General features: G+C 32.6%; 47 protein-coding genes. 41 read left to right on the top strand and 6 right to left on the bottom strand.

The window, feature by feature from the left end; all coding sequences use genetic code 11:
- The first annotated feature begins 618 nt into the window (after positions 1-618).
- The 6 genes from fdxA (at position 619) to J2Z80_RS11140 (ending at position 6,355) form a co-directional block, all read left to right on the top strand.
- Entirely contained in the window at positions 619-789 is a 171-nt protein-coding gene (gene fdxA, locus J2Z80_RS11165; RefSeq protein WP_013297646.1) for a 4Fe-4S ferredoxin, read from the top strand.
- A gap of 105 nt (positions 790-894) precedes the next feature.
- Entirely contained in the window at positions 895-1,767 is an 873-nt protein-coding gene (ilvE, locus tag J2Z80_RS11160; protein ID WP_209454457.1) for a branched-chain-amino-acid transaminase, read from the top strand.
- A gap of 64 nt (positions 1,768-1,831) precedes the next feature.
- A complete protein-coding gene (locus J2Z80_RS11155) occupies positions 1,832-3,016 on the top strand; it encodes an alanyl-tRNA editing protein (RefSeq protein WP_209454456.1) in 1,185 nt (394 codons plus the stop codon).
- 86 nt (positions 3,017-3,102) lie between these two features.
- Entirely contained in the window at positions 3,103-3,306 is a 204-nt protein-coding gene (locus J2Z80_RS11150) for a hypothetical protein (RefSeq protein WP_209454455.1), read from the top strand.
- A gap of 81 nt (positions 3,307-3,387) precedes the next feature.
- Positions 3,388-3,579: an aspartyl-phosphate phosphatase Spo0E family protein gene (locus J2Z80_RS11145; protein WP_245301285.1), complete on the top strand. Its 192-nt coding sequence runs from the start codon at positions 3,388-3,390 to the stop codon at positions 3,577-3,579.
- Between the two features lie 166 nt (positions 3,580-3,745).
- Entirely contained in the window at positions 3,746-6,355 is a 2,610-nt protein-coding gene (locus tag J2Z80_RS11140; RefSeq protein WP_209454453.1) for a calcium-transporting P-type ATPase, PMR1-type, read from the top strand.
- A 96-nt stretch (positions 6,356-6,451) separates the two neighbouring features.
- Here the strand turns inward: J2Z80_RS11140 and J2Z80_RS11135 are convergent, their stop codons facing one another.
- From J2Z80_RS11135 to J2Z80_RS11125, 3 genes are read right to left on the bottom strand one after another with little or no spacing between them, the layout of a single operon-like run.
- Complete coding sequence (locus J2Z80_RS11135) at positions 6,452-7,282, bottom strand: ABC transporter permease (protein WP_209454452.1); 831 nt, start codon at positions 7,280-7,282, stop codon at positions 6,452-6,454.
- Positions 7,239-8,039, bottom strand: coding sequence for an ABC transporter ATP-binding protein (locus tag J2Z80_RS11130; protein ID WP_015311430.1), 801 nt, complete (start codon positions 8,037-8,039; stop codon positions 7,239-7,241). The genes J2Z80_RS11135 and J2Z80_RS11130 overlap by 44 nt, the downstream gene beginning before the upstream one ends.
- A gap of 13 nt (positions 8,040-8,052) precedes the next feature.
- On the bottom strand, positions 8,053-8,493 hold the full coding sequence (locus J2Z80_RS11125) for a MarR family winged helix-turn-helix transcriptional regulator (RefSeq protein WP_209454451.1): 441 nt from the start codon (positions 8,491-8,493) through the stop codon (positions 8,053-8,055).
- Between the two features lie 175 nt (positions 8,494-8,668).
- Between J2Z80_RS11125 and J2Z80_RS11120 the strand changes: the two genes are divergently transcribed.
- The 5 genes from J2Z80_RS11120 (at position 8,669) to holA (ending at position 13,975) form a co-directional block, all read left to right on the top strand.
- Positions 8,669-9,184 (top strand): ECF transporter S component, encoded by a 516-nt coding sequence (locus J2Z80_RS11120; protein WP_209454450.1) that lies wholly within the window; start codon positions 8,669-8,671, stop codon positions 9,182-9,184.
- A gap of 68 nt (positions 9,185-9,252) precedes the next feature.
- Positions 9,253-9,969: an HAD family hydrolase gene (locus J2Z80_RS11115; RefSeq protein WP_015311433.1), complete on the top strand. Its 717-nt coding sequence runs from the start codon at positions 9,253-9,255 to the stop codon at positions 9,967-9,969.
- 12 nt (positions 9,970-9,981) lie between these two features.
- Positions 9,982-10,704: an MBL fold metallo-hydrolase gene (locus J2Z80_RS11110; RefSeq protein WP_015311434.1), complete on the top strand. Its 723-nt coding sequence runs from the start codon at positions 9,982-9,984 to the stop codon at positions 10,702-10,704.
- 5 nt (positions 10,705-10,709) lie between these two features.
- A complete protein-coding gene (locus J2Z80_RS11105; RefSeq protein ID WP_245301284.1) occupies positions 10,710-12,983 on the top strand; it encodes a DNA internalization-related competence protein ComEC/Rec2 in 2,274 nt (757 codons plus the stop codon).
- Positions 12,983-13,975: a DNA polymerase III subunit delta gene (holA, locus tag J2Z80_RS11100; RefSeq protein WP_209454448.1), complete on the top strand. Its 993-nt coding sequence runs from the start codon at positions 12,983-12,985 to the stop codon at positions 13,973-13,975. The genes J2Z80_RS11105 and holA overlap by 1 nt, the downstream gene beginning before the upstream one ends.
- Positions 13,976-13,998: 23 nt before the next feature.
- Here holA and rpsT read toward each other — a convergent pair whose 3' ends face one another.
- Entirely contained in the window at positions 13,999-14,265 is a 267-nt protein-coding gene (gene rpsT, locus J2Z80_RS11095) for a 30S ribosomal protein S20 (protein WP_192403965.1), read from the bottom strand.
- Positions 14,266-14,423: 158 nt separating this feature from the next.
- Between rpsT and J2Z80_RS11090 the strand changes: the two genes are divergently transcribed.
- From J2Z80_RS11090 to spoIIP, 3 genes are all read left to right on the top strand, one after another.
- Complete coding sequence (locus tag J2Z80_RS11090) at positions 14,424-14,750, top strand: phage holin family protein (protein ID WP_013297661.1); 327 nt, start codon at positions 14,424-14,426, stop codon at positions 14,748-14,750.
- 4 nt (positions 14,751-14,754) lie between these two features.
- Entirely contained in the window at positions 14,755-15,726 is a 972-nt protein-coding gene (gene gpr / locus J2Z80_RS11085; protein WP_209454447.1) for a GPR endopeptidase, read from the top strand.
- A 65-nt stretch (positions 15,727-15,791) separates the two neighbouring features.
- Complete coding sequence (gene spoIIP / locus J2Z80_RS11080) at positions 15,792-16,979, top strand: stage II sporulation protein P (protein WP_209454446.1); 1,188 nt, start codon at positions 15,792-15,794, stop codon at positions 16,977-16,979.
- A gap of 16 nt (positions 16,980-16,995) precedes the next feature.
- On the opposite strand, the gene J2Z80_RS11075 is transcribed toward spoIIP, so the two are convergent.
- Complete coding sequence (locus tag J2Z80_RS11075; RefSeq protein WP_209454445.1) at positions 16,996-17,709, bottom strand: N-acetylmuramoyl-L-alanine amidase family protein; 714 nt, start codon at positions 17,707-17,709, stop codon at positions 16,996-16,998.
- A gap of 102 nt (positions 17,710-17,811) precedes the next feature.
- Between J2Z80_RS11075 and J2Z80_RS11070 the strand changes: the two genes are divergently transcribed.
- From J2Z80_RS11070 to ppdK, 27 genes are all read left to right on the top strand, one after another.
- Positions 17,812-20,010, top strand: a complete 2,199-nt coding sequence (locus tag J2Z80_RS11070) for an alkaline phosphatase family protein (protein WP_209454444.1) — start codon at positions 17,812-17,814, stop codon at positions 20,008-20,010.
- A gap of 5 nt (positions 20,011-20,015) precedes the next feature.
- Positions 20,016-21,140: a glycosyltransferase family 4 protein gene (locus tag J2Z80_RS11065; protein WP_209454443.1), complete on the top strand. Its 1,125-nt coding sequence runs from the start codon at positions 20,016-20,018 to the stop codon at positions 21,138-21,140.
- A gap of 308 nt (positions 21,141-21,448) precedes the next feature.
- Entirely contained in the window at positions 21,449-23,266 is a 1,818-nt protein-coding gene (lepA, locus tag J2Z80_RS11060; RefSeq protein WP_209454442.1) for a translation elongation factor 4, read from the top strand.
- Positions 23,259-24,389, top strand: coding sequence for a radical SAM family heme chaperone HemW (hemW, locus tag J2Z80_RS11055; protein WP_209454459.1), 1,131 nt, complete (start codon positions 23,259-23,261; stop codon positions 24,387-24,389). The genes lepA and hemW overlap by 8 nt, the downstream gene beginning before the upstream one ends.
- A gap of 93 nt (positions 24,390-24,482) precedes the next feature.
- Positions 24,483-25,517 carry a heat-inducible transcriptional repressor HrcA gene (gene hrcA / locus J2Z80_RS11050; RefSeq protein WP_209454441.1) on the top strand — a complete coding sequence of 345 codons (1,035 nt, stop codon included), beginning with the start codon at positions 24,483-24,485 and terminating at the stop codon, positions 25,515-25,517.
- On the top strand, positions 25,514-26,185 hold the full coding sequence (grpE, locus tag J2Z80_RS11045) for a nucleotide exchange factor GrpE (RefSeq protein ID WP_432422721.1): 672 nt from the start codon (positions 25,514-25,516) through the stop codon (positions 26,183-26,185). The genes hrcA and grpE overlap by 4 nt, the downstream gene beginning before the upstream one ends.
- 24 nt (positions 26,186-26,209) lie before the next feature.
- The gene (dnaK, locus tag J2Z80_RS11040; protein ID WP_209454439.1) at positions 26,210-28,051 is read left to right on the top strand and encodes a molecular chaperone DnaK; all 1,842 of its coding nucleotides are present in this window, start codon (positions 26,210-26,212) and stop codon (positions 28,049-28,051) included.
- A gap of 52 nt (positions 28,052-28,103) precedes the next feature.
- A complete protein-coding gene (dnaJ, locus tag J2Z80_RS11035) occupies positions 28,104-29,246 on the top strand; it encodes a molecular chaperone DnaJ (RefSeq protein WP_245301282.1) in 1,143 nt (380 codons plus the stop codon).
- A 15-nt stretch (positions 29,247-29,261) separates the two neighbouring features.
- Positions 29,262-30,185 (top strand): 50S ribosomal protein L11 methyltransferase, encoded by a 924-nt coding sequence (gene prmA / locus J2Z80_RS11030; protein ID WP_209454438.1) that lies wholly within the window; start codon positions 29,262-29,264, stop codon positions 30,183-30,185.
- 6 nt (positions 30,186-30,191) lie between these two features.
- Entirely contained in the window at positions 30,192-30,929 is a 738-nt protein-coding gene (locus J2Z80_RS11025; protein WP_209454437.1) for a 16S rRNA (uracil(1498)-N(3))-methyltransferase, read from the top strand.
- A gap of 35 nt (positions 30,930-30,964) precedes the next feature.
- A complete protein-coding gene (gene mtaB / locus J2Z80_RS11020; protein ID WP_209454436.1) occupies positions 30,965-32,344 on the top strand; it encodes a tRNA (N(6)-L-threonylcarbamoyladenosine(37)-C(2))-methylthiotransferase MtaB in 1,380 nt (459 codons plus the stop codon).
- A complete protein-coding gene (locus tag J2Z80_RS11015) occupies positions 32,337-32,681 on the top strand; it encodes a histidine triad nucleotide-binding protein (RefSeq protein WP_209454435.1) in 345 nt (114 codons plus the stop codon). Before mtaB ends, J2Z80_RS11015 begins: the two co-directional genes overlap by 8 nt.
- 112 nt (positions 32,682-32,793) lie before the next feature.
- The gene (rpsU, locus tag J2Z80_RS11010) at positions 32,794-32,979 is read left to right on the top strand and encodes a 30S ribosomal protein S21 (RefSeq protein WP_013297679.1); all 186 of its coding nucleotides are present in this window, start codon (positions 32,794-32,796) and stop codon (positions 32,977-32,979) included.
- Positions 32,980-32,991: 12 nt separating this feature from the next.
- Positions 32,992-33,435 carry a GatB/YqeY domain-containing protein gene (locus J2Z80_RS11005; RefSeq protein ID WP_209454434.1) on the top strand — a complete coding sequence of 148 codons (444 nt, stop codon included), beginning with the start codon at positions 32,992-32,994 and terminating at the stop codon, positions 33,433-33,435.
- Between the two features lie 169 nt (positions 33,436-33,604).
- Entirely contained in the window at positions 33,605-33,877 is a 273-nt protein-coding gene (gene yqfC / locus J2Z80_RS11000; RefSeq protein ID WP_209454433.1) for a sporulation protein YqfC, read from the top strand.
- Positions 33,878-33,980: 103 nt separating this feature from the next.
- A complete protein-coding gene (yqfD, locus tag J2Z80_RS10995; RefSeq protein WP_209454432.1) occupies positions 33,981-35,186 on the top strand; it encodes a sporulation protein YqfD in 1,206 nt (401 codons plus the stop codon).
- Positions 35,167-36,165, top strand: coding sequence for a PhoH family protein (locus J2Z80_RS10990; protein WP_209454431.1), 999 nt, complete (start codon positions 35,167-35,169; stop codon positions 36,163-36,165). The genes yqfD and J2Z80_RS10990 overlap by 20 nt, the downstream gene beginning before the upstream one ends.
- Before the next feature lie 5 nt (positions 36,166-36,170).
- A complete protein-coding gene (locus J2Z80_RS10985; RefSeq protein WP_209454430.1) occupies positions 36,171-38,231 on the top strand; it encodes an HD family phosphohydrolase in 2,061 nt (686 codons plus the stop codon).
- Positions 38,228-38,716, top strand: coding sequence for an rRNA maturation RNase YbeY (gene ybeY / locus J2Z80_RS10980; RefSeq protein WP_209454429.1), 489 nt, complete (start codon positions 38,228-38,230; stop codon positions 38,714-38,716). The genes J2Z80_RS10985 and ybeY overlap by 4 nt, the downstream gene beginning before the upstream one ends.
- A gap of 7 nt (positions 38,717-38,723) precedes the next feature.
- Entirely contained in the window at positions 38,724-39,422 is a 699-nt protein-coding gene (locus J2Z80_RS10975) for a diacylglycerol kinase (protein ID WP_209454428.1), read from the top strand.
- Between the two features lie 19 nt (positions 39,423-39,441).
- Positions 39,442-40,341 (top strand): GTPase Era, encoded by a 900-nt coding sequence (gene era, locus J2Z80_RS10970; RefSeq protein WP_209454427.1) that lies wholly within the window; start codon positions 39,442-39,444, stop codon positions 40,339-40,341.
- A gap of 40 nt (positions 40,342-40,381) precedes the next feature.
- Complete coding sequence (gene deoC / locus J2Z80_RS10965; protein ID WP_209454426.1) at positions 40,382-41,035, top strand: deoxyribose-phosphate aldolase; 654 nt, start codon at positions 40,382-40,384, stop codon at positions 41,033-41,035.
- 126 nt (positions 41,036-41,161) lie between these two features.
- Positions 41,162-41,908: a DNA repair protein RecO gene (gene recO, locus J2Z80_RS10960; protein ID WP_209454425.1), complete on the top strand. Its 747-nt coding sequence runs from the start codon at positions 41,162-41,164 to the stop codon at positions 41,906-41,908.
- A gap of 12 nt (positions 41,909-41,920) precedes the next feature.
- Positions 41,921-42,322 (top strand): DUF4342 domain-containing protein, encoded by a 402-nt coding sequence (locus tag J2Z80_RS10955; protein ID WP_209454424.1) that lies wholly within the window; start codon positions 41,921-41,923, stop codon positions 42,320-42,322.
- 134 nt (positions 42,323-42,456) lie between these two features.
- The gene (locus J2Z80_RS10950; protein WP_209454423.1) at positions 42,457-43,845 is read left to right on the top strand and encodes a glycine--tRNA ligase; all 1,389 of its coding nucleotides are present in this window, start codon (positions 42,457-42,459) and stop codon (positions 43,843-43,845) included.
- Positions 43,846-44,043: 198 nt separating this feature from the next.
- Positions 44,044-44,859, top strand: a complete 816-nt coding sequence (locus tag J2Z80_RS10945; protein WP_209454422.1) for a pyruvate, water dikinase regulatory protein — start codon at positions 44,044-44,046, stop codon at positions 44,857-44,859.
- Positions 44,860-47,490: a pyruvate, phosphate dikinase gene (ppdK, locus tag J2Z80_RS10940; protein ID WP_209454421.1), complete on the top strand. Its 2,631-nt coding sequence runs from the start codon at positions 44,860-44,862 to the stop codon at positions 47,488-47,490.
- 56 nt (positions 47,491-47,546) lie between these two features.
- Here the strand turns inward: ppdK and J2Z80_RS10935 are convergent, their stop codons facing one another.
- Positions 47,547-47,861, bottom strand: a complete 315-nt coding sequence (locus tag J2Z80_RS10935) for a PepSY domain-containing protein (protein WP_245301280.1) — start codon at positions 47,859-47,861, stop codon at positions 47,547-47,549.
- Positions 47,862-47,929: the final 68 nt, after the last annotated feature.

The raw sequence follows: 47,929 nt of genomic DNA, 5'->3' as shown, positions 1-47,929 counted from the left end.
CTCTGTGCCGTACACTCTAATTATACCACGATTCCTACTGTCTATCGTGATAGTTTTCGTTTATCGTGATGCTGTCAAAGCATGATGTTTATTTTTTTAAATTTTTGCTGCAATAATAAAATAATTAAAGGCATTATTGCTAATATAGACAATAATAACAATTAAATCACACCTTCCTTAGCTTTTTAACAATATTATACAAAAAAGACAATCAAAAAGTAAACTAAATTAATAATTTTTTTGAGTTCTTCCAATGCCTTGTTCCATGTCCTAAAATACCTTATAATAAATTTATAGGAAAGCTAAAACGTATACTTTTGTACTCTTTAATGCTATAATAAACTCAAAACTATTGATAAGATTGGTAAAGTTTATTAATTTCTATATTTAAAAAGTTGTAAGAAAGGAGATAGTATTTTGGCTATTTTTGCGATACTTTTAGCACTTATTGGACTGCTTAATTTATTCGCTCCACGCGTGGCATGGTTTGCCGCTATTGGCTGGAAAATCCGAACTTGACACAAACAAATTATAACGTAGTGTTTACATATAGTCATAAATGCTATATAATATGCTTTGAAGTATATACTGTATACATAAAAAGGGGGGGAAACAATAATGGCACATATTATAACAGATGAATGCATTAGCTGTGGTGCTTGTGCTGCAGAATGCCCTGTAGAAGCTATTCACGAAGGTACTGGCAAATACGAGGTAGATGCTGATACATGTATCGACTGTGGTGCTTGTGAGGCTGTATGTCCAACAGGGGCTGTAAAAGCTGAATAAAAATAAACAAAAAGTCCCTTTAGGGGCTTTTTGTTTATTTTGACTTTAAAATTTTAAAGTGGTATAATTTACTTTAATATATTAGAGTAAATGGGAGGAGTCATTATGCCTGTAGTATATGTTAATGGTGAATTTGTAGATAGTGAAAAAGCAGCTGTTTCTGTTTTTGACCATGGTTTCCTTTACGGTGATGGTGTTTTTGAAGGAATTAGAGCATACGATGGTGTTATTTTTAAACTTGATGATCACTTAAAGAGGCTTTACAATATGGCAAAAGCGCTTCTTCTGGATATTCCTTTAAGCAAAGAGGAAATGGCTGAGAAAATTTGTGAGACAGTAAAGCGCAATAATTTAAAGGATGCATACATAAGGCTTGTTGTATCAAGAGGAAAAGGCGATTTAGGTCTGGATCCTTATAAATGTTCTAATCCAACTGTAGTAATAATTGCGGATGAAATTTCTTTATATCCAGAAGAGATGTATCAAAATGGATTAAAAATAATTACTTCTACGTTCAGACGAAATTCAATTCAGACTTTAGATCCGCAAATAAAATCTTTGAATTATTTAAATAATATATTAGCAAAAATCGAAGCAGTAAAAGCAGGTTATCCTGAGGCGCTTTTATTGAATGTAGATGGTTATGTTGTAGAGTGTACAGGAGATAATGTATTTATAGTATCGGATGGCGTTTTGTATACGCCGCCATCTGCTGCAGGAGCGCTTGGAGGTATAACAAGGGCCACTGTAATTGACATAGCAAAAAAATTGGGAATACCATTTGAAGAGAAGTATTTTTCGCTTTTCAATGTATATACAGCGGATGAATGCTTCTTAACTGGTACTGCTGCAGAAGCCATTCCTGTAACTGAGGTTGATAAAAGAGTAATTGGAAATGGTAAACCTGGAGAAATTACGAAAAAAATCATTGAAGAATTCAAGAAAGTAAGAACTTTGTACGGAACAAAAGTATATTAAAGAAATCGAAGAAAACGCATGGATTGACCATGCGTTTTAAGTTGTTAGGAGGTTAAACGCTATAATGGAGAGAATGTACTATTATGACAGTTATAAAAGGTCTTTTACTGCTAATGTTGTTGATGCAAGTTTTGTAAATGGATATTATGAAATAATTCTTGATGAAACATATTTTTATCCTGAAAGCGGTGGACAACCTGCAGATACTGGAACTATAGATGGAATAAAAGTTGAGAATGTCATTTTAAAAAATAATAAAGTCATTCATATGTTAAAAGAAATTCCTAAAAATAAAAGTGTATTTTGTGAAATAGATTGGGAAAAAAGATTTGACAATATGCAGCAACATAGCGGCCAACATCTTTTATCAGCAGTATTTTATAAATTATATAATGCAGAAACGGAAAGTTTTAGCATAGGAGATGATTGTTCTCATATAACATTGACGAACAACAATCTTAGTGAAAGTGAACTTGCAGAAGCTGAAGAGGAAGCAAATAAGATAATATATTCAAATTTGCCAATTTCGACATATTTTGTAGACAATAAAGAGTTAGCTAAATTGCCTTTAAGAAAGAAACCAAAGGTTAATGAAAATATTAGGATTGTAGAGATTAAAGATATAGACTATTCACCTTGTGGAGGTACACATGTAAAAAGTTTAGGTGAAATAGGATTAATAAAAATTAGAAATTATGAGAAATCAAAAAAAGGTATCAGAATAGAATTTTTATGCGGTCTCAGAGCCATTAAAGATTATAATGTCAAGAATAATTGTATTAATACGTTAATATCATTATTATCTGTAAAAGAAGATGAAATTTTAGGGAAAGTGAATAAATTAGTTTTGGAGAATAAGGAATTAAAAAAGGAATTAAACATGATGAAAGAAAATATACTTTTATATGAGGCAGAAAAATTAATTAGTGAATCAGTTGATTTAAAAAAATACAAATTGGTGACAAAGACTTTTAATGATAGAGATTTAAAAGAATTAAGGACTTTATCTCAAATTGTTACAAAAGAAAAAGGGATTGTTTGTATTTTATGTAGTATTTCAAAAAACGCTAATATAGTTATATCGAGATCTGAGGATGTTAATATAAATATAAATTCGTTTTTTAATTCAGTATTAGATATAATAGATGGAAATGGTGGCGGAAATCAAAAAATGTGTCAAGGATGTGGAAAAGTAGAAAATATAGATAGAGCATTAGAGAAAGCTATTGATATCATATCAAATTACTGAAAAAATTTTAACTATTATGCAGGAAAATAATAACATTTATAGAATATATAACAATAATTAGAATATTCTATAGGAGTTGAATCAAAATGGAAAAAAGAGAATCGTCATCAGTGGAAATTTTGATAGAAAAAATAAAGCAAAAAATTTCAAATGATGACATATTGGGAAACATCTTAAATGGAGAAATATTGACAATTAGAGAAGGATGTGAAGATTGGGAGATTGAATACGGGAGAAATATAGTAGATATATATAAAAAATTGTCAAAATTAGTGGAAAAAATTAGATAAAATTTCTGCTTTATCCTATTGAATTTTTTGGTTCCTAATGATAAAATTGTATATGCGATTTTTAGAAAAGGGGAACTAATGATGTACAATAAAATATCTATATTAGAAGAACAGATAAGCAATTTACGAGATGAACTTGATGACTTAATAAAGCAGGAAGAAGTAAAATATGATATAGTGCTTGATTTGAGTCGAAAACTGGATGATTTAATCGTATTATATGTGACGACTAAAGCAAAAAAATATTTATCAAATGTTGATATTGTGCAATAAATATGTTATAATTATATCTAAAGGGGAGTAACTCTTCGTTAATCAGTCGTCAATACGGTGAAAACACCCGGCTGGTTAAGCAAATTTGCGAGTGAGACCTTTATTTTGTGGAATAATACAAAATAAAGGTCTTTATTTATATTATACAAAAATTAGGAGGAATACGATGAAGGAAAATTGGATTCTTGATATTGATGAAATTTCAAGCAATTTAAAGACAGATGTAAATAACGGACTTTCGACAGAAGAAGCTAAAAAGAGACTAGAAAAATACGGCCCAAACAATTTAAGTGAAAAAAAGAAAAGAACCGTCCTTTCAATGTTATTGGATCAATTTAAAGATTATATGGTAATTATTTTAATAATTGCTTCTATAGTTTCGCTTTTTCTAGGTGAGATTACGGATGCAGTAATAATTTTGTTTATCATTTTGTTGAATGCCTTCTTAGGAATGATACAAGAAAATAATGCCGAAAAATCTCTTGAATCTCTCAAAAAATTGTCTGCACCGGTATCTCGAGTATTAAGAGATGGGAAAGTTATAGAGATAGAATCACAGTATCTCGTTCCTGGTGATGTGGTGTTTTTAGAAGCTGGAAATTTTGTACCGGCAGATGGCAGAATTATAGAATCTGCAAATTTGAAAATTGATGAATCTGCTCTCACGGGTGAATCAATTGCATCAGAAAAAATAGCAGGTAAATTATCGGATAAAAATTTGAATATCGGTGATAGAATTAATATGGTTTATATGGGAACAATTGTAACCTATGGTAGAGGATTGTTTGTAGTGACAGAGACTGGTATGGATACTGAGATGGGTAAAATTGCAAAAATGTTGGACAATGAAGATAAAGTAAGGACACCACTTCAGATTAAATTAGAGCAGTTAGGAAAATATCTTGGTACAGGAGCTCTTATTATATGTGCGATTATATTTATAATCGGAGTAATGGAAAAAAGGCCTGTATTTGATATGTTTATGACATCAGTAAGTCTTGCTGTTGCTGCTATTCCTGAAGGATTACCTGCCATAGTGACAATTACTTTAGCTTTAGGCGTTCAAAAGATGATTAAGAGAAACGCTATAATAAGAAAACTTCCTGCAGTAGAGACATTAGGAAGTGCCAATGTCATATGCTCTGATAAAACAGGTACTTTGACACAAAATAAAATGACTGTTGTTAAGGTTTATACTGATTTTAAAGAGTTAGATTTAAATGATCAATATGACAATAAAGCTGATTTTTTATTAGAATGTTCAACTCTTTGTACTGATGCATTTATAGATGATAAAGGTAAAAGTTTTGGAGATCCAACTGAAGTTGCAATAGTATCTGTATTTGAAAAGAATCTTTCGAAAAAATCGGATTTGGAAAATAAATATCCTAGAGTAGCAGAAATCCCTTTTGATTCTGACAGAAAGATGATGACGACGATTCATAAAGCCCATGACAATAATTACAAAGTCATAACAAAAGGCGCCTTTGACAATGTTATAGAAAGGTGTAAATACATATTAAAAGACGGCAAAATAGAGAATTTGACTGATGATGATAAATCAAAGATTAAACTAGAAAATGAGAAGATGGGAAATAACGCATTAAGGGTTTTGGCAATATCTTATAAAAATACTGATGATATTCCCGAAAGGCTAAGCAGTGATGATGTGGAGAAAGATTTGATATTTATTGGGTTACTAGGGATGATAGATCCGCCTAGAGAAGAAGTCAAAGACTCTGTTAAGATCTGCAAAATGGCAGGCATTAAGCCTGTTATGATAACAGGTGACCATAAGATTACTGCTATGGCTATTGCAAAAGAATTGGGGATTTTAAATAAAGGTGATATGGCTGTAACTGGTAGAGAATTAGAAGCGATGACTGATGATGAATTGTATAAAAAAGTAAAAGATATATCTGTGTATGCCAGAGTTTCCCCTGAACATAAGATGAGGATTGTTAAAGCATGGCAGAGGAATAATGCAGTTGTAGCCATGACCGGTGATGGTGTAAATGATGCACCAGCATTAAAACAGGCAGACATAGGTGCTGCAATGGGAATAACAGGCACTGATGTAGCAAAAGATTCTGCAGATATGGTATTGACTGACGATAATTTTGCGACAATAGTTGCTGCGATAGAGGAAGGAAGGACTATATATGAAAATATAAAAAAGTCTATTCACTACCTTTTATCATGCAATATAGGCGAAATACTTGTTCTTTTAATTGCTACATTAGCAGGTATGCCAATGCCTCTTAAACCAATCCATATTTTATGGGTAAATCTTGTGACAGATAGTCTACCAGCACTAGCGTTAGGTGTTGAGCCGGCTGATAAAGACATCATGACCAAAAAACCAAGGCCTAAAAATGAAAACATCTTTGCTGATGGACTCATGTTTAGAATACCCATTGAAGGTATAATGATAGGATTAGTGTCATTTATAGCATTTTTATTTGGGTTAAGAGAAAATCTTACTAATGCAAGAACTATGGCATTTGCTGTTTTAACTTTTTCGCAGCTTTCTCAAGCGATGAATGCAAGATCCAACAAATCCATATTTAAAGTTGGCTTATTTAAAAACAGATACATGGTATTGGCTTTAGCTGTTTCAATATTCCTTCAACTTGTGGTTATATTGACTCCTCTTAATGCTATATTTGATATAAAAAATATAAACATATACGATTGGGATATTATAGTTTTATTATCGCTTTCGCCTATTATAATTATGGAGATAGTAAAGGCTTTATTTTTCAAGACAAAATAAAATATTAAAACCACCTTATGTGATATGCCACATATCAGTAAACAGCTAGTTTTTTTACTGTCTACTATATGGGCATATCAGTTAATAAGGTGGTTTTTATGTTACAATATGTGGATATAAAACAGCAGAGATAACTTGTATTACTACTGTTGCTAATATCAGTATTAACCAATCAAAACCAGTTCCTGAAATGCTGCCGTTTATAAGGTATCCTCGTAAAAGTTCAACAACGTAACTCAGTGGATTTATTTTAGCTATAATTTGTAGCCAATGTGGCATTATTTGTATTGGATAGATTGCGTTGCTGGCAAAAAACAATGGCATTGTAATAACCTGCCCGATTCCCATAAACCTTTCTCTACTTTTGACTATAGCAGCCAAAGCCATAGATAGAGAGGAAAAGAATGCAGCACCAAGTATGATGGTAAATATACTCATGATTATATTTAGCAAACTCCACTTGATATTTAGACCAAGCAAATATGATAAAAATAATATTATAATCACTTGACTTATAGCCCTTATTCCTGCACCAAATGCTTTACCTGTAACAAAAGCTGCTCTTGGGACTGGCATTGCTATAAGCTTTTGAAGTATGCCTTGATCTTTATCCCATATTATGCTTAAACCGTAAAATATCGATATAAACATCATAGATTGGGCCAAGATGCCAGGTGCCATAAACGTTTGATAATTTACATTTCCCGTAGGTATCGCACGTATTCTAGAAAATGCTTGGCCAAATATCAAAAGCCAAAGAACTGGTTGAACTGCTCTTGTAAGCAATTCTGTAGGATCATGCCTTAGCTTCCTAACTTCCATCTCTGCTATAGTGAATGAATTGAATATATAGTCGAGAATAATTTTCAGTGGCGATTTTGTCTTAACTGAATCTTTGGATTCTTTTGCGTAATTGACTTGTTTCACGGTAACTACCTCCAGATTCTAATTGATTTCCAGTGAAAAATGTAAATACATCTTCTAGGGTGGCATCGGGATTTCCGGTTTTTAATTTTAATTCTTCTGGCGTACCCATTGCTACGATTTTGCCACTATTCATTATAGCTATTCTTCCACATATAGCTTCCGCTTCTTCCATATAGTGGGTTGTTATTAAAATAGTTAAACCAGTTTCTTTTCTCAGAGTTTCAAGCACTTTCCAGACATTTAGCCTTGCAACTGGATCTAATCCTACTGTTGGTTCATCAAGTATTAAAACTTCAGGTCTGTGTATTATAGCCTGGCCGATTTCTAACCTTCGTATCATTCCTCCAGAATATTCTTTTATAAGGCGGTTTTCTGCATCTTTAAGATTCAACATATTAAGTATATAGTCAATTCTTTCTTCTCTTTCTTTTTTGTTAAGTCTTAGGAGTTTAGCTACAAAAAGGAGATTCTCATAACCAGTTAGAGTAGAATCAGCAGAAAGGGCCTGTGGTACATATCCAATGTATTTTCTTATTGTTGCACCGTATTTTTTTGCGTCGTACCCTGCAACAAATATTTCTCCTGATGTAGGTGGCATCAAAGTAGTAATCATGCGAATAGTTGTGGTCTTTCCGGCTCCATTTGGACCCAGTAAGCCAAATACTTCTCCTTTTTCAACGTTAAATGTAATTCCGCCAACAGCTTCAAAATCTCTAAATTTCTTTTTTAAATTTTTTATTTCGATTGAAAAATTCATCAAAATCACCTTCTTAAATTGTATCAATATTGTTTGACGTTTTTAACAATGTTTCGAGATTTTTATTTAACATATTTAAGTCTATATCTTTTGTACATTTAGTGACTATTTTTTTAAGAACCAATGTACGGTATTCTAAAATTTCATTTAGCAGATTAGAGCCTTTATCAGTTAATTTCAAAAAGACAAGACGCCTATCTTTTGTGTCTCTCCACCGAGATACTAAATCATCAGCAACAAGATTATCGATTAACCCTGTAAGGGTGCTTGGAGATAGTAGAAGTTGCGATTGCAGCTGTTTCATGGTGATGGCCTCATCTGAATGCAATTTGTTTAGAACCCAGAATCTGGACATTGTGATATTTTTGCTGTTTAAATAGTTTTTAGTTACGAGATTCATCTTATGGTTGATTTCACGCAACAGATATTCTAATGATTTTATTTCTGTATCCATTTAATCAGCCTCCCAAATAATTCGGAAACCGTACTTTATGATTATAGTATAAAATATCCTAAATGTCAAAAGTTTCATTTTCAGAGCAAAAATATTAATTGTTTGTATATTGTATTTATTGAATTATAACAATTGTATGGTATAATAATTTTAATTAAAAATGGGAGGTATGCATGTGAGAGAAAAAGACTTTAAAAGACTCGTCTATATAGCGTTAATGACTGCACTTATTACTGTAGGAACTATGGTTATACAGATACCTACACCTTATACAAAAGGATATGTAAATATTGGAGATTCATTTATATTTTTATCAGCTTCAATATTAGGGCCTTTTGCTGGATTCATCTCCGGTGGCGTTGGTTCAGCCCTGGCTGATCTTTTGTCAGGATATGCTGTGTGGGCACCGTGGACTTTTGTCATAAAGGGTGTAGAAGGACTTATAGTTGCACTTTTGCTTAAAAAACGGAGTGCAAAAAAATCTTTTGTGCGAATTGCGGTTTTTATTTTAGCAGCGATATGGATGGTGTTTGGTTATTACATCGGTGGCGCCGTTATGTATGGTTTTAAAGCAGCTTTAGCTGATGTACCAGGAAACATTATTCAAGGTATAGGCAGCGTAATTATCGGCTCCATTCTTGTTGAATCATTATCGAGAATAAAATATTTTAAAGACTTAAAGCAAGGTTAATGATAACTTGCTTTTTTCTTTACAAAAATGTATTATTTTATATAAGAATGGCTCAGGGGTGGTAATAAATGATAGATACAGTGATGTTTGATTTAGATGGTACTCTATTGCCTGTAGATACTGATAAAATGATCATGGATTATTTTAAAGCTATATCGAAGAAAATATCTGCTCATTTTGAGCCGTCATTTTTTCAAAATGCTCTTTTTACTGCCAGCATGGATATGATAAACAATTTAGATCCTGACAAGACAAACGAAGAAGCTTTTTTTGATTCATTTTTAAAAATAGTGAAATATCCAAAGGAAAAATTGATGACAATTTTTAATGATTTTTATGAAAATGACTATAAAAATTTAGGATTGGGTGTTTGCAAAAATGAGTACGTAAAGATGTCGGTAGAATTACTGAAGGAAAAAGGTTATGATATTGTACTTGCTACAAACCCTATTTTCCCAGATATAGCAATAAAAGAAAGATTGAGATGGGCCGGTCTTGACCATACATATTTTAGTTTTATAACATCTTATGAGATAATGCACTATTGCAAGCCTTATATTGAATATTACAAAGAGATTGTTTATAAACTTAATAAAGATCCACAGAATTGTATCATGATAGGAAATGATGTTGATGAAGATATAGTGTCTTCCAGCATCGGATTTAAGACATTTCTAGTAGATGAATTTATGATAAATAGGTCATCAAAAGATATTTCAACTATAGATCGCGGAAATTACAAGGATATGTACGCGTATATTAAGAGATTACCTGTTATTAGATAGGAGATGATTTGTGTGAAACTTACAATTCTTGGTTCTCATGGACCGTATCCCGGAGTCGATGGTGCATGTTCAGGCTATTTACTGGAGGATAATGATTTAAATGTACTTATTGATTGTGGCAGTGGTGTTATAAGCAGATATCAGCGATTTCATGATTTGCGGGATTTAAAGTACATAATACTTACACACCTACATTCGGACCATATGTCAGACATGCTTGTATTAAGGTATGCTGTAGACATTATGATGAGAAAAGGTTATATAAAAGAGCCGATAAATGTATTTTGTCCTAGTGAGCCTGTTAAAGTTTTGGAAGAGTTAAATTTTAATGGGGTTTTTAAAATTAAAAATATAAATGAGGATTTAAAGCTAAATACAGGGGATTTGAATATATCATTTAAAAAAGTGGAGCATCCTGTTAGTACTTTTGCCGTTAAGTTTAATGATGGTCAAAGGACTTTTGTATTTAGCAGCGATACGGTATACTGCGATAACTTGGTTTCCTTTGCCAAAAATTCTGATTTATTTTTATGCGATGGTAATTTATTAAATGGTGAGAAGGGACCGCATCTTACGGCAAGACAGGCAGCGGAAATTTCGAAAGAGGCTTTATGTAAAAAACTTGTTATTACGCATCTTTGGCCACAACATGCTGTAGAAGAGTATGTTAAAGAAGCATCCGAAGTGATACATGATGTAAATATAGCAAAACCTTTTGATGTATATTACATATGATGATTATGGATAAGCCGTTTTTACTTGTAGCTATTTTTTTATCTGTTGGCATCATTATAAGCAAATATCTAGAGATAAATATTGTTTTTTTATTTATCATACTTTGTGTGAGTTTAATTTTAAGTATTTACACATATCTAGAAAGAAAAGATTCTACAATTTTGTTGCTTTTGGCAGTCGCGATTTTTGGTATGGTTATTGGTGCAAACGCATTGTATTCCAAAGGCATGTACGACAATCTTGATAGTAAATTAGTTTCTTTTAATGGAATTGTATCAGATGTAATGGTCAAAGATGGGTTTTCAAAGTATGTATTAAAGCCCAAAAATAAAGAAAAAATCTTAATAACACAGTACGGAGGAGTATTTCCGAAAGATGGAGATTTGATTGAAGTTAGGGGTATAGTGCAATTACCGCAAGGCAAAAGAAATCCAGGTGGATTTGATTACAAATTGTTTTTAAGGAAAAATGGCATAACAGCATTGATGAGTGTAAATGGATATTCAGTAAAGATTATTAAAAAAAATGCAGACAGTATTATAGAAAGACTTTTTAGAAACATAAGAGAAAAGATAGTTGAAAATTATAGTGTATCGATGCCGAAGAATGATGCTGATTTTGTGTCGTCTGTTATATTAGGTGAATATAATGTGGAAGACGATATACTCAATTCTTTTAGAATTACAGGTATTTCACATATAATTGCAGTATCGGGTTTCAATTTTGGATTATTGACTGTTTTTATGATGTTTGTTTTAAATATATTTCATATAAGGAGATACTCTGCTCCTATTATAATTCCTTTGCTGATTATTTATACATTGATTACAGGTTCTCCACCATCTGCAGTAAGATCTGTTATAATGGCTTCCATGGCTTTAATTGCATCATCAATAGGCAGGAATAACAATCCAATCAATGCAGTATCTTTTGCTGCAGTAATTATACTTTCTTTTAATCCATTGATGCTTTTTGATATAGGGTTTCAGTTATCATTTGTAGCAACATTGTCTATATTGCTTTTGTATAAGCCTGTTAAGGATATACTGAAAATAAAAAATGAAAAATTAAAAGAAGTTGTGTCTGTTACTGTTGCTGCGCAATTGGGTACAATACCGATTACAATATATTCGTTTCACAACATTTCAATTATTTCTCTTCTGCCTAATGTTATAATTGTTCCAATTGTGAGTATAACGGTCATTTTAGGATTTTTATCTGCTTTAATTGGACTTATATTTTCGCCTTTGGCTGTTATTTTAAATATGATTAATACGCCTATAGTCGAATTAATATTATTTCTCACAAAAATTTTTGCAGAAATTCCGCATGCTTCGATAAACATATCTGTGCCGCCATTTTATTTGGTAATATTTTATTATACAGCTTTGTTTATAATGATAAGCAGTTTAAGCAAAATAAATAAGTTAAAAGTCACATCGCTAATTTTGGTTACATCAATGACAATATTGTTTGTTAGCTCATCAATACCTAGAAATCTTGAAATAACTTTTCTTGATGTAGGACAAGGAGATAGTACATTTTTAAAGACTCCTGATGGTGAAAATATATTGATAGATGGTGGTGGAAGGCCTGAATATAATGGATCTTCTTTTGATGTGGGACAAGATATACTTTTACCTTATTTGCTTTATGAAAATGCTACATTATTAGATGCAATATTCATATCACACACAGATTCGGACCATATTGGAGGAATACTTTCAATTTTAGATGATGTAGATGTAAAGAGGATTTTTATCGGTCGCCAAGTGCAGGAAGATGAAAATTACAAAAGACTTATGTATATAGCAAGTAAGAAAAAGATACCCATTTTTCAGTTGTCAAAAGGTGATACTATAACTATTGACGGAATAAGATATTACGTTTTGAGTCCTAGTTCTAATATTATTAATGAAAATCCGATAAACAATAATGCTTTAGTCTTTAAAATGGTATATAAGAATGTCAGTATCTTATTTACTGGCGATATAGAGAAAGAAGCTGAAAATGCATTGATAAATGATAATATATCGTCAGATATTTTGAAAGTTGCACATCATGGTTCAAATACGTCTTCACAAAAGAATTTTATTGATAAGGTAAATCCTAAAATTAGTGTTATAATGGTTGGAAAAAATAATTATGGACAACCAGATGGTGAAGTAGTAAAATATTTAAAAAGTAAATCGCAACTTTTTAGGACAGACAAGGATGGTGCTGTAATTGTAGATACAAATGGCACATATATTCATATCAAAAAAATGGTCGGGGACTGATGAACTTGAATTACGCTGAATTTTTAGAAATTGTAAATAAAAGATTTTCACCTGCTTATGTATTTTACGGTGAAGAGAGGTTTCTAATAGATGAAGCAGTTAAAAGGTTAAAGAACAAATTGCTAACTGATGGTACAGACATCATGAATTTGTCCATTATAGAGAATGTAGATGACAAAAATATTATAGACAGCCTTGAAACGCTTCCGTTTATGTCTGATCATAGGCTTATTTTGATAAAAGACGATGAGTTTTTTAAAAAGTTAAATGATAGTACTATAAATAACATTATAAAACATATAGAAAATGGTGACACAAATAATTGTATTGCATTTATATTTGGCGATAAAATTGATATGAGGAAAAAATTATTTAAAACAATAAGCAAAGTAGGTGCAATAGTAAATTTTGAACATTTGAAATATGAAGAAGCTGTCAATTATGTAGGATTTTTTGTAAGAAAGTACGGCAAAGTCATTAAGAAACCTGTGGCTGAATACATTGTCAAAAATATAGGTGTAGATTTGTACAGGTTGTTAAATGAAGTAAAAAAGTTTGTATCATACAGCAATGATAAAGAGATACTGCTGGATGATGTGAAATTCTTGATATCTTCAAATATGAGTGAAAGTATATTTAGATTAGTCAATGCTATTGGCTTAAGGCAGGAAAACACAGCAATTTATGTTTTGAATAGAATGATTGCTAATGATGAAAACCCTATAGGTATTTTAGCGATGATTGTAAGACAATTTCGAATTCTTCTTAAAGCTAAATATCTTTTAATGCAAAATGCTGATAGAAAGGAATTACAGTCAAGACTTGGCGTTCCCTACTTTTCTATCAACGACATTATTGAGCAATCAAAAAGATTTGAAGAAGATGATTTGATAGATGCTTATGAATTGTGTTTAAAATGTGATAGAGAGTTAAAATTAAGCTATGATGGCAATGTCGTTCTAGAATCACTTATAAGAAAATTATGCAATTAAAAAAGCGTACTACGTACGCTTTTTTAAGCATTTAATGCGTTAAACTTTGCATATAATCTTGATTTTTTTCTTGCAACTGTATTTTTATGCAATGTTCCTTTTGAGTAAGCTTTGTCAAGCTCTCTAATTGCGTTAATTAATGCAGCTCTAGTATTATCTATATTACCTTCTGCTAAATTCTTTTCGAATTTAGAAATAGCCGTTCTTACTCTTGATTTTACTATTTTATTTTCTAATGTTCTTCTTTTTGTTACGAGTATTCTTTTCTTAGCGGATTTTATGTTTGCCAAACCATTCACCTCCTCAAATCAATCAAATGTAATTTTACCACGAAAAAACATTTTTTGCAATATAATTATCATGTAAGCCAGGTAGACGTGAATTAACAGTTTTTTTGTGGCGAATAATATTTTTTAAATTGTCAATTATATTTATAGGAGGTGATTTTATGTTAAAAGCGATAATAAGGTTTGTTGTGTCAGCAATTGTTTTAATGATAGTAGGTTACCTAGTTCCTGGTTTTAGTGTTGCGGGATTTTGGGGTGCTTTGATATCGGCAATAGTAATAGCATTACTAGGCTATATAGTAGAGGCGTTGCTGGGTAAAAATATTTCACCCAGAAGTAGAGGTATAGTTGGGTTTGTAGTAGCGGCAATTGTAATATATGTATCACAGTTTATAGTTCCGACGATACATGCTACTATACTAGGGTCTATAATAGCTGCATTTGTTATCGGGCTTGTTGACGCTTTTATCCCTACAGAATTGAGGTGAGATTATGTTCAGCATAAGGACAGATCTTGCTATTGAAGCTCGTGAGCTATATAAAGATGGACATGCTGGAGAGATACCTGGAGTTTCAATCGATGAAAAGGAAGAAGATGGCATTAAGACAGTCAAAGTAAGTATATTAAATGATGAAGGCGCTAAAGCAATGGGGAAACCAATAGGTGATTATATAACGATAGAGGCGCCTGATTTGAGATACAGGGACATTGAGCTTGAAGACAAAGTTGCACAAAAACTTGCGGATGTTGTAAAGGAAATTTCAAATGTTAATGTGAATATTAAAACACTTGTCATTGGCCTTGGAAATTGGAATGTAACGCCAGATGCATTGGGACCTAAAGTTATAGAAAATATTGTTGTGACGCGTCATTTGAAGGAACTAGCTCCTCTGCAATTTGGCGATAATATATGTTCTGTAAGTGCAATGGCTCCAGGTGTATTGGGTATTACCGGTATAGAAACTGCAGAAATTGTAAAGAGCATAGTTGATAAGATAAAACCTGATTTAGTTATTACTATTGATGCTCTTGCATCTAGGCGGATTGAGAGATTGGCTACAACAATACAAATATCAAATACAGGTATTAGCCCCGGCTCTGGAATCGGAAACAAAAGATCGGCTATTAACATGGAGAGCTTAGGGGTACCTGTTATTGCTATAGGTGTACCTACTGTAGTGGATGCTGCTACTATTGCCAATGATGCTATAGATTATTTAGAAAGTGCATTAATAAAAAATACAAGCAGCAATAGTCCACTTTATAATGTATTAAAAAACATGGATAAGGAGGATAAATACGCTCTTATTAAAGAAGTATTGACTCCTGAAGAAAATCTCATAGTTACGCCTAAAGAAATTGACCTTCTCATAAAAAACATTTCATCCATACTGTCGCGGGGAATTAATTTAGCTTTGCAGCCTAATTTGACAGTAGATGAGATGAATCAACTTGTACATTAAAATTGTAATAAAGCACTTCTCTTGTGAATATTTTATAGTATAAAAACAAAAGAGAGGTGCTTTCATTGTACAGAAGTTCATTAAGGTATTATCGCATTAAAAAGATCTCTTTTCTTATTTTATTGCTTTTTAATATCTTGTTCTATAGATGGTTGATGACTGACAATATAAAAGCATCAAGTATAAATTTTGTTACGGAAGCATTTGCAGAGGAGTACAACAACATAGATGGTGTATTCATAACTGCTTTAAATTATACAATGCCTGCAGTTGATGTAAGCTACAAAACGCAAGGTTTTTATAATAGAGATTTAACTATTGCTTCAATGTTCAATCTTAATCAAAACGATCCACTTAAAATTTTAAAATATCAAATTCCCATCATATCTCAAATAGATATTGACACAAATAAAAAGGTTTCTACAGAACAAATTACAAGTAATCAAAAAGACACTGCTAATAAAAACACAGATAATAAAGTTACAGATACAGCCTCAAAAAATAATGCTAATACACCTGACAAACCAACTGCTAACGGTACTACACCTGATAAACCTTTAATACTGCTTTATCATACACATACAATGGAATCGTACGTCGCAACTGAAAAATACAAATATATAGCAAAATATGGCTATGATAGGACAAATGACCTTAATTACAATGTAGTCAGGGTTGGAGATAGTTTAGCAAATTATTTGCTAAATGATTACGGAATAGCCGTATTGCACGATCGTGCCATACACGATTACAATTATGATCAATCATATTATAATTCTTCTCTTTCTGTAAAAAAATACCTAGATGAATATCCATCGATAAAAGTCACGATAGATTTACATAGAGATGGATATGGAAGTGTCATGCAGCCTGGAGTTGATAGTATACCGGTTTTAAGCAATTTATCGAATCAAGCGTATAGAAAAAAATATATTATGGATATAAATGGGCAAACTGTAGCAAAAATCCTATTTATTATTGGTTCTAGAAGAACTGTTGAAATGAAAGAAGATTGGAAGAAAAATTATGAGTTTGCTAAACAAATTAGCGACAAGTTAAATGAATTATATCCTGGTATATCCCTAGGAATAGAAGTTCATCAATATGCTGAATATAACCAGCATTTTTCAGAAAAAGGTATATTGATTGAGTTGGGTAGCAATTACAATACTCTTGAAGAAGCTTTAAATACAACGCCATTTCTTGCAAAGGCTATATATGAAGTATTAAAGGATGATGGGCTTGACAAATAATGAAGTCTTTACTTCATTATTTGTTCTTAAAGTATTTTTCTAAGCCATCTATTATGGCATCAGATAATTTTGATAAATATTCTTTGCTTTGTAGTAGGTTTTTGTCGTTAATGTTTGTAATAAAGCCAAGTTCTACTAAGACACCTGTCTTTTTTGCATTCGTTAATAGAAAATAGTCTGCAATGTTTGGATTTCTATTTACGCCTGCGGCAACATTTAGAGGCTCTTGTATATATTCGGCTAATGATTTGCTATTTTCATTTGTGTTTGAATAAAAGACCATAGGGCCTTTTACATATGGTGCATTTGAAACTGCATTAACATGAATGCTTAAATAAATATCTATTTTATTATCATTAATCATGGTTACTCTTGCTTTTAAATCTCGTCTATGCCTGTAGTCATTATCGTTACAAAGGTTCTCTAACGATACATCTTTATCTCTAGTCATAATTACTTTAGCACCATGACTTATTAGTTTTGATTTCAAAATCATTGATGCTTCTAAATTGATGTTTTTTTCTAATAGATTGCCTGAACTGGTACCTCCATCAATACCACCATGCCCTGGGTCTATGAGTATTGTTTTTCCTTTTAATTCATTTGTAGTTGAAAATGCAATCAAAGTATTGCTAATAAATAGCAGTATTGTGGATAAAAGTACCACAGATATGGTACAATATATATAATTAAATTTTTTAAGGCTGTCATAAGTAGATATTTTTTTCAATTTTAATGCCTCCAATCTAGTTTTATGTTAAGACGAAATGAGGCTTATTATACTGTATATAATTAAAATAATTGGATTAATTTACCGTATTAGGAGGTTGCAATGAGAAGAAAGTCAGTGCTATTTTTGATTTTGATACTTTTGTTTTTAAATATCTATTCTATTGGATATGCTAAAACGGATGTTAGAAGTAAAAAAGCAGTAATATTTATATTGAATAGAGTTACGATTAAAGATTATTTAGAAAATGATTTAAAAAACATTAATAAAATGATTGATAATGGTACATATGGTCTTATGACTGTTAATGCAGATGGAGGCAGATCTGAAGAAAATGTGTTTATGACAATCGGCACAGGTACACGTGCTGTCGGCTCAAGTTTTGCTTCTTTAAATTTTAATTCATGGGAGTCTATTGAGGGCAATAAGGCTTCAACTATTTTTCAAAGGAATACTGGTGTATCTCCTAAAGAAGGCCAGATTTTAAATTTAGATATAGCACAAATTATTAGAAACAATTCTAAAAGAAATCATATTATAAGGCCGGGACTTTTAGGAGATGAACTAATGAAGGCAGGATATAGCATTGCTGTATTTGGCAACGAGGATACAGATATTGATTATAAAAGATATGCTCCTTTAATAGGCATGAATTACAGCGGTATCGTACCTTATGGAGATGTCAGCGAAGGAGTGTTAAAAAAGGATCCTTTAAGACCATACGGTATTTCTACAGATTACAACAGGATGTATGAAAAATATGTTGCTGTTAAAGATAACATAGATTTAACTATTTTTGATTTAGGTGATACTGCAAGAGCGAATGATTATCAAAAAAATGGACTTGATAAAATAAACGCACAAAATAGAAAGAAAGCATTGCAAGATGCGGATAATTTCATTGGCAGGATACTATCTACTGATGACCAAAATACTTTATACATGATTGTGACACCACTGCCTCCGTCAGCAGAAATGGGACAAAATGATTTTTTGGCACCTGTTGTAATGTACGGGAACGGTATTGATTCAAACAAACTTATAACTTCTGATACGACAAAAAGGACTGGCATTGTTACAAATACGGATGTATTGCCGACAATATTAAGTTATTTTGATTTAGATGTACCAGCTTTTGTAACAGGGCATAAATTGTATTCGTCAGGTGTTGATGGCAGCCTAATACAACTTAATAATCTGGAAAAGCAGTTGACGTACAACTATACATATAGATCTCCTTTTTTAAAAACGTACGTCGTACTGCAGATTGTTATATTGATATTATCTATAGTTGTCTTAATATTTTTCAGAAAATACTCTGTATACATGAAACCCTTGCTGCTTTTAATACCTATCATGCCTTTAAGTTTTTTACTGCTGCCTATTTTTAATTATACAAGTGTACCTATTAGCATTTTAGAGATTGCTTCAATGACGCTGTTTTTTGCTTTAATTTTCTATAATATAAATAGCAAAAGCAGTTTTCGATATTTTTCTATTGCTCTTTTGACAGGGGCTATTTTAATCATTGATATGTTAACTGGTTATAATCTTTTAAAAAATTCTTTCTTAAGCTATGATGTCATTGCAGGAGCGAGGTTTTATGGAATCGGGAACGAGTATATGGGAATCTTGATTGGGGCAACATTGTGCTTTAATCTTTTATCATTTGAGGTGTTTAATAAAGCAAATAAAAAATATTTAATATTTGCTAATGTACTAATATATATAGCTGTACTCTACTTTATAGCATCACCTTCTGTCGGGACAAATGTCGGTGGCAGTATAGCTGCGTTTGCTGCTTTTTCTGTGTCTACTATGTATTTATTTGGGAAAAGATTAAATTTAAAAAATATTTCATTGGTTGCTATAAGCATAGTTGCTTTGCTGCTTTTAATGTTTTATGCCGACTCTTTAAGACCAGTTTCACAGCAGACCCATATAGGACAAACATTTAATCTGGTTAAAAATGATGGACTTTACCCGCTTTTTCAAATATTTATAAGAAAAATAAGCATGAATTTGAAGCTCTTTAGATATTCGATTTGGAGTAAGGTATTGATTACTCTGATATTTGTGCTTTTTGTGCTTTTTTATAAACCGATGGGATCCATGAAGAAAATTTTAAATGAGCACAGATTTATTTATATATGCTTTTTTTCAACGATAGTTGGAAGCATTTTTGCCCTTATTTTTAATGATTCAGGCGTTGTTGCTGCTGCAACTATGATGGTTTATACAGGACCAATGCTTATTGATTTTATTATCGATGAGAATAGAGAAATTGAATCTAGGAGCTGATATAAATGGATAAAATAAAAGTCATGCATATAATAAGGGCAGCTGAAGGAGGAATGAAAAAGCATTTATTGTCTATACTGCTTGGCCTTGATAAAGAAAAGTATCAATTGGCAGTAGGATGCTCTTTTGACAAAAACACAAGTGATTATTTGCATGAAAATGGAGTCTTAGTTTATCATGTTGATATTAGCGATGGATTAAATGTTTCAAAAGATGCAAATGCGATTATTAAAATTCGCAATATGATAAAGGATTTTAAGCCGGAAATAATTCACTTTCATGGAGCAAAAGCGTCTCTTGTCGGAAGATTAGCATGTCTTGGATACAACTTAAAGATTGTTATGACAGTACATAATTTTCCAGAATATAAAAGAATGACTAAGATAAAGAAGGGACTTTATCTTAGTATGAATAAATACTTAAACAAGAAGACGAATGCAATAATAACTGTATCAGAAGCCTTAAAGAGAGCAATTGTAGATGAAGAAAATATAGATCCTAAAAAAGTCGAAGTAATTTACAATTGTGTTGACTTATCTACGTATCAAGATAATCCATCTCTTGATTTGAGAAAAGAATACAATTTAGAACCAGACACATTATTAATCGGTTGTATTTCGAGATTAATACCATCTAAGGGCGTGCAAGATTTGATTAAAGCATTGGAAATACTTAAAGGTAGAGTAAAAGTTTTTGTATTTGTGGTAGGCGATGGGCCGTATCTTAATTATTTACAGGGTATAGTACGAAAAGCAGAACTTGAAAATATTCGTTTTTTGGGTTATAGAAATGATATAAAAGATTTTTTAAAAAATATAGATATTTTTATTTTGCCTTCACACAGTGAGGGCTTCGGCATTTCAGTGATTGAGGCGATGACATTGGGTGTGCCGGTAATTGCAACAAATGTAGGGGGAATACCAGAGATAATAGAAAATAATGAAGATGGAATAATTGTGAATCCTGAAAGTCCAAATGATTTGGCGAATGCCATCAAAGTTCTTGCAACAAATGGTGATTTGAGAAATAAATTTTCAAAAAAAGGTAAAGAATATATCGTAAATAATTTTTCGAAAGAAAAAATGTTAAATGATATAGATATTTTGTATGAAAATCTTAGGAGGAAATGAAAAGTTTGAGCAGAGTTAAAGAAAGAAAGGAAAGATTAAGAAAAAAAAGGCGTATATACTTTCTTTTATCAATTTATATAATCTTTATTATGCTATGCCTATTTCGAGTTGACTATACATTTAATACACTTACAACAGGGGAAGCTAAACAAACCTTATTTAAGATTAATATTGAAAGAAGTTTCATTGACATAACACTTTTGGGGGGAAATAAGCAATTTTCACTAAAAGGTGTACTTGATATTTTCAAATCTCTTTATAACTAATTTTTTATGCTATAATATTAATATGTGTGAAGGAGGTTTGAAATGTCAAAGGTTAAGAAGGAAAACATAAGAAATTTTTGTATTATTGCGCATATAGACCATGGGAAATCGACGCTAGCAGATAGATTGATTGAAAGAACTGGTGTATTGACGGAAAGAGAGATGGAAGAGCAGGTTTTAGACAGCATGGATCTTGAAAGAGAAAGGGGTATAACGATAAAACTACAGCCTGTCCGTCTCATATACAAAGCAAAAGACGGGGAGGAATACGAGTTAAATCTTATAGATACTCCTGGCCATGTTGATTTTACATATGAGGTATCAAGAAGTATTGCGGCCTGTGAAGGTGCTTTGTTAGTTGTAGATGCTACACAAGGAATTGAAGCACAAACGCTGGCAAACTTGTATTTGGCAATAGAACATGATCTTGAAATTGTACCTGTTATAAATAAAATAGATCTTCCATCGGCAGATCCTGATTTTGTAAAAAAAGAGATAGAAGATGTGATAGGAATAGATGCACAGGATTCACTGCTTATTTCTGCAAAGGAAGGAATAGGTATTGATGAAGTGCTGGAAGCTATTGTAAAAAGGATGCCGGCACCATCGGGAGATCCTAACAAACCATTAAAGGCTTTAATATTTGATTCATTTTACGATAATTATAAAGGAGCTATTAGTTTTATAAGGATCTTTGATGGTACGTTAAAACAAGGCGATAAGATAAAGATGATGTCGACGGGAAAAGAATTTGAAGTGACAGAAGTAGGAATTTTCAGACCTAATTTAAGTCCTGTTGATTTCCTGTCTGCCGGTGATGTAGGGTATGTTGCAGCAAGTATAAAAAATGTAAGCGACACTCGAGTTGGCGATACTATAACAAATGCCGAATTTCCAGCATCAGAGCCATTGCCGGGATATAAAAAAGTCACACCGATGGTTTACTGTGGAATATATCCGGCAGAAGGGGAAGATTATGAGAATTTAAAAGATGCACTCTTAAAACTGCAATTAAATGATGCATCTTTGACATTTGAACCTGATACATCGGCGGCTCTAGGATTTGGCTTTAGGTGTGGATTTTTAGGACTTTTGCATATGGACATAATACAAGAAAGATTGGAAAGAGAATATAATCTGAATTTAGTGACAACAGCTCCAGGCGTAATTTATAAGGTATACAAGACAAATGGTGAAATAATTGAGCTTGACAACCCAGCAAATTTACCTGAGCCAACGGAGATAGACCATATAGAAGAGCCTATAATTACTGCTACGATAATGTCGCCGACAGATTACGTTGGGCCTATAATGGAGCTGTGCCAAGATAGAAGAGGTGTATATCAAGGTATGGATTACCTTGAGCCGACTAGAGTGCTTATAAAATATGATATTCCTTTAAATGAAATAATTTACGATTTCTTTGATGCCCTAAAATCACGGACAAAAGGTTATGCTTCTTTAGACTATGAGTTAAAAGGTTATAAGACGTCAGAGCTTGTAAAGTTGGATATACTTATTAACGGTGAAATTGTAGATGCTTTGTCTATGATAGTTCACAAAGATAAGGCTTACGAAAGAGCCAGGAAGATGACTGAAAGGCTGAAAGAGAATATACCAAGGCATCTTTTTGAAATACCTATACAGGCAGCTATAGGATCAAAGATAATAGCTAGGGAAACTGTAAAAGCGCTAAGGAAAAATGTGCTGGCAAAATGCTATGGCGGGGATGTAACAAGGAAGAAAAAGTTACTAGAGAAACAAAAAGAAGGTAAAAAGAGGATGAGGCAAATAGGAAAAGTAGAAATTCCTCAAGAGGCATTTATGTCAATTCTGAAGCTTGATGATGACAATGATTAGATCGGGTATTTATATTCATATTCCTTTTTGCAAAAGAAAATGCTATTATTGTGACTTTAACTCGTATGCCAATATGGAAGATAGTTTTAAGCCTTTTAAAAAAGCTGTAATAAAGGAGATTAGAAACAGAAAAGATGAACTAAAAGATATATTTACATCTATATATATAGGGGGAGGTACGCCTAATGTCTTGCCTCCCTTTTATATAGAAAATATATTAGATGAAATTTACAAATATTATGATATTAGCAATGATGCAGAAATATCTATAGAATTAAATCCTGGGTTGATTGACGATGAGAAACTTAAGACATATAAAAGAATTGGCATAAATAGAATAAGCATAGGTTTGCAGGCTTGGCAGGATAGGTTGCTAAAGAAAATAGGCAGAATTCATACGATACATGATTTCATAGAAAATTATAATATGGCAACTAAATACTTTGATAATATAAATATTGATATTATGTACGCACTGCCAGATCAGACATTTGATGACTTTAAAGAAACATTGTCAAATGTAGTATCATTAAAGCCCACTCATGTTTCATGCTATGGACTGATTTTGGAAGAAGGGACAGTATTTTATAAGTTGTATAAAGAAAATAAGTTCATGCTGATAGATGATGAATTTGAAATGATGATGTATCATTATAGCATTGAATTTTTACAGAAAAATGGTTATAAACATTATGAAATATCAAATTATGCGATACCAGGTTATGAATGTCGTCATAATACACTCTATTGGAAGGATTTACAATATGTAGGTTTTGGTCCTGGAGCCTATTCTTTTGTAGACAATAGGCGATGTGGAAATGCAAAAAACATAAAAAATTACATAGAAATGGTAAACCATACAGGATATGCGATTGAAGATATTGATGTGCTGGATGAGAAAGATAAAATGTCTGAATACATGTTTTTAGGGCTTAGAATGATGGATGGCGTTTATGATAGAGATTTTAAGACTAGATTTGGAAAAAGCATGTTTTCGATATTTAAAAATGCTATTGATAAAAATATTGAATTAAATCTTTTAACCAGAGAAGGTGACAATATTAAATTAACACAGAAAGGTATAGATGTATCAAATAATGTGTTTGAGGATTTTTTGATTTAGAGTATTGACAAATATCCACAATAGTGGTATTTTTAAATCGTGATTAGCACTCTCAAGCTAAGAGTGCTAATAAAAGAATTTGGGGTGGTGAATATGCCGTTAGATGATAGGAAGAAGAGGATATTAGAAGCAGTAATTAATGACTATATTTTGACGGCAGAGCCAATTGGATCACGTACAATAGCAAAACGCTATGACCTTGGTGTAAGTTCTGCAACAATTAGAAATGAGATGGCTGACTTAGAGGAAATGGGTTATCTCGAACAGCCACATACATCGGCAGGTAGAATCCCATCAGATAAAGGATACAGATTTTATGTTAATAATATATTAGAGCACTATTTAAAAGAAACATATGATTATGAATTTGAATCTTTTAATGAAGTGTTTGCAGAAATTGACGAGATTGTAAAAAAGTATGCAAAATTGTTATCAAGTATTACTAATCACACCATTGTAGTAAAAATGCCACGAATTGATGAAAACACGATTAAGAGAATACAGATATTGCCTGTTGATTCTAACAAATTAATACTTCTTGTAATGACGGAATCAGGCATTATGAAAAATTATTTAATAAGCCTGAAAGATAATATTGATAGCAATTTATTTGAATTTTTAAATAACCTCATCAACAATAAAATGACTGGAAAAAGAAAAAGAGAAGTTGATAAAACGTTAAGGGATGAAATTAAAAAAGAGTCTGGTAGTGCTATGGGTTTTATAGATAAAATTACAGATACTATTTTAAATAGCTTAAAGCAGATGGATGAAACAGATTTGTATTCGGAAGGTATTTCTAATATTCTTAATTTTCCTGAATACAAAGATCTTTTTAAGGCTAAGACATTTTTTGATTTGATTGATAACAAGGATATAATGAATTCGGTATTAGAACCTGAAGATGACTCAATAGAAGTTACTATAGGTAGTGAAAGCAAATTTGAAGAAATGTGGGATTTAAGTATTATAAAATCCACTTACAAAATAAATGGTGAAATTGTTGGCACTTTTGGCATAATAGGACCTACAAGAATGAATTACAAAAGGCTTATAAATGAGATAAATATGATGTCTAATGAACTATCAAAAGTTTTATCGTATATATATCAAGAAAATAAGAGGTGAAACAATTGGATAAAGAAAAAGAAACGATAGAATATCAAACCAATGAAGAAGAAAATAATAATGGAAAAGAAGTTGCACATGATAATGAAAATTTAAACAGCGAAGATAGTGCTGACATTGATTCTTCTCATAATATCAGTGAAGATGAGAAAAATGTAGAAAGTGATAATTCAAATGAAGAAAAGAACGATGACGAAGGAGAAATTGAAGAATTGAAAAATAAGTTAAAACAAAAAGAGGAAGAAGCTAACGAGTATCTAGAAATGGCTCAAAGATTAAAAGCTGAATTTGAGAACTATAGAAGGCGAACAGAAAAAGAAAAAGCAGATCTCGTTGAATATGGTAAAGAACAGGTGATACTAGATATATTGCCTGTTATAGACAATTTTGAAAGAGCTCTTGAAACTCAATATGATGATAATGGCGAAAATGCTTCATTCAAAGAAGGTATTAACTTAATTTATAGACAATTTAAAGGTATTTTAGAAAAAATGGGTGTGAAAGAAATAGAGTCTTTAGGCATGATGTTTGATCCATACAAACATCACGCTGTAATGCAGGAAGAGGCAGAGGGTAAAAAAGAAAATGAAATAATCGAAGTATTTCAAAAGGGATACATGTTTAATAATAAAGTAATAAGACCAAGTATGGTCAAAGTAGCAAAATAAATATTTAAATAGGAGGAAAAGACGATGGGAAAAATTATAGGAATTGATCTTGGTACAACTTTTTCGTGTGTAGCTGTGATGGAAGGAGGACAACCAGTAGTTATACCAAATTCTGAAGGAGCTAGAACTACACCATCAGTTGTTGCTTTTACAAAAGAAGGTGAAAGATTAGTAGGTCAGGTAGCAAAAAGGCAGGCTATAACAAATCCAGAGAGAACAGTAATGTCCATAAAAAGACATATGGGTTCAGATTATCGTGTTACGATTGATGGAAAAAGCTATACACCACAAGAAATATCAGCTATGATTTTACAGAAGTTAAAAGCAGATGCTGAAGCATATCTTGGAGAGAGAGTAACCGAAGCAGTAATAACTGTACCAGCATATTTTAATGATAGCCAAAGGCAGGCTACTAAAGATGCTGGTAGAATAGCCGGATTGGATGTAAAGAGAATTATCAACGAGCCAACGGCTGCGTCATTGGCATATGGATTAGATAAACAAGGAAATCAGAAAATTATGGTGTATGACTTAGGTGGTGGTACATTTGATGTTTCCATTCTCGAGATAGGAGATGGAGTATTTGAGGTTCTAGCAACTAGTGGTAACAACCACTTAGGTGGTGACGATTTTGACCAGAGAATAATGGATTGGCTCGCAGATGACTTTAAAAAAGAATATGGAATTGATTTAAGAAATGATAAGATGGCAATGCAGAGATTAAAAGATGCTGCTGAAAAAGCAAAGATAGAGCTTTCTTCTGCTACGACAGCTAATATAAATTTACCGTTTATAACAGCCGATGCTACAGGACCAAAACATATAGACGTTAACTTAACAAGAGCAAAATTTGAGGAACTTATAAATGATTTAGTACAATCTACAGTTGAACCAGTAAATCGTGCATTAAGCGATGCGAAGCTTAGTCCATCTGATATAGATAAAGTTATTTTAGTTGGTGGCTCAACAAGAATACCATTTGTTCAAGAGACAGTAAAAAGAATAATGGGAAAAGAGCCTCATAAAGGCATAAATCCAGATGAATGTGTTGCAATTGGAGCTGCAATTCAAGCTGGTGTATTAGGTGGCGAAGTAAAAGACGTCCTTTTGCTTGATGTTACTCCGCTTTCGCTTGGTATCGAAACACTTGGCGGTGTATTTACAAAGTTAATTGAGAGAAATACAACAATACCTACAAAGAAGAGCCAAATATTCTCTACCGCAGCAGATGGACAGACATCAGTTGAAATTCACGTGCTGCAAGGTGAGAGACCGATGGCCCGTGATAATAAAACACTTGGTAGATTTACGCTGACAGGGATTCCGCCAGCTCCAAGAGGTGTGCCGCAAATAGAAGTAACATTTGATATTGATGCTAATGGTATTGTCCATGTATCTGCAAAAGATTTAGGTACAGGGAAATCTCAGAATATAACAATTACATCCTCTTCCAATTTAAGTGAAGAAGAAATTAACAGAATGATGAATGAAGCAAAGCAGCACGAAGAAGAAGATAGAAAGAGAAAAGAAGAGATTGAAGTCAGGAATAATGCAGATTCTCTGATTTATCAAGCTGAAAAAACCATGAAAGATTTAGCAGATAAGATGACGCAACAAGAGAAAGATGATATAAATAAAGAGATAGAAAATGTTAGAAAAGCTCTTGAAGGCAGCGACATTGATGCCATAAAAAATGCATCAGAGAAATTGTCACAAGCATTTTATAATGTGTCATCTCGCATATATCAGCAAGCCGGTGGTGCTGGTCAGACAAATAATTATACTGGCAATAACGGAACATCTAATAAAGATAACGTATATGAAGCAGACTACAAGATGGAAGATGACAACAAAGATAATAAATAAGAACCAGGGCAATCCTGGTTCTCATTCGTGTTAAGAAGGGCAGGTGATAAAGATGGCGAAAGATTATTATGCTATATTAGGTCTTGACCGAAATGCTAGTGATGATGACATAAAAAAAGCCTACAGAACTCTTGCAAAAAAATATCATCCTGACTTGAATCCCGGCAATAAAGAGGCAGAGCAAAAGTTTAAGGAAATAAATGAAGCATATCAAATCTTATCTGACCCACAGAAAAAAGCGCAATATGATCAGTTTGGAGATGCTGCATTTAACCAAGGTGGGTTCAATCAAGGAGATTTTAGTGGATTTGGTGGCTTCGACCACGGTGGATTTGACTTCGGTGGATTTGGTGATATTTTTGGCGATATTTTCGGTGATATGTTTGGAGGAAACACTAGAAGGAGGACTGGACCGCAAAAGGGGAAAGACATCAGATTAAATTTAACATTGACGTTTGAAGAAGCTGCATTTGGAGTAGAAAAAGAGATTGAAGTAGAAAGATATGAAAAATGTGATAGATGCAATGGTACAGGTGCAAATCCTGGCTCGAATCCGGAAGTATGTCCGGATTGCCATGGTACCGGCGAAGTTAGAATTACACAGAATACGCCATTTGGAAGGATAGTAAATGTTAGAACATGTTCCAGATGTCATGGAGAAGGTAAAATAATTAAAAATCCATGTTCCAAGTGTCATGGCACAGGAAAGGTAAGAAAGACGAGAAAACTGAAAGTCAATATTCCTGCTGGAATTGATGAAGGACAAATGGTATCATTAAGAGGAGAAGGTGAGCCTGGAGAAAGAGGTGGAGCAAATGGCGATCTCTTTATAGTCATAAATATAAAACCTCATAAAATATTTAAACGTGACGGATTTAATGTATTGGTTAAGATGCCAATTAGTTTTGTAGATGCAGCACTTGGTGCAGAGATAGAAGTTCCAACTCTGGATGGCAAGGCTATATACAATATTCCACCTGGTACTCAGACAGGAACTGTATTCAGATTGAGAAATAAGGGCATACCTCATATTAATGGTAGAGGTCGTGGCGATGAATTCGTAGAAGTTTATATTGACGTTCCCAAAAAGCTGACAGAAAAGCAAAAAGAGCTATTGAGAGAATTTGATAAACTTAGCAATGATGGCGGTAGAAAATCTTTTTTTGAGAAAGTAAAAGATGCTTTTGGAGCATAAAAAAGGGTGATATGATTGAAATGGCTTGAGGTAAAAGTTACAACTTCAGTTGAAGCAGAAGAGGCTATAACGAATATTATGCATGAAGTTGGTGCTGGTGGTGTCGTTATTGAAGATCCTAATGATTTAAAAATGCTAAATGACAGTGAGTGGGATTATGTTGATCCTGATATGATTGTAAACAGTGATAAGGTTGTTATTTCAGCTTATTTTCCATTAATGCCAAATACAATAGACAAAGTTAGCATTATAAAAGACAGGATAATGGGGCTAAAGGAATATAATTTAGACATAGGTGATTTTACATTTGAAACATCGGAAGTCGATGACGATGATTGGGCTAACAGTTGGAAAAAGTATTATAAACCTTTTAAAATAGGGAAACGCGTTGTCATAAAACCATCATGGGAAGATTATAAGCCAGAAGAAAATGAAATAGTTGTTGAACTAGATCCAGGCATGGCATTTGGTACAGGTAGCCACGAAACGACAAAGATGTGTATAGAATTTCTCGAAGATAATGTAAAACCTAACAATGTAGTATTTGATGTTGGATGTGGCACAGGTATTTTGTCGATTGTAAGTTCAAAACTGGGCGCAAAAAAAGTTTATGCAGTAGATCTTGATGATGTAGCTATAAAAGTGGCAACTTTAAATGTTAAATTGAACAATTTAAATAATGTTGAGGTCCTTAAAAGTGATCTTTTACATGAATTAACTGGGAAAGCTGATTTAATAGTGGCAAATATAATAGCTGATATAATTATCAAAGCTACTTACGATATTTATGAAAAACTTAATGAAAATGGAATATTCATATCTAGCGGTATAATAAAAGACAGGAAAGACGATGTTTTAGATGCTATTTCGAATTATTTTGATATAATTGATATAAAAGAAGATGGTGAATGGATTGCTATATTATCTAAGAAAAAGTGATTTGCTGTGAGAAAATTTTTTGTAAAAAATGAAGATATAAAAGATGGGATTGCAAGAATAAATGGTGACGATGCACATCATATAATAAATGTTTTAAGATTTAAGATTGGAACGAAATTGATAATTTCCAATGGAAAGAATCAATACGTTGTTTCCGTTATTGATATTGAGAATTCCTCTGTTATATTAAAGATAATTGAAGAGTATAATCAAGTTGTAGAAAGCCCGGTTAACATTACATTGTATCAAGGACTTCCAAAGTCTGATAAGATGGATTTGATTATTCAGAAATGTACTGAGATTGGCATCAAAAAGATTGTACCTGTTGAGACTGAATTTTCTACAATAAAAATAAAAGAAAAAAATATATACAACAAAATCAGCAGGTGGAAGAAAATTTCTCTGGAAGCATCGAAGCAATCGGGCAGATCCATAGTGCCCGATGTTTTAATGCCTGTGGGTTTTAAAGATGCATTAGAAAGTCTGAATGAATTTGACTTATGCTTAATACCTTACGAAAAAGAGACTAATATGAGATTGAAAGATGTTTTAAAGAAAAATTTTGACGCAAAAAATATTTGTGTATTTATAGGACCTGAAGGAGGATTTTCTGAAAATGAAATAATGGCAGCCATAGAATATGGTGCAATACCTGTCACATTAGGCCCGAGAATCTTGAGGACAGAAACTGCAGGTATTGTTACTAGTTCTATTATCTTATATGAACTTGGAGATTTGGGATAGAATTGTATTATTTTTAGTAGGAGGAATATTTGAAAGTGGCAAAAGCAAATTTAGCTCTCAATAATGAAGAGTTTTATAATATATATGGCCGCAAAAAAATCGTATCCTTTTTTACTTTAGGGTGTAAGGTCAATCAGTATGAGACAGAAGCTATGGTTGAGATTTTTAAAAATTTAGGTTATGATGTAGTAAACTTTAATGAATATGCAGATGTTTATATAATAAATACTTGTACTGTAACCGGCAGGGGAGATATGAAATCAAGACAGGAGATAAGAAAGGCAAAAAAAATAAATCCGGATTCTATAATTGCTGTAGTAGGGTGCTATTCTCAAGTAGCATCAAACGAGGTTCTTGATTTACCGGAAGTTAATGTCGTTTTGGGTACAAAAAATAAAGGCGAAGTCGTCAAATTAGTGGAAAAAGTTAGCGGTGATAGAGAAAAGATAAACGCTGTAGAAAATATATTTGACAATAAAAAGTTTGAAGAGCTAAAAATATCAGCACAAGAAGGACATACAAGAGCATATTTAAAAATCCAAGATGGATGCAATCAATTCTGCACCTATTGCATTATACCATATGCAAGAGGACCTGTAAGAAGTAGAAAGCCTGATAATATTTTGGATGAAGTAAAAAGATTACGTGACAATGGATATAAAGAAGTAATATTGACGGGAATACATGTAGCATCTTACGGAAAAGACTTGGAAAATATAAATTTGCTTGATATAATAAAAATGATTCATGAAGTTGATGGAATAGAAAGAATACGAATGAGCTCTATAGAACCGACGTTTTTAACGGAAGATTTTATTAAAGAGGTGGCATCTTTACCAAAATTTTGCAGACATTATCATGTATCTCTTCAAAGTGGCTCAGATAGTACGCTGAAGAGAATGGGGCGAAAATATACTACAAGTGAATACAGGGAAATAATAGATAGGATAAGGAAACATATTAAAGGTGTCGCAATAACTACTGATATTATGGTAGGATTTCCTGGTGAAACTGACGAAGAATTTAACGAAACCTTTAATTTTGTAAAAGCGATAGAATTCAGCAAAATGCATGTTTTTAAATATTCGAGACGGGCAGGGACAAAAGCGGCAAACTATCCTGATCAAGTTAAAAATTCGGTTAAGGAAGAAAGAAGCAAATTGCTAATTAAACTCTCTGAAGAAAATGAAACAAAATTTTACAAAAAGTTTATTGGTACTGCTTTAAATGTATTATTTGAGCAAAATGTCAAAGATGTTGAAGGATATGTTGAAGGACTTACCGACAATTATATAAGAGTTGCAGTTAAATCAGATTTAAAAATCAAAAACAAAATATTACCGGTTAAATTAATTGAAGCAAAAGGAGATTTTGTAATTGGCAAAATAGTTGAAGGAGGTGAAAAGAATGAGTGATTGTATATTTTGCAAAATCATAAAAAAAGAGATAGATTCAAAAATAGTTTACGAAGATGAATATGTAGTTGCCTTTCCTGACATTAATCCACAAGCGCCGGTTCACTTGCTTATAGTGCCGAAAGAGCACATAGAATCGCCGCTAGAGATTAATGAAGATAACAAAGATTTGGTAGGGCATGTTTATTTAGTTGCTAAAAAGCTTGCCAGTCAATATGGCATTGATAAAAAAGGATACAGGATAGTGTCAAATTGTGGCGATGATGGTGGACAAACAGTTCATCATATACATTTTCATCTTCTAGGTGGAAGATTTATGACATGGCCTCCAGGGTAAACATTGACACAAATTGGTTTTAGGATTATAATATATTAAGATATCCCAATAATAATCGTAGCAATATACGCAGTTTACATTCGGCAATTTATCCGGAGGGAGGGAGATTATAGTGTCAGAAGTTCGAGTTGGAGAAAATGAGTCCCTTGATAATGCATTGAGAAGATTTAAACGTCAATGCTCGAGAAGTGGCGTGCTTTCTGAATTAAGAAAAAGGGAACATTATGAGAGCCCAAGTGTAAAACGCAAAAAGAAATCAGAAGCAGCTAGAAAAAGAAAGTACAAATTTGGCAAGTAAGGAAGTGTATTTATGGCCCTTAAAGAGCAGATATACAAAGATATGGTTGATGCAATGAAAGCAAAAGACACATTCAGAAAAAATATATTAAGTATGGTTAGATCTTCAATATTGCAAGTTGAAAAGGATACTGGAAAAGTACTTGATGATGATGGGGTCATTAATGTAATTTCAAGGGAAATAAAGCAAAGAAAAGAAGTTCTGCCCGAATATGAAAAAGGTGGAAGGCAGGATTTGGTTGATAAAGCTAACCGTGAAATTGAAATAATGCTTGAATATATGCCTCAGCAGTTGTCTGACGATGAGATTGATGAAATTGTTAGAGGCGTTATAGATGAGATTGGTGCTTCAAATAAAAACGATATAGGAAGAGTTATGAGCAAAGTAATGCCTCTTGTAAAGGGCAAAGCTGATGGCAATAAAGTTAAAACTATAGTTTCACAGCATTTGCAGTGAGAAAAAAACTTGGTACGTTAAAGTATCAAGTTTTTTGTTTTTAATCTAAATGTATAATGTAGAGCATGGAATACAAAGATCCATGCTTTTTTTATTTTTTTATATTGAAATCCTAAAGAGAATGTTTTTACTTAATAATTCATAAAATTTAACGGGAGGGGGCTTTACCATGAAGTCAAACACAATAAAAGAAGGAATTTTAAATTTAGTTGACTTTCCGAAAGATGTGTTACTGAACCTTCCTAAGATAACCGTAATAGGTAATACGCAAATAACAGTTGAAAATCATAGAGGCATAATAGAGTATATACCAGAAAGAATAAGAATTAATTCAACAATAGGAATGATTAGAATATCTGGCAAGAACATGATTATAAATTCAGTTATGACAGAAATCCTAGTAATCACTGGGAAGATAATCAGCATAGAAATAATTATATAGAGATGCAAAGTTTTGTACAAAAATGTTAAAAAATCATGCAGTGTTTTTAGCCATTCTAGTGAATATTACGAGTTATCTCAATTTCCCAGAAGGAGGTATTTATTTGCTAGCGATAAAATTGTGGAATTTTTTATACGGGTATGCTATTATAAGAATTGAAGGTTTATCAATTGAAAGATTTTTAAATCTTGTTATATCGAAAAACATATATGTGTGGGATGTAAAAAGGACAGACCATAGTACTATAGTTGCAAAGATTAGTTTAAAAGGTTTTAAGTTGTTGTTGCCATATGCAAAAGTAACTAAGTGCAGAGTATATATTGTCGAAAAAAGAGGTCTTCCGTTTATTATTTTATATTTGCGAAGACGAAAAATGCTTGTAATAGGTGCATTGTCATGTATTATACTGGCATATATTTTTTCAATGTTTATTTGGTCTGTAGAGATTGTAAATCCGAAAAATGTAGATGAAAGTTCCATAATATCAGAACTCGATAAATTAGGTCTTAAGCCTGGTATTTCTAAGTCAGCTATTGATATACCAAAGATACAGCAAGAATTTTTAATCGATGAAAAAGATATATCTTGGATAGGAATCGATATTAAAGGAACAAAAGCTATCGTGAAAGTTGTAGAAAAAACTACACCACCAGCGATTTTACATGACAACGTACCGTGTAATATAATAGCTAAAAAAGATGGTATAATATATAAGATGGCAGTATTAGAAGGAGATGCTGTTAAAAAAGTTGGCGATACTGTAAAAACAGGAGATGTATTAGTATCAGGTATAGTTGAAAGACCAAATACTGATACACGATTTGTGCATTCAATGGGTACAGTATTGGCAAGGACTTGGTATGAAGGTTATGCAGATGTAAGTTTAATACAACAAAAATACGAAAGAACCGGGAAAAAAATTACTGTAACAAAAATATCAATGGGGAATAGTAATTTAACTTTATCGCCCAGTAAGATTGATTTTAAAAATTATGATAAAAAAGTAAAATTAATAACATCAAACTATTCGCCTATAAAGATAACAAGTGAAACGTATTATGAGACTGTGCCGGTTGAAAAGAGACTGACGAAAGATGAAGCAAAAAGACTAGCAATTGACAAAGCGTTGGAGAATATAAAACCGGCTTTTGGGAAAGATGCTAAAATAGTAAGCAGGCAAGAAAAGATTACTATGGTAAATACTAATGTATTACGGGCTGACGTTATAGTAGAAGTAATAGAGGATATAGGGACTCAAGAGAATATCAATTATAATACGGAGGTAAAAATTGAAAGAAGTAACAATTGATATTAATAATATAGAACAAGCAGCAAATCTTTTTGGAAAATTTGACGAAAATATAAAATTGATAGAAGAAGGAATGGATGTAAAAATTGTAGTTCGCGACGATATGATTAAAATTAGTGGTGAAGATAGTAACGTTGATGGTGCAGAAAAAGTGTTTAGTGAACTTATTGACATTATTAATAGCGGTGAGATAATAACGGCTCAAAATGTATTATACGCTATGAGACTAGTTAACATGGGAGAGGAAGAAAAGCTAAAATCAATATTATCTGACATTGTTTGCATAACATCTAGAGGTAAACAGATTAGATGTAAGACATATGGTCAAAAGAGATATGTGAATGCCATAAGGGATAATGAGATAGTTTTCGGGATTGGTCCAGCAGGTACAGGTAAGACATATCTGGCTATGGCTATGGCTGTTACATCTTTAAAGAACAAAGAAATAGGGCGTATAATTTTGACTAGACCTGCTGTAGAAGCTGGAGAACGGCTTGGATTTTTGCCTGGTGATTTGCAAGAAAAAGTTGATCCATACTTAAGACCATTGTACGATGCCCTGTATGATATATTAGGAGCTGAAACATTCCAAAAGTACATGGAGAAGGGCTTAATAGAAGTTGCACCACTGGCTTACATGAGGGGACGGACTTTAGATGATTCATTTATAATACTTGATGAAGCACAAAATACCACTCCCGAACAGATGAAAATGTTTCTTACAAGAATTGGCTTTGGTTCTAAGGCTGTTATAACTGGCGATATAACTCAGGTAGATCTGCCTAAGGGAAAAAGATCGGGACTAAAAGATGTTATAGAGATATTGAATGGAATAGAAGGCATAGAATTTGTTTTACTAAAAGAACAAGATGTCATAAGACATCCTCTAGTCGCAAAAATAGTGAAGGCATATGAATCTTATGAAAAGTCTAAAGAAAGAGACAGCAGCACAGAAGAAAAAAGCTCGTGGGAGGATTAATTTGGATGTTAATTAAGGACATGCCGATAAAAAAAATACTGTTAAGTCAAAAGGCATATTTAATATACATTACATTGATATACCTAGTTGTAACAATTTTTTTGTTCTACACAGCCATAGCTCCACCAAAGTTTGATATTAAAGCAGGAGATGTTGCCCAGATAGATATTAAAGCGCCAAAAGATATTGTTGATAATTTGGCAACACAGAAAAAGATTCAAGAAGCAATCAATAGTGTCAATCCAAAATATGATTATGATGAAAATGTTGCACAAGAGTCGTATGTGAAACTAACCGACTTTTTTAACAAATTAAGGAATATAAGAAAATCCAATGCACAACCTGATGAAAAGCTAAATACATTAAAAGAAACGCTTCCAATTAAACTAGATGAACAATCACTTAAAGCTTTGTTATCTGCGGAAGATAATACTATAATCACTGCTGAATCATTGGCGATCTCTACTGAAAAGGCTACAATGTCGAGGCAGATAACTGATGACGCTTTATCTGGAGCACTAAATAGTGTAAAGAGTGTTGTTGACAATTCGGATTTAAGTCAGGATTTGAAACCGATAGTTTACACTATAATATCATCGGTGATTTCTCCTAACATGATATATAATGCAAGTGAGACGGAACTTGCCAGGAAAGAAGCTGCTGAAAAAGTAGAGCCAGTCGTTTACAAAAAAGGACAAAACATCATTGTAAGTGGGGAAGTCGTTACGAGTGACCAAATTCGGGTTTTAAAGGCTTTGGGCTTGTTAAAAAATAACAGCGGGATAGACATAGCTATGCTTTCTGGGATTATTATGCTATTATTGTTGTCTTTGTTTATCACTATATACTATATAAATAGGCTTAATAAAAAAGTGAAAGAAAAGAACGCATATATTCAAATACTTTACTTGTTGGGAATTATATATTATTTTATTGTTATTGCATTAAAAAATATAAATCCGTTATTGATACCATCTGAAATGTTAGCATTATCTGTATCTGTAATATTAGACCCATTTATTGCTATAATGCTAAATACTTTCTTTTCAATCATTGGTGGAATGATGTTGAATTTTAATCAAGCCTTTTTTATCATGTCCATATTTGGAGGTACCATTGGAGCCATAAAAATGGTAAATTCTAAACAAAGAATTGATTTCGTCAAAGCAGGTATCTACGTAAGTGCTGTTAATACATTATCTATATTAGGTGTAGGTTTGATAAATAGTAATAATATTGTATCTGTTTTAGAAAACAGCTTGTGGGGAATTATTAGTGGTGCTTTCAGCGTGATTCTTGCTATTGGATTGCTTCCATTTTGGGAAGCAGGATTTGATATAATAACACCTCTAAAATTACTTGAACTTTCAAATCCCAACAATCCTTTATTGAAAAAATTGATGATGGATGCTCCTGGTACGTATCATCACAGTATAATTGTTGCTAATTTAGCAGAGGCTGGTTCTGATGCGATTGGTGCCAACAGTCTTTTAACAAGAGTAGGTGCATATTACCATGATATAGGGAAAGTAAAAAGACCTTATTTTTTCAAAGAAAATCAATTTACTGATGAAAATCTTCATGATAAAATATCTCCAGATTTAAGTACATTGGTGATTACGTCACATGTGAAAGATGGTGTAGAACTGGCTAAAAAGTATAAATTACCTGAGGATATTATCAACTTAATACGAGAACATCATGGAACATCCCTTGTAAAGTATTTTTACAGCAAAGCATTAAAAGCTGATGACTTATGTGAAGAAGACTCTTTTAGGTATCCTGGTCCTAAGCCGCAAACGAAAGAATCTGCAATTTTAATGTTGGCAGATTCTATTGAAGCATCAGTAAGATCCCTTCGTGAACCGACAGATGACGAAATTGAAACTATGGTTAACAAGATAATTGATGACAGGTTAAAAGATGGACAATTAGACGAAAGCAATTTAACATTAAAAGATATTAAAGTTTTATCTAAGTCTTTTTTGAATTCTTTGAACGGAATATATCATCATAGGATAGAGTATCCTGAAATAGAAAATAATAAAGCAGAGGTGTTACAATGAATATTTTGATTGATAATAGGCAGGATAAAGTTGATATTGATGGATTAGATAAAATTGTAGAAGATGTTATTAAAACAGCTTTAGAAGTTGAAGGCATTGTAGATGATGTGGAGGTAAGCGTATCATTTGTCGACAACGAAGAGATTCACAAATTAAATAAATATTATAGAAATGTCGATAGAGAAACAGATGTATTGTCGTTTCCTCTGGTTGAATTTGAAGAAATATACTCCGATATTGACGAAGAAAATAATGATGAATATGATGCAATAGGCCCTGAGCCAATTGGAGACATAGTGATTTCACTTGAGAAGGCGAAACAACAAGCGGAAGAGTATGGGCATTCTTTCATTAGAGAGGTAGCGTATCTTACAGCTCACAGTATGTTTCATCTAATGGGGTATGATCATGAGACAGATGAAGATAGAAAGACAATGAGAGAAAAAGAAGATGAAGTTATGAGACGTTTAAAAATAGAAAGGTGATATATTTTTGAAGATTAAAAAGTTAATAGATAGCTTTAATTATGCTATAGAAGGAATAATATATACATTTAAAACTGAAAAAAATATGAAGATACATTTTGCTGCAGCAATATTAGTTTTAATTTTGAGCCTCTTTTATAATTTTAGTAAACTTGAGATGATTGCCATAATTGTTACAATATCGCTTGTTTTGATGGCCGAAATGATTAATACAGCAGTGGAAACTATAGTGGATTTAATAACTGATGAGTACCATGTTTTGGCCAAAATTGCTAAAGATATTGCTGCAGGTGCAGTATTAATATCTGCTTTAAATGCAATATTTGTTGCGTATTTGCTTTTTTTTAACAGATTAAACCCATGGACGAATATTTTGCTTACAAAGCTTAAGAATTCTCCTGCTCATGTAACATTTATAACACTTATAGTAGTAATGATAGTAACAATAATTTTAAAAGCTTATTTTGGAAAGGGAACACCATTACGAGGCGGTTTACCTAGCGGACATAGTGCAATTGCTTTTTGCCTTGCTACTGCATCAACGTTTATATCTAAAAATATACTTTTATCGACTATAAGTTTTATAATGGCATTTATGGTAGCACAGAGTAGAGTAGAGGGGAATATACATTCTACATTTCAAGTAATCGTGGGATCAATTATTGGTATACTTATAACAGTATTATTTTTTCAGATAGTCAAATAAAAATATTTGAGGTGATGATATGGTATTTAAATCAGGATTTGCAGCATTAATAGGAAGGACAAATGTTGGTAAATCTACGTTATTAAACGCATTGTTAGAAGAAAAAGTAGCTATTACTTCTGATAAACCACAGACTACAAGAAATACAATTCAAGGTATACTGACAGGAGAGAATTATCAAGTAGTTTTCATTGATACACCAGGTATACATAAGCCGAAACATAAATTAAGCGAAATAATGATTGAATCTGTAAAAAAGACGTTATCAGAAGTTGATTTGATAATTTATATGATAGAACCGGATGTTGAGGTTGGACCTGGTGATAAATATATAATTGAGCACTTGATATCAGTTGATACACCGGTTATTCTTGTAATTAATAAAATTGATACGGTACCTTATGAAGCTGTTGATAAAACTATCGAAATTTTTAAGGCACAGTATAATTTTAAAGATATTTTGCCAATATCTGCTTTAAAAAATAAAAATATAGATTTATTGAAACACACAATAGTATCATATATGCCTGAGGGGCCTCAATATTTTCCTAGTGACTATATAACAGATAGGCCAGAAAAGTTTTTAGTATCCGAAATAATTAGGGAGAAAATACTGAATTATTTGGAAGATGAAGTGCCACATGGAGTATATGTAGAAGTTAATTCGATGAAAGTTCGTGAAAATAAAGACATTTTGGACATTGAAGCATTTATATTTTGCGAAAAAGAGTCACATAAGGCTATTATCATAGGTAAAAACGGGCAGATGTTAAGGAAGATTGGAAGCAGCGCCAGAACTGAGCTGGAAAGTCTATTTGGACAAAAAATATATTTAGATTTGTGGGTAAAAGTTAAAAAAGGTTGGAGAGATAATATTAGTATATTAAGAAGTTTCGGCTATGCGATTGACAAAAGATAATGATTAATGTTAGTATAGGTATGAAAGGTGGAATTTATTGATGGACATTGCAAAAATGATTGATCATACGCTATTGAAAGCTGATGCAACAGATATACAAATTAAAAAATTAGCGGAAGAAGCTATTGAATACGGTTTTGCCTCTGTTTGTGTAAATCCGTGTCATGTAAAATATGTCGCTGATATATTGAAAAACACTGATGTAAAGGTGTGTACAGTAATTGGTTTTCCCCTAGGGGCTAATACTGTCGAAACAAAAGTTTTTGAAGCAAAAGAAGCTATTTTAAATGGTGCGCATGAGATAGACATGGTTTTAAATATAGGAAAACTTAAATTTGGAGATTATGATTATGTAAAAAATGAGATAGAAGCTGTAACGGGTGCTGCTAAATCATTTGGAGATATAATCGTAAAAGTTATATTAGAAACATGTTATCTTTCTGATGAAGAAAAAATAAAGGCTTGTAAAATTACAGTGGATGCAGGTGCTGATTTTGTAAAAACATCAACTGGTTTTGGCAGCGGCGGTGCTACTGTACACGATGTAAAACTTATGAGAAAAACTGTAGGTGAAAATTTTGGTGTTAAGGCATCAGGAGGCGTAAGGACTGCAGAATTTGCAAAGGAAATTGTCGAGGCAGGTGCTAATAGGATAGGTACAAGTTCAGGCATACAAATTGTAAAGGGATGGTAAGAGTATGATCTTACATCTGATTTGGAACCTTTTTAAAAAAACAGGGAATATTGAATATTTTATGATTTACAAAGATTATGAACGTATTTATATAGAAAACAATAAATTTAAAAAGGATAAATTAGTATGAAGTTTATAAAAACCGAATCTATTGTTTTGAAAAGTAGACTTATTGGCGAGTCTGATAAAGTTGTTACGCTTTTTACAAAAACAAACGGAAAGATACAGGCAATAGCCAAAGGCGCAAGGAATTCCAAAAGTAGATTTTTAGGGTCTTCTCATCCGTTTTCTATTGGATATTATGTTTTATTTCAGGGTCAAAATTATTATTATGTGGATCAATGGGAATTAATTCATTCTTTTTTAAAGATGGATGATGACATTTTAAAGTTTTCTTATGCATCATATTTTGCTGATGTTGTTTATAAATTGCTTGAAGAAGAGGAAAGAAATATCAATGTCTATAATCTTTTGAAATATTCTTTGTTGTTGCTTGAAAAAGGTTCCGTCAATGATGATTTACTTGCAGTTTTATTTAACTTGAAATTTGTGACGTTTATGGGTTATATGCCTGAAGTTGATCATTGCGTATCTTGTGGGAAAAAAGAGAAGATTATGTATTTTTCACCGACTAAAGGCGGTATTTTATGTGAAAATTGCAAAAGCACGGCAGATGACATATTCTATTTGAAAAGAGATACACTAAATATATTAAGATTTTTACTTAAATATGGTTTCAATGATATAGGAAAAATGGTGGTACAAAAAGCAACTGTAGACGAACTAGACAGACTAATGACTAAATATATGGATATCCATTTTGACAAAATATTTCAGTCAAAGAATTTTTTAGATAAGATAAAAAACATGTAGGAGGTGATAAAGGTGGAAAATGATCTTGAGAAAATTGACCAGATTGTTGCAAGGGCAGGAGTTAGTTATAAAGAAGCGAAGGAAGCTTTAGAGAAAAGCAATGGTGATGTTGTCGATGCTCTTATTTATCTAGAGGAAAATAAGAAAAATTGGACAGAAAGCATATCTGTTGCTGGCTCCGAAGTTGTTGATAAAGTAAAGGAAATAGTTAAAAAAGGAAATGTGACAAAAATTAGGATTAAAAAAGATGATAATGTTATACTAGAAATTCCGATTACAGCAGGTGCTATATCAGCTATTATAGTTCCTCAGCTTACAATAATAGGAGCGGCACTGGCGTTTTTTACTAATTGCACTATTGAGATAGAGAGACCAAATAAAGAGATTACAGTTTTAAAAGAAGAAAAGGAATGAAATAAGATTAAATTTGTTATTTATTATATTGACATAATTTAAACTATCTGATATTCTAAAATAAATTGAGCATTGACCCTTTTTACCGTGTAGGAAAAAGGGTCTTGTTTATACATAAGAAGGAGTGTTTGTATATGGCTTTTGAAGTAACTATGGATAAAATAGTATCTCTTGCAAAAAATCGAGGCTTTATATTTCCAGGATCTGAAATTTATGGAGGATTAGCGAATACATGGGATTATGGGCCACTAGGGGTTGAATTTAAAAACAATGTGAAAAAAGTTTGGTGGTCAAAATTTATACAGGAAAGTCAATACAATGTAGGTATTGATTGTGCCATATTGATGAATCCCGAAACATGGGTAGCATCAGGGCACGTAGGTGGATTTAGTGATCCATTGATGGACTGCAAAGAGTGTAAATCAAGATTTCGTGCTGATAAACTTGTTGAAGATTATTTGAAAGAACAAGGACAAGAAGCTATTGTTGATGGTTGGTCTGATGAAAAATTAAAAAAATTCATTGATGATAATAATGTACCGTGTCCTGTTTGTGGTGCACATAATTTTACCGATATAAGAAAATTTAATTTGATGTTTAAAACATTTCAGGGTGTTACAGAAGATTCTAAATCAGAGATATATTTAAGACCAGAAACGGCGCAAGGAATATTTGTAAATTTTAAAAATGTGTTAAGAACAACAAGAAAGAAAATCCCTTTTGGGATAGGGCAAATTGGCAAGTCTTTCAGAAATGAAATCACTCCTGGGAATTTTACATTTAGGACGAGAGAATTTGAACAGATGGAATTGGAATTTTTCTGCAAGCCTGGTGAAGACATGGAGTGGTTTAAATACTGGAAAGAATTTTGTATGAATTGGCTCTTAAATTTAGGATTAAGGAAAGAAAATTTAAGATTCAGAGATCACAGTAAGGAAGAGCTTTCCCATTACAGTAATGCCACTACAGACATAGAATACAGATTTCCATTTGGATGGGGAGAATTGTGGGGAATAGCAGACAGGACTGATTTCGATCTTAGGCGGCACATGGAACATTCAGGAGTAGATTTAACATATTTTGACCCTGTCACAAATGAAAAGTACATACCGTACTGTATCGAGCCATCTGTAGGGGCTGATAGAGTAGCTTTGGCATTTTTGATAGATGCTTACAATGAAGAAATAGTAGAGGAAAATGATACTAGAGTTGTTCTAAAATTGCATCCTATGCTTGCACCAATAAAAGCAGCAGTTTTGCCTCTTTCTAAAAAGCTAGGTGAAAATGCGTATAAACTATATGATGATCTAAGGAAAGAATTTGTTGTCGATTATGATGAAACTGGAAGTATAGGAAAAAGGTATAGGCGCCAAGATGAAATAGGTACACCTTATTGCATAACGTACGATTTTGATTCCCTAAATGATGAATCGGTGACAATAAGAGATAGAGATACAATGCAGCAAATAAGGATTAAGATAAATGAAGTTAAATCATATTTAGAATCAAAATTAAAATTATAAAAAAAATCGGGCTATTGCCTGTTTTTTTTTATAATTTATGCTATAATATTATTGGACATAATTGTAATTAATTTTTAATTTAAAGTGGTAGTGTAAGTGTTTAGAAAACGTTAAGCTGAAAACTGTTGCTTAAATGGGAGTGAAATTGTCCCACGTGACTGATATAGTATCACCTAATATTTAGGAGGCTAAAATATTGTGGATGAGAATGTTGCTATTTATCTTGTTTCAGACTCCAGCATAGATACGGCAGAACATGTTGCTGCAATAGCTGCTTCTAGATTTGGCACCAATATAAATCAGATAAAAAAGTTTCCTTATGTTGGTGATAAAAATCAAATCGATGAAATAGCTATTGATGCGTCAAATAACAAAAATAGTCTTATAATACATACGATGGTAGTTGATGAGTTAAAAAGACATCTGCTCAATAAAGCTAGACAATATAATTTACGCATAGTAGATGTGATGGGACCGATTATGGATGCTATAGAAGGTACTACTGGTATACCACCTTCAGAGTTGTTTTTTCCTAAAAGGAAATTGGATGAAGATTACTTTAGAAAGATGGATGCAATTGAATTTGCGGTAAAACATGATGATGGGAAAGATATAAATGGTATATTATTGGCTGATGTTGTGATATTAGGTGTATCCAGGACTTCAAAGACACCGTTATGTATGTATCTTGCACATAAATATATTAAGGCTGCTAATTTTCCACTTGTACCTGAAGTAGATCCACCGAGGGAGTTATTTGAGATAGATCACAATAAAATATTTGGACTTATGATAAACATCGATAATTTGGTAGAAATACGAAAAGAAAGGCTTAAATCATTAGGGTTAGATTCTACAGCAGTTTATGCTGCTAAAGATAGAATAATTAAAGAGCTCAATTATGCTAAGGAGGTGATGGATAAGTTAGATTGTACAGTTATAGATGTAACAAATAAGGCTGTTGAAGAAACGGCAAGTATAATATTAAGTAAAATTAATAAAGGAGGACTATAAATGGCAAAGAAGTATGTTTATTTATTCAGCGAAGGTAATGCATCAATGAGAAATCTACTTGGTGGAAAAGGAGCAAACCTTGCAGAAATGACAAACTTAGGTTTGCCTGTGCCACAAGGATTTACTGTAACAACAGAAGCTTGTACCAAATATTACGAAGATGGCAAAAAAATATCAGATGAAATAGTAGAAGAAATCTACAAAAACATGGCTATTCTAGAGCAAATAAATAACAAAAAGTTTGGTGATAAGAAAAATCCGCTATTGGTTTCAGTGCGTTCAGGTGCAAGGGTTTCTATGCCTGGAATGATGGATACGATCTTAAATCTTGGATTAAATGATGATACAGTTATAGGACTCGCTGAAGCTACAAATAACGAGAGATTTGCTTATGATAGCTATAGAAGATTTATTCAAATGTTCTCTGACGTTGTTATGGGCATTGATAAAAATAAATTTGAAGCAATCCTTGATGCTGTAAAAGAAGAAAACGGTGCAAAATACGATACAGATCTAACTGCAGAAAACTTAAAAGAAGTTGTAAAGAGGTATAAAGAACTGTACAAGCAAGAGATGGGTGTTGAATTCCCCCAAGATCCAAAAGTTCAACTTCTTGAAGCTGTTAAAGCCGTATTTAGATCATGGGATAACCCAAGAGCTATTGTATACAGAAGGTTAAATGATATACCTAGCGATTGGGGCACTGCTGTAAATGTTCAGACAATGGTATTCGGCAATATGGGAAATGACTCAGGTACAGGTGTTGCATTTACAAGAAATCCTGCTACAGGCGAAAAAGCCTTGTTTGGTGAGTTCTTGATGAATGCTCAAGGCGAAGATGTTGTTGCAGGTATAAGAACGCCACAGCCAATTTCTACTTTAAAAGACATAATGCCTGAAGTGTACAATCAGTTTACAGAAATTGCAAACAAGCTAGAAAACCACTACAGAGATATGCAAGATATTGAGTTTACTATAGAAAGATCAAAGCTTTACATGCTTCAAACTAGAAATGGAAAAAGAACTGCTCAAGCAGCATTGAAAGTTGCAATAGACTTGGTAAATGAAGGATTAATTGATGAAAAAGAAGCAGTATTAAGGGTCGATCCAAAACAGCTTGATCAGTTATTGCATCCAATGTTTGACGCAGAAGCCATAAAAGCAGCAAAACCGATAGCAAAAGGCTTACCAGCATCACCAGGTGCAGCCGCAGGAAAAGTTTACTTTACTGCAGATGATGCAGTTGAGGCTGCAAAAGGTAGAGGAGAGAAAGTAGTTCTTGTTAGAATGGAGACATCACCTGAGGATATTGAAGGTATGGCTGCCGCACAAGGTATTTTAACAGGCCGTGGTGGTATGACATCCCATGCTGCTGTTGTTGCTAGAGGAATGGGAACATGCTGTGTAGCTGGTTGTAGTGCAGCTTTGATAGATGAAAATCAAAAGATAATGAAGATCGGTGATATTGTAGTTAAAGAGGGTGATTACATATCAATTGATGGAAGCACCGGTAATGTATATTTAGGAGAAATAAAGACTGTTCCGCCTTCTTTGACAGGTAATTTTGCAACTCTGATGAGTTGGGCAGATAAATATAGAAAATTAAAAGTTAAAGCAAATGCCGATATTCCAAGAGATGCAAAAGTTGCAGTAAATTTCGGTGCTGAAGGAATAGGCCTTTGCAGAACAGAGCACATGTTCTTTGCTGAAGATAGAATACCTGCTATGAGGGAAATGATAGTATCAAAGACCGAGGAGCAAAGAAGAAATGCCTTGAATAAACTTCTTCCTATGCAAAGGTCAGATTTTGAAGGATTGTTTGAAGCTATGGGAGAACATCCTGTTACAATACGTCTTCTTGATCCACCATTACATGAATTCTTACCACATGAAGATGAGGATATTAAAGAACTGGCAAATGAAATGGGAATGTCATTTGAGGATCTTAAAGCAACTGTGGAAAGCCTCAAAGAATTTAACCCAATGCTTGGTTTTAGAGGGTGCAGGCTCGCTGTTAAGTACCCTGAAATAGCTGAGATGCAGACAAGGGCTATAATTGAAGCAGCAATAAACGTATCAAATAAACTTGGCATTAATATTGAACCACAGATAATGATACCTCTTATTGGCGATGTAAAAGAAATGAAATATGTAAAAGACATAATCGTAAAAACTGCTGAAGAGGTATTAAAAGAAAAGAATTCGAACCTTAAGTACCAAGTTGGAACAATGATTGAAGTACCTAGAGCCGCTCTTACAGCAGATGAAATTGCAAAAGAAGCTGAATTCTTCTCATTTGGTACAAATGACTTGACACAGCTTACATTTGCATTTTCAAGAGATGATGCTGGTAAGTTCTTAGAATCATACTATGACAAAAAGATATACGAGTTTGATCCTTTTGCAAAGCTTGATCAAAATGGTGTAGGCAAGCTTATTGAAATGGGTACAAAATTAGGTAGACAAACGAGACCTGATTTAAGTGTAGGTATATGCGGAGAACATGGTGGAGATCCATCGTCAATAGAGTTCTGCCATAAAGCAGGTCTTGACTATGTATCATGCTCACCTTTCAGAGTGCCTATTGCAAGACTTGCTGCTGCACAAGCTGCAATAAAGGATGAAAAATAAATACCATAGAAAAGTGTAATTTTTTAGGCTGCTGGCATATTTTGTCCAGCAGCCTTTTACATATTGCTTTTTATTATTTTGCCATTTTTATCTATAACTTTATACTTCCCGGTATAAAAATCAATAAAAATCATTGAATAAGAGCTGCGTTTATTTGTTAATATCTCCCAATAAACTAATTCTTTTCTGGGACTTTCTGTTGTCTCGTGTTTTAACTCTATTTTCCAAATCTCATCGCATAACTTATTATTATTTACAATTGATATTGCATCTTCTCTTGAAATACCATTTTTTGAGTTAACAATATATTCTAAACGTGGATTAAAAAAATGAATTTGATTTATAAAATAAACATCATGCTTTGACAGCATCACGATAAACGAAAACTATCACGATAGACAGTAGGAATCGTGGTATAATTAGAGTGTACGGCACAGAG

Origin of the sequence: Thermoanaerobacterium butyriciformans (assembly GCF_017874545.1) — a bacterium.
GTDB classification, from domain to species: domain Bacteria; phylum Bacillota; class Thermoanaerobacteria; order Thermoanaerobacterales; family Thermoanaerobacteraceae; genus Thermoanaerobacterium; species Thermoanaerobacterium butyriciformans.
The sequence above is the reverse complement of the archived record's forward strand: the minus strand, read 5'-3'. Positions and strand labels throughout refer to the sequence as shown.

Excerpts from the sequence above, each read along its gene's own strand:
- fdxA (WP_013297646.1), top strand. The coding sequence starts at position 619 with ATGGCACATATTATAACAGATGAATGCATTAGCTGTGGTGCTTGTGCT.
- ilvE (WP_209454457.1), top strand. The coding sequence starts at position 895 with ATGCCTGTAGTATATGTTAATGGTGAATTTGTAGATAGTGAAAAAGCA.
- J2Z80_RS11155 (WP_209454456.1), top strand. The coding sequence starts at position 1,832 with ATGGAGAGAATGTACTATTATGACAGTTATAAAAGGTCTTTTACTGCT.
- J2Z80_RS11150 (WP_209454455.1), top strand. The coding sequence starts at position 3,103 with ATGGAAAAAAGAGAATCGTCATCAGTGGAAATTTTGATAGAAAAAATA.
- J2Z80_RS11145 (WP_245301285.1), top strand. The coding sequence starts at position 3,388 with ATGTACAATAAAATATCTATATTAGAAGAACAGATAAGCAATTTACGA.
- J2Z80_RS11140 (WP_209454453.1), top strand. The coding sequence starts at position 3,746 with ATGAAGGAAAATTGGATTCTTGATATTGATGAAATTTCAAGCAATTTA.
- J2Z80_RS11130 (WP_015311430.1), bottom strand. The coding sequence starts at position 8,039 with ATGAATTTTTCAATCGAAATAAAAAATTTAAAAAAGAAATTTAGAGAT.
- J2Z80_RS11125 (WP_209454451.1), bottom strand. The coding sequence starts at position 8,493 with ATGGATACAGAAATAAAATCATTAGAATATCTGTTGCGTGAAATCAAC.
- J2Z80_RS11115 (WP_015311433.1), top strand. The coding sequence starts at position 9,253 with ATGATAGATACAGTGATGTTTGATTTAGATGGTACTCTATTGCCTGTA.
- J2Z80_RS11105 (WP_245301284.1), top strand. The coding sequence starts at position 10,710 with ATGGATAAGCCGTTTTTACTTGTAGCTATTTTTTTATCTGTTGGCATC.
- holA (WP_209454448.1), top strand. The coding sequence starts at position 12,983 with ATGAACTTGAATTACGCTGAATTTTTAGAAATTGTAAATAAAAGATTT.
- J2Z80_RS11090 (WP_013297661.1), top strand. The coding sequence starts at position 14,424 with ATGTTAAAAGCGATAATAAGGTTTGTTGTGTCAGCAATTGTTTTAATG.
- gpr (WP_209454447.1), top strand. The coding sequence starts at position 14,755 with ATGTTCAGCATAAGGACAGATCTTGCTATTGAAGCTCGTGAGCTATAT.
- J2Z80_RS11070 (WP_209454444.1), top strand. The coding sequence starts at position 17,812 with ATGAGAAGAAAGTCAGTGCTATTTTTGATTTTGATACTTTTGTTTTTA.
- J2Z80_RS11065 (WP_209454443.1), top strand. The coding sequence starts at position 20,016 with ATGGATAAAATAAAAGTCATGCATATAATAAGGGCAGCTGAAGGAGGA.
- lepA (WP_209454442.1), top strand. The coding sequence starts at position 21,449 with ATGTCAAAGGTTAAGAAGGAAAACATAAGAAATTTTTGTATTATTGCG.
- hemW (WP_209454459.1), top strand. The coding sequence starts at position 23,259 with ATGATTAGATCGGGTATTTATATTCATATTCCTTTTTGCAAAAGAAAA.
- hrcA (WP_209454441.1), top strand. The coding sequence starts at position 24,483 with ATGCCGTTAGATGATAGGAAGAAGAGGATATTAGAAGCAGTAATTAAT.
- dnaK (WP_209454439.1), top strand. The coding sequence starts at position 26,210 with ATGGGAAAAATTATAGGAATTGATCTTGGTACAACTTTTTCGTGTGTA.
- dnaJ (WP_245301282.1), top strand. The coding sequence starts at position 28,104 with ATGGCGAAAGATTATTATGCTATATTAGGTCTTGACCGAAATGCTAGT.
- J2Z80_RS11015 (WP_209454435.1), top strand. The coding sequence starts at position 32,337 with ATGAGTGATTGTATATTTTGCAAAATCATAAAAAAAGAGATAGATTCA.
- J2Z80_RS11005 (WP_209454434.1), top strand. The coding sequence starts at position 32,992 with ATGGCCCTTAAAGAGCAGATATACAAAGATATGGTTGATGCAATGAAA.
- yqfC (WP_209454433.1), top strand. The coding sequence starts at position 33,605 with ATGAAGTCAAACACAATAAAAGAAGGAATTTTAAATTTAGTTGACTTT.
- J2Z80_RS10985 (WP_209454430.1), top strand. The coding sequence starts at position 36,171 with ATGTTAATTAAGGACATGCCGATAAAAAAAATACTGTTAAGTCAAAAG.
- ybeY (WP_209454429.1), top strand. The coding sequence starts at position 38,228 with ATGAATATTTTGATTGATAATAGGCAGGATAAAGTTGATATTGATGGA.
- era (WP_209454427.1), top strand. The coding sequence starts at position 39,442 with ATGGTATTTAAATCAGGATTTGCAGCATTAATAGGAAGGACAAATGTT.
- deoC (WP_209454426.1), top strand. The coding sequence starts at position 40,382 with ATGGACATTGCAAAAATGATTGATCATACGCTATTGAAAGCTGATGCA.
- recO (WP_209454425.1), top strand. The coding sequence starts at position 41,162 with ATGAAGTTTATAAAAACCGAATCTATTGTTTTGAAAAGTAGACTTATT.
- J2Z80_RS10950 (WP_209454423.1), top strand. The coding sequence starts at position 42,457 with ATGGCTTTTGAAGTAACTATGGATAAAATAGTATCTCTTGCAAAAAAT.
- ppdK (WP_209454421.1), top strand. The coding sequence starts at position 44,860 with ATGGCAAAGAAGTATGTTTATTTATTCAGCGAAGGTAATGCATCAATG.
- J2Z80_RS10935 (WP_245301280.1), bottom strand. The coding sequence starts at position 47,861 with ATGCTGTCAAAGCATGATGTTTATTTTATAAATCAAATTCATTTTTTT.